Origin of the sequence: Flavobacterium sp. Arc2, from assembly GCF_041431385.1 — a bacterium.
Taxonomy (GTDB): Bacteria; Bacteroidota; Bacteroidia; order Flavobacteriales; family Flavobacteriaceae; genus Flavobacterium.
Map to the genome: position 1 here is coordinate 173015 of NZ_JASMRH010000003.1, position 57206 is coordinate 230220.

General features: G+C 34.6%; 40 protein-coding genes and 2 tRNA genes (1 of these 42 cut by a window edge). 21 read left to right on the forward strand and 21 right to left on the reverse strand.

Features of this window, described 5'->3' with window-relative positions; genetic code table 11:
* Together QO182_RS03100 and QO182_RS03105 are read left to right on the forward strand one after the other, a co-directional pair.
* Nucleotides 1–598, forward strand: the final stretch of a protein-coding gene (locus QO182_RS03100; RefSeq protein ID WP_371559889.1) for a DUF885 family protein. 1178 nt of this gene lie to the left of the window's left edge; 598 of the gene's 1776 nt are visible here — the last part of the coding sequence; its start codon lies off the left edge, out of view; its stop codon occupies nt 596–598.
* A gap of 166 nt (nt 599–764) precedes the next feature.
* Complete coding sequence (locus tag QO182_RS03105) at nt 765–1379, forward strand: hypothetical protein (protein WP_371559890.1); 615 nt, start codon at nt 765–767, stop codon at nt 1377–1379.
* 316 nt (nt 1380–1695) lie between these two features.
* Here the strand turns inward: QO182_RS03105 and QO182_RS03110 are convergent.
* Nucleotides 1696–1777 (reverse strand) — tRNA-Leu (locus tag QO182_RS03110).
* A 113-nt stretch (nt 1778–1890) separates the two neighbouring features.
* Between QO182_RS03110 and QO182_RS03115 the strand changes: the two genes are divergently transcribed.
* The 4 genes from QO182_RS03115 (at nt 1891) to QO182_RS03130 (ending at nt 5893) form a co-directional block, all read left to right on the forward strand.
* Nucleotides 1891–3279 carry a dipeptidase gene (locus QO182_RS03115; RefSeq protein WP_371543403.1) on the forward strand — a complete coding sequence of 463 codons (1389 nt, stop codon included), beginning with the start codon at nt 1891–1893 and terminating at the stop codon, nt 3277–3279.
* A 332-nt stretch (nt 3280–3611) separates the two neighbouring features.
* Nucleotides 3612–4028, forward strand: a complete 417-nt coding sequence (locus QO182_RS03120; protein WP_371559891.1) for a hypothetical protein — start codon at nt 3612–3614, stop codon at nt 4026–4028.
* 18 nt (nt 4029–4046) lie between these two features.
* Nucleotides 4047–4421: a BlaI/MecI/CopY family transcriptional regulator gene (locus tag QO182_RS03125; RefSeq protein WP_371559892.1), complete on the forward strand. Its 375-nt coding sequence runs from the start codon at nt 4047–4049 to the stop codon at nt 4419–4421.
* On the forward strand, nt 4418–5893 hold the full coding sequence (locus tag QO182_RS03130) for a M56 family metallopeptidase (protein WP_371541955.1): 1476 nt from the start codon (nt 4418–4420) through the stop codon (nt 5891–5893). The genes QO182_RS03125 and QO182_RS03130 overlap by 4 nt, the downstream gene beginning before the upstream one ends.
* A gap of 78 nt (nt 5894–5971) precedes the next feature.
* Here QO182_RS03130 and QO182_RS03135 read toward each other — a convergent pair whose 3' ends face one another.
* Nucleotides 5972–7330 (reverse strand): saccharopine dehydrogenase family protein, encoded by a 1359-nt coding sequence (locus QO182_RS03135; RefSeq protein WP_371541957.1) that lies wholly within the window; start codon nt 7328–7330, stop codon nt 5972–5974.
* Nucleotides 7331–7538: 208 nt separating this feature from the next.
* Between QO182_RS03135 and QO182_RS03140 the strand changes: the two genes are divergently transcribed.
* From QO182_RS03140 to QO182_RS03150, 3 genes are all read left to right on the forward strand, one after another.
* Nucleotides 7539–7922: a DUF423 domain-containing protein gene (locus QO182_RS03140; protein ID WP_371559893.1), complete on the forward strand. Its 384-nt coding sequence runs from the start codon at nt 7539–7541 to the stop codon at nt 7920–7922.
* 83 nt (nt 7923–8005) lie between these two features.
* Nucleotides 8006–9607, forward strand: a complete 1602-nt coding sequence (pckA, locus tag QO182_RS03145) for a phosphoenolpyruvate carboxykinase (ATP) (protein WP_371559894.1) — start codon at nt 8006–8008, stop codon at nt 9605–9607.
* A gap of 153 nt (nt 9608–9760) precedes the next feature.
* Nucleotides 9761–10861: a DUF4407 domain-containing protein gene (locus tag QO182_RS03150; RefSeq protein WP_371559895.1), complete on the forward strand. Its 1101-nt coding sequence runs from the start codon at nt 9761–9763 to the stop codon at nt 10859–10861.
* A gap of 63 nt (nt 10862–10924) precedes the next feature.
* Here QO182_RS03150 and QO182_RS03155 read toward each other — a convergent pair whose 3' ends face one another.
* The 15 genes from QO182_RS03155 to ruvC form a co-directional block, all read right to left on the reverse strand.
* On the reverse strand, nt 10925–11635 hold the full coding sequence (locus QO182_RS03155; RefSeq protein ID WP_371541967.1) for a PH domain-containing protein: 711 nt from the start codon (nt 11633–11635) through the stop codon (nt 10925–10927).
* A gap of 414 nt (nt 11636–12049) precedes the next feature.
* Entirely contained in the window at nt 12050–12406 is a 357-nt protein-coding gene (locus tag QO182_RS03160; RefSeq protein WP_371559896.1) for a hypothetical protein, read from the reverse strand.
* 308 nt (nt 12407–12714) lie between these two features.
* The gene (locus tag QO182_RS03165; RefSeq protein ID WP_371559897.1) at nt 12715–13422 is read right to left on the reverse strand and encodes a LytR/AlgR family response regulator transcription factor; all 708 of its coding nucleotides are present in this window, start codon (nt 13420–13422) and stop codon (nt 12715–12717) included.
* Nucleotides 13423–13435: 13 nt separating this feature from the next.
* The gene (locus QO182_RS03170) at nt 13436–13753 is read right to left on the reverse strand and encodes an Hpt domain-containing protein (protein WP_371559898.1); all 318 of its coding nucleotides are present in this window, start codon (nt 13751–13753) and stop codon (nt 13436–13438) included.
* A complete protein-coding gene (locus tag QO182_RS03175) occupies nt 13740–14777 on the reverse strand; it encodes an ATP-binding protein (RefSeq protein WP_371559899.1) in 1038 nt (345 codons plus the stop codon). Before QO182_RS03175 ends, QO182_RS03170 begins: the two co-directional genes overlap by 14 nt.
* Entirely contained in the window at nt 14777–15910 is a 1134-nt protein-coding gene (locus QO182_RS03180; RefSeq protein WP_371559900.1) for an FIST signal transduction protein, read from the reverse strand. The genes QO182_RS03175 and QO182_RS03180 overlap by 1 nt, the downstream gene beginning before the upstream one ends.
* Before the next feature lie 3 nt (nt 15911–15913).
* The gene (locus QO182_RS03185) at nt 15914–18211 is read right to left on the reverse strand and encodes a PAS domain S-box protein (RefSeq protein WP_371559901.1); all 2298 of its coding nucleotides are present in this window, start codon (nt 18209–18211) and stop codon (nt 15914–15916) included.
* Between the two features lie 9 nt (nt 18212–18220).
* Nucleotides 18221–18763: a heme NO-binding domain-containing protein gene (locus QO182_RS03190; RefSeq protein ID WP_371541984.1), complete on the reverse strand. Its 543-nt coding sequence runs from the start codon at nt 18761–18763 to the stop codon at nt 18221–18223.
* A 3-nt stretch (nt 18764–18766) separates the two neighbouring features.
* Nucleotides 18767–19180 (reverse strand): response regulator, encoded by a 414-nt coding sequence (locus tag QO182_RS03195; protein ID WP_371541987.1) that lies wholly within the window; start codon nt 19178–19180, stop codon nt 18767–18769.
* Between the two features lie 119 nt (nt 19181–19299).
* Nucleotides 19300–19665: an MmcQ/YjbR family DNA-binding protein gene (locus QO182_RS03200; protein WP_371559902.1), complete on the reverse strand. Its 366-nt coding sequence runs from the start codon at nt 19663–19665 to the stop codon at nt 19300–19302.
* 44 nt (nt 19666–19709) lie between these two features.
* Complete coding sequence (locus QO182_RS03205; protein WP_371559903.1) at nt 19710–20486, reverse strand: cyclase family protein; 777 nt, start codon at nt 20484–20486, stop codon at nt 19710–19712.
* 40 nt (nt 20487–20526) lie between these two features.
* Entirely contained in the window at nt 20527–20811 is a 285-nt protein-coding gene (locus QO182_RS03210; protein ID WP_371559904.1) for a GIY-YIG nuclease family protein, read from the reverse strand.
* Between the two features lie 11 nt (nt 20812–20822).
* Nucleotides 20823–20933 carry a hypothetical protein gene (locus QO182_RS03215; RefSeq protein ID WP_371559915.1) on the reverse strand — a complete coding sequence of 37 codons (111 nt, stop codon included), beginning with the start codon at nt 20931–20933 and terminating at the stop codon, nt 20823–20825.
* The gene (gene hemW / locus QO182_RS03220) at nt 20888–22036 is read right to left on the reverse strand and encodes a radical SAM family heme chaperone HemW (RefSeq protein ID WP_371559905.1); all 1149 of its coding nucleotides are present in this window, start codon (nt 22034–22036) and stop codon (nt 20888–20890) included. Before hemW ends, QO182_RS03215 begins: the two co-directional genes overlap by 46 nt.
* A 99-nt stretch (nt 22037–22135) precedes the next feature.
* Nucleotides 22136–22690 carry a crossover junction endodeoxyribonuclease RuvC gene (gene ruvC / locus QO182_RS03225; RefSeq protein WP_371542000.1) on the reverse strand — a complete coding sequence of 185 codons (555 nt, stop codon included), beginning with the start codon at nt 22688–22690 and terminating at the stop codon, nt 22136–22138.
* A gap of 56 nt (nt 22691–22746) precedes the next feature.
* Here ruvC and QO182_RS03230 point away from each other — a divergent pair, with 56 nt between their 5' ends.
* Nucleotides 22747–23715: a hypothetical protein gene (locus tag QO182_RS03230; protein WP_371559906.1), complete on the forward strand. Its 969-nt coding sequence runs from the start codon at nt 22747–22749 to the stop codon at nt 23713–23715.
* A 16-nt stretch (nt 23716–23731) separates the two neighbouring features.
* The gene (locus tag QO182_RS03235) at nt 23732–24820 is read left to right on the forward strand and encodes a glycosyltransferase (protein WP_371559907.1); all 1089 of its coding nucleotides are present in this window, start codon (nt 23732–23734) and stop codon (nt 24818–24820) included.
* Between the two features lie 98 nt (nt 24821–24918).
* Here QO182_RS03235 and QO182_RS03240 read toward each other — a convergent pair whose 3' ends face one another.
* Together QO182_RS03240 and QO182_RS03245 are read right to left on the reverse strand one after the other, a co-directional pair.
* The gene (locus QO182_RS03240; RefSeq protein WP_371542008.1) at nt 24919–25395 is read right to left on the reverse strand and encodes a hypothetical protein; all 477 of its coding nucleotides are present in this window, start codon (nt 25393–25395) and stop codon (nt 24919–24921) included.
* Nucleotides 25396–25440: 45 nt separating this feature from the next.
* Entirely contained in the window at nt 25441–25797 is a 357-nt protein-coding gene (locus QO182_RS03245; RefSeq protein ID WP_371559908.1) for a hypothetical protein, read from the reverse strand.
* Nucleotides 25798–25855: 58 nt separating this feature from the next.
* On the opposite strand from QO182_RS03245, the gene QO182_RS03250 reads away from it, so the two are divergent.
* From QO182_RS03250 to QO182_RS03295, 10 genes are all read left to right on the forward strand, one after another.
* Nucleotides 25856–26356, forward strand: coding sequence for a DUF456 domain-containing protein (locus QO182_RS03250; RefSeq protein ID WP_371559909.1), 501 nt, complete (start codon nt 25856–25858; stop codon nt 26354–26356).
* 166 nt (nt 26357–26522) lie between these two features.
* Entirely contained in the window at nt 26523–27101 is a 579-nt protein-coding gene (locus QO182_RS03255) for an RNA polymerase sigma-70 factor (RefSeq protein ID WP_371542014.1), read from the forward strand.
* Nucleotides 27102–27169: 68 nt separating this feature from the next.
* Complete coding sequence (locus tag QO182_RS03260; protein ID WP_371559910.1) at nt 27170–28147, forward strand: FecR family protein; 978 nt, start codon at nt 27170–27172, stop codon at nt 28145–28147.
* A gap of 98 nt (nt 28148–28245) precedes the next feature.
* Nucleotides 28246–31620 carry a TonB-dependent receptor gene (locus QO182_RS03265; RefSeq protein WP_371559911.1) on the forward strand — a complete coding sequence of 1125 codons (3375 nt, stop codon included), beginning with the start codon at nt 28246–28248 and terminating at the stop codon, nt 31618–31620.
* Nucleotides 31621–31633: 13 nt separating this feature from the next.
* Nucleotides 31634–33046 carry a RagB/SusD family nutrient uptake outer membrane protein gene (locus tag QO182_RS03270; RefSeq protein ID WP_371542022.1) on the forward strand — a complete coding sequence of 471 codons (1413 nt, stop codon included), beginning with the start codon at nt 31634–31636 and terminating at the stop codon, nt 33044–33046.
* Nucleotides 33047–34087: a dipeptide epimerase gene (locus QO182_RS03275; RefSeq protein ID WP_371559912.1), complete on the forward strand. Its 1041-nt coding sequence runs from the start codon at nt 33047–33049 to the stop codon at nt 34085–34087.
* Nucleotides 34080–35441, forward strand: coding sequence for a serine hydrolase domain-containing protein (locus QO182_RS03280; protein WP_371559913.1), 1362 nt, complete (start codon nt 34080–34082; stop codon nt 35439–35441). Before QO182_RS03275 ends, QO182_RS03280 begins: the two co-directional genes overlap by 8 nt.
* Nucleotides 35442–35657: 216 nt before the next feature.
* Nucleotides 35658–37214: an amidohydrolase family protein gene (locus QO182_RS03285; RefSeq protein WP_371542028.1), complete on the forward strand. Its 1557-nt coding sequence runs from the start codon at nt 35658–35660 to the stop codon at nt 37212–37214.
* Between the two features lie 6 nt (nt 37215–37220).
* Nucleotides 37221–38756 carry a glutamate racemase gene (locus QO182_RS03290; protein WP_371542031.1) on the forward strand — a complete coding sequence of 512 codons (1536 nt, stop codon included), beginning with the start codon at nt 37221–37223 and terminating at the stop codon, nt 38754–38756.
* Between the two features lie 91 nt (nt 38757–38847).
* Nucleotides 38848–40107, forward strand: coding sequence for a DUF819 domain-containing protein (locus QO182_RS03295; protein WP_371542033.1), 1260 nt, complete (start codon nt 38848–38850; stop codon nt 40105–40107).
* Nucleotides 40108–40418: 311 nt separating this feature from the next.
* Here the strand turns inward: QO182_RS03295 and QO182_RS03300 are convergent.
* Nucleotides 40419–40504 (reverse strand) — tRNA-Leu (locus QO182_RS03300).
* Between the two features lie 184 nt (nt 40505–40688).
* Nucleotides 40689–57137 carry a beta strand repeat-containing protein gene (locus QO182_RS03305; RefSeq protein ID WP_371559914.1) on the reverse strand — a complete coding sequence of 5483 codons (16449 nt, stop codon included), beginning with the start codon at nt 57135–57137 and terminating at the stop codon, nt 40689–40691.
* Between the last annotated feature and the right edge of the window lie 69 nt (nt 57138–57206).

Consider the following 57206-nt stretch of genomic DNA (forward strand, 5'->3'; position numbering starts at 1 on the left):
CGGTTCACGTCCTGGTATTTTTTATGTACCAATACCAGATGTCAAAGAATACAACATGTATGGCGACGAAGATTTATTTTTGCACGAAGCAATTCCTGGACATCATTTCCAAATCTCTTTACAACAAGAAAATACCGCGTTACCTGATTTCAGAAAATACAATTGGTTTGGCGCTTACGGCGAAGGCTGGGCTCTATACACAGAAAGTCTAGGTCAAGAATTAGGCTTGTATAAAGATCCTTACCAATATTTTGGCATGTTAGGAAATGAAATGCACAGAGCGGTACGCCTAGTTGTTGACACAGGAATCCACAGTAAAGGATGGACCAGGGAACAAGCTATTCAATACTCAATGAAAAATGAAGCCGAAAGTGAAGCCGGAATTACTACAGAAATCGAACGCTATATGGCGATTCCAGGACAAGCTTTATCCTATAAAATTGGGCAATTGAAAATCATGGAATTGCGCAAAAGAGCACAAGACAAAATGGGCCCTAAATTTAACATTAAGAAGTTTCATGAAAAAGTGCTGGAATCTGGCGTGATGCCATTGGCCCTATTGGAAAAAAAGATTGACGCTTGGATTGCAGAAAAATAAAATATTTTTTAATAATAGACATAAAAAAAACTTCTCGATTGAGAAGTATTCCACCAATTCCTAATAAACTGATGTAGTGTCATTAAAATAAAAAACTTCACTACAACTATTTATTTTGAAAATAACAAGTAAATGCTTTATCTTTAGTTACCCAAATTTAAAAAAGATGAACAGCTTCGAACAAACAAAACTATTATTGAATGAGTCCTCTTTATTTTATATAATAACCACTGATATGGATGGTAACTATTCGTATGTAAACGGAAATTACGCTAAAGAATTTTCACACATAAATAGCAATTTTCTTGGGCAGCCCTATTATATTACAATGCATCCTGATGATATTAGTACCTGTCTTGAAGTCTCTACCGAATGTTTTAAGCATCCAGGTAAATTATTTACGGCGATAATTAGAAAACATGACGGCGAGGGTGATTACGTTTATACTCAGTGGGAATATAAAGCAATGTTTGATGATGAAAAAAATCCTGTTGGAGTATTTTGTCTAGGACATAATATAACAAAATATATTGCTGAACAAATACAATTGAAAAAGGTAGTAGAAGAAAATGAAAAAAAAAATCTTATTATAGAAAACATCGTCTTTCAACAATCCCATCTAGTTCGGGCTCCATTAAGTAATTTAATCGGACTCACAACTGTTTTTTTGGACAACACATTACTCGATACTGACACAACTTATACTTGTGAAATGATATTAGAAAGCACTAGGCAACTTGATGAAATCATTAGAAGCATTGTAACTACTGCTAGAACTTAGATTAATTTGCCGCCTTAGAACAAATTGCCACTTAACAAATACAGGTGCAACCAATTTTAAAAATAAAATAAATCATTTTTAAATATAATACATTACTATAATTCAAGTAAACCTGAACGTTTTCAAATCAATCCGATTAAGACAAAAAGTCGATAACCCATTTATATTTATTTATGGGGCATTAGCCAGATAACCATTTCCTTTTTTGAGATCAGAAAAAGGCATTTCATAATCTGAGCGTTTGAAAAGCAAGGACTCTTATAAAAACAAAAAGTATTTAACAAAAAAAAGCTTCTCAGTTGAGAAGCTTTTTTCGTGCGGATAATAGGACTCGAACCTACACGCCTTGCGGCACCAGATCCTAAGTCTGGCATGTCTACCAATTTCACCATATCCGCGTGCAATTGTGGGTGCAAATATAGACATAAGTTTGAACTTTCAAAACATTTTTTAAAAAAAATTTTTAATTCTATTTTTTGTACTTTTGAAACTATAAAAAATTAGTTAATAAATGGAAAATATCAAGTCATACGTACAAGAAAACAAAGACCGTTTTATCAACGAGTTAATAGAATTATTAAAAATGCCATCTGTAAGTGCAGATGCAGCCTACTCGCAAGATGTTATTGAGACTTCTGAAGCGGTAAAAGTAAGTCTGGAAAAAGCAGGTTGTGATTTTGTAGAAATCTGTGAAACTGACGGTTACCCTATTGTTTATGGTGAAAAAATAATTGACAAAAACTTGCCAACGGTATTAGTTTATGGTCATTATGATGTACAGCCGGCCGATCCGATGGAGCTTTGGACTTCTCCCCCATTTGAGCCTGTGATAAAAAAAACCGACATTCATCCGGAAGGAGCCATTTTTGCACGTGGTGCCTGTGATGATAAAGGACAAATGTACATGCACGTAAAAGCATTCGAATACATGATCCAAAGTAATACTTTGCCTTGTAACGTGAAATTCATGATTGAAGGTGAAGAAGAAGTAGGAAGTGTAAACTTAAAAACCTTTGTTGAAAACAACAATGAAAAGCTTAAAAATGATGTGATTTTAATTTCAGACACTGGAATGATCTCAAATCAACAACCTTCTATTACAACAGGTCTTCGCGGATTAAGTTATGTCGAAGTAGAAGTTACAGGACCCAACCGTGATTTACATTCCGGTTTATACGGTGGTGCAGTGGCTAATCCAATCAATATTTTGGCAAAAATGATTGCTTCTCTTCATGACGAAAACAATCATATTACCATTCCTGGATTTTATGACAATGTAGAGGAACTATCTCTTGAAGAAAGAGCCGAAATGGCAAAAGCGCCATTCAGCTTGGAAAAATATAAAAAAGCACTTGACCTGAAAGACGTTTATGGCGAAAAAGGATATGTGACTAACGAAAGAAACTCTATTCGTCCTACATTAGACGTAAACGGAATCTGGGGAGGTTATACTGGTGCAGGAGCAAAAACGGTTATCGCAAGTCAAGCGTTCGCTAAAATCTCCATGCGTTTAGTACCTAACCAAGAATGGGAACAAATTACTGAGTTATTCACTAAACACTTCATGAGCCTCGCTCCTGCTGGAGTAACCGTAAAAGTTACGCCACATCACGGAGGTCAGGGTTATGTAACTCCTATCGACAGCATAGGGTACAAGGCCGCTAACATGGCATATACGGAGACTTTTGGAGTTCCGGCTATTCCAGTTCGTTCTGGCGGAAGTATCCCTATTGTAGCTTTATTCGAAAAAGAATTAAAAAGCAAAACAATCCTAATGGGATTTGGTTTAGATAGCGATGCCATTCACTCGCCAAACGAACATTTCGGAATCTTCAATTACCTTAAAGGAATCGAAACTATTCCGTTGTTTTACAAATATTTTGTAGAGTTGTCTAAATAACATTTCTTAGATACTGAAAGTTCCAGTTTTTTTGAAAAAGAACAAAACAAATAAGTATCGAAAATCTTTTAAAATAAATAATCCGCTCCTCATCGAGCGGATTTTTTTTGGGGCGTTCCCTAGTTGCACAAACTTTTTTCAAATTCACACGTCCGTTCTGCAACGAGGTCAGGCTATCCGCTGCAATCTTATTTGTAAAAACAAATAAGGATTTCCACTACTATCCTTAACGCAACTTCCTAATAACTAAATATTTCTACACAAAAACTTGTTTTATTAATTAATTGTTCTACATTTGTAGAGCAACATCTTTTTCTGTAGAGCAAAAACACATGAAAAAACTAATTATCATTCTAAGTTGTCTAATTTTGAGTTTGTTTTCCTGTAAAACCAACCAAAAAATAAATAAAAAAAGAGAAGGTCTTTGGATAGAACAATATTCACTAGACAGTCTGCATTATAAATCAGTCGGAAAATATAAAAACGACGATCCCATAAAAAAATGGCGTTATTATCTAGACGGTAAAATAATCAAAAAAGAAAAGTACAAAGGAAATGCCTGTTACACCAAATTTTATCACAAAAATGGAAAAACACAGTCCCGAGGAAAAACAGTTTTAGACACCAGCACAAAATACGCCCATTGGTTTTACAGTGGCAACTGGGAATTCTACAACGATAAAGGAAAACTAATAATCAAACGAAATTATAACAATGGCAAGCTTGCTTCTGAAATAATCTTGCAATAAAACTTTAAAAAAATAAAAATGCAACAGCTAACAAACGCCGAAGAACAACTAATGGAGCACCTCTGGAAATTAGAGAGAGCATTTATGAAAGACCTACTCGAAGCATTTCCAGAACCAAAACCCAAGACGACTACCGTAGCCACTTTGCTAAAAAGAATGATTGACAAAGAATTTGTAGCCTATACTGAGTTTGGCAACTCTAGAGAATACTATCCATTAGTAAAAAAAACAGCGTATTTCTCTAAACATGTAAACGGACTGATAAAAGATTTCTTTAACGATTCTGCTTCACAGTTTGCTTCTTTCTTTACCAATGAAACTAATCTCACCGAAAAGGAATTAGAAGAGCTCAAAAAAATAGTAGATAATGCCATTCAAAAAAAGAAAAAATGAACGACTTTTTAATCAAATCAACAGTTTCATTGTTCGTGCTTTTAGTTGCGTACCATTTAGTATTGGAGAAAGAAAAAATACATCAATTCAACAGGTTTTACCTATTGTTCTGCTTATTGTTTTCATTCACGATTCCGTTTATAACTTTTGAAGTAATTCAGGAAATCACAAATCCATTAATTGCGCAAAACACTGTAAAACTCGAGGGAGAAACTATAGCTGCTGTGCAAGACTCAACAAATTATTGGTTAATTTCAATCTGGTCGATTTATACTGCAGTGACCTCAATATTACTATATCGGTTTATCAGAAACATTATAAAATTGAACGTGAAAGCAAAATCCAGCGAAGCAATTACTTATAAAAATTCTCAATTAATTTTGCTAAAAGAAGCAACATTGCCGTACACATTCTTGAATAAAATCTTCATCAATCAAGATGATTATCACAATCGAAAAATTGAAGCTGAACTGTACACACACGAGTTAATACACGTAACCCAAAGACATACACTAGACATATTACTCATTGAAACTCTGAAAGTATTCTTTTGGTTTAACCCTATATTTATTTTCTATAAAAAAGCGATCCAACTCAATCACGAATTTCTTGCTGATGAGAAAGTCGTAAAATCACATAACGATGTTCCGTTTTACCAGAACCTATTAATTTCTAAGGCAAACGCGAACCCAACCTATTACTTGGCCAGTAATTTAAACTATTCAGTAACTAAAAAACGATTAATTATGATGACAAAAACCACATCGACAACAACAGCATTATTTAAAAAGGGACTTATTATTCCTTTAATGACTGGACTTCTATTTTCATTATGCACAAAAGTAGTAGCACAAGAAAGTAACAAAAAAGAGGAAAGTACCGCTACAAACAAATCTACTTTATTTAAAAACTACTACGACAAAACTACATTTAAGGTTAAAGATGAAAACGGAAAAGTTGTTGCCGATAAAAAATACGCAGATTTAACAACTAAAGAAAAAAACCTAGTTCCTCCATTTATTTACAACAAAAACAAACCTTTGACTAACAGCGAAGTTGATCGAGTAATGAAAGAAGGGGGGCCAGAAACATTTGTTATAGATCCGTACGACCCAAAGAATATTAAAGTAAAAGACGAAGATGAAAATGCAGTCTACAGTACAACTGGGTTAACGGAAAAACCAGCATATCCTGGAGGAATGGAGAGTTTCTATAAATTTGTTGGCGAAAATTTTACAATTTCAAACGAAGCTTATGAAAACAAATTAAAAGGAAAAGTATACGTAACTTTTACTGTTGAAAAAGACGGCTCTTTAACCGATTTTAGAATCCTAAGAGACATAGGGCATGGAACTGGCGAAGAGGCAGTTCGAGTTTTAAAACTATCCCCTAAATGGATCCCCGGTAAAATAAATGAAGAACCCGTTCGAACTATGTACAGCTTACCTATTACTGTTCAAACTGCAAAATAGTTTTTAAAACAATAAATCCGCTTCTACTAGAGGCGGATTTATCTTACTACAAAATCTAAAAAAGGGCTAACTAAATTCTCAATCAGGTTTATACCCTAAATACGGCATCATTTGTTCTTTAAAAACAACTCCATATTCCTCTAATTCTTTCAAAATAGGTAAATACACTTCTTTTCGTATAGGTAATTGTACTCCGGGAGTGGTTATCTTTCCGTTCAGTATTAGTAAAGTCGCCATGGCAACTGGCAATCCAACGGTCTTAGCCATCGCTGTATAAGTTTGGTCTTCGCCAATGCAAACCATTTTAGAATCGATTTGTTTCTTTACACCATCTAACTCGTATCCGAATTTATGATACATCACGATCATATCCTTATCGTCTGATTCTAATGTCCACTTATCACTTAAAATTTTTTCCAGTATTTGTGCCGGCGTGCCTTTTTTAAGACCCACTATTTTTTTGCTATTGAATAAATCCAATTCCAAAAGCTTATCCCACATAATATCATCCTGATCAATTTTTAGAATCAATCGTGTCTTAATTTCTACTGAATCTGTAGGATGGTAAGGCAAGAATGAGTTTACAAATTGTCGGTAACTCATGTTTTCACAATCTTCCATCACATAGCTTTCATCCGTCATTCCCAGTTGAACAAACATATTCCAAGCTTTTGAAAATCCAACACGACGAATAGTACCTCGATATAAGGTTAGTACATCATCTAAACCATAAACACTTCTATATTTTAAAGAATCTCTGTTAGAATAGGCTTCAAATCGACCATATCCCTCCACTTGTAAGAATTCTGTTCTTCTAAATAAATTACAATAGGGGATATATTTATAAGTTCCCTCTTGAATAAATTTAGCTGCGCCACCCTGTCCGGCAAGTACAACATTGCGGGGCGCCCATGTGAACTTATAATTCCACAAATTTGTATCAGACTCAGGAGCGACTAGTCCGCCGCAAAAAGATTCAAACAAAAGCATCTTCCCTTCTTTATCCCTGATTTCATCAATAATCTTCATGGCACTCATATGATCAACCCCTGGATCAAGCCCAATTTCATTCATGAAGATCAAATTATTTTCCTTTACTGCTTCATCGAGTTCCTGCATAGCATCACTAACATAAGAAGCAGTAACCAAGTTCTTTTTATAAACGACGCAATCTCTAGCTACTTCAATATGCAAATGAGCTGGTAACATCGAGATAACGATATCTGCCTTTTCTATAGCTTCTTTTCTCTGACTAGTATCAAAAATATCTAAGGCTATTGCAGTAGCATTGGGATGATTGTTTGTTTTCTTTTGGGCTAAAGCCAATGACAGATCACCAATAACAAGATGTAGGTTCTCCTTTTCTGATTTATTTAAAAGATATTGTATCAACGAGGATGCTGATCTACCTGCACCTATAATTAAAATGGTTCTCATATGTTATATAAATATAACACAAATATATATAATTGTTGTATTTATAACAAATAGTCCTTGTTAAAAACGACGAGCTGTTCACAACTTAATAAACAAATTGATCTGTTTTTAATTTTTAGACCTTGATAAAGTCTAAACATAATCAACAAAAACTCTTTTATATTCACTCGATAAGGAATACTTTTACAGAGAATAAAACCACAGAAAAATGAATAAGAAATTAATTGCAACAGGAGCTCTTTTTGGTATGATAGCAATAATATTAGGTGCGTTTGGAGCACATGCCCTAAAAAATGTGTTACTACCTGAACAGCTTATAACTTTTGAAACAGGAGTCCGATATCAAATGTACCATGCGTTGTTTTTAATCTTTATTGGAATATTAACTGACCTAAGCGAAAAAGCGAAGAAAACTATCTATTATTTAGTCGTTTTTGGTATCGTTTTATTTTCTGGATCTATCTATTTATTAGCCACAAACACCCTAACTTCTTTTGATTTTAAAGTTATTGGTTTTGTAACTCCTATCGGTGGACTCCTATTAATAGTGGCTTGGGGCGTGTTATTTACAAAATTTATGAAGAAAAACTAACAAAAATTAGATAATTAAATCGTATCTAAAATATTAGCTCTACTTTTGTATTCGAATAATTTAACTACCCAATACATAATTTTATGAATAATAACACACCGTTTACGAAATCGATTGCGCTAAATGACTTAGGAATCGAAAACGCAAAGATTCATTATCAATTATCAGCCAACGAATTACATGACATGACCATCGCGTCAGGCCAAGGAATCGAAACTTCGACTGGTGCTTTAGCCGTGAATACAGGAGAATACACAGGACGCTCGCCTTTGGATCGATTTATCGTTAAAGACAGCATTACAGAGAACCAAGTTTGGTGGGGAAAAGTGAACATTCCCTTTGACCCTACAGCTTTTGAAAAACTGTACAAAAAAGTAACTTCTTACTTATCAAACAAAGAAGTATTCGTTAGGGATTCTTATGTATGTGCCGACCCTAATTACAGATTAAATGTTCGCGTAGTTACTGAAACTCCTTGGGCAAATTTATTTTGTTACAATATGTTTTTGAGACCAAACGAAGATGAACTTGAAAACTTCACACCAGAATGGACTTTAGTATGTGTTCCAAGTTTCATGGCAGACCCTGCAATTGACGGTACACGTCAAAGCAATTTTGCCATCTTGGATTTCACAAGAAAAGTAGTTCTTATTGGAGGAACCGGTTATACTGGTGAAATGAAAAAAGGAATTTTTTCTGCCTTAAATTTCATCTTGCCTGTAAACAAGAATTCATTGCCTATGCATTGTAGCGCCAATGTAGGTGACAAAGAAGACACAGCCATTTTCTTTGGTTTATCAGGAACTGGTAAAACTACCTTATCAGCAGATCCAAAAAGAAAACTGATTGGAGACGATGAACATGGATGGACTAGTGAAAATACTGTATTCAACTTTGAAGGCGGATGCTATGCTAAAGTGGTGAATCTTTCTGAAGAAAATGAACCAGATATTTTTAGAGCCATTAAAAAAGGAGCGATTTTAGAAAATGTAGGGTTCAAAAAAGGAACAAATGAAGTTGACTTCGAAGATGTTTCTATCACACCAAATACAAGAGTAAGCTACCCGATATTTCATATTGATAACATCCAACCAGGTTCTATTGGAAAAAATCCTAAAAACATATTTTTCTTAACCGCAGATTCTTTTGGAATTCTACCTCCTATTTCCAGATTAACGCCGGGACAAGCAGCTTACCACTTTATCTCTGGTTATACTGCAAAAGTTGCTGGAACAGAAGCTGGAGTAACAGAACCTCAACCTAATTTCTCTGCTTGTTTTGGAGCGCCATTTATGCCTCTTCACCCAACAACATATGCTGAAATGTTGAGTAAAAAAATCCAAGAAGTGGATGTAAAAGTATGGTTAATCAACACAGGATGGACCGGTGGAGCTTATGGAACAGGTACCCGAATGAAATTAAAATACACTCGTGCTATGATAACCGCTGCTTTAAACGGGGAACTAGATACAGTAGAATATAAAAATCATATTGTCTTTGGAATTGCTATTCCGCAAAGCTGCCCTGAAGTACCTAGCGAAATATTAAATCCTAGAAACACTTGGGAAGACAAAGATTTATACGATCAAAAAGCAATAGAATTAGGAAAGAAATTCAATGCTAATTTTGCCAAATTTGAAGAGTTTGCCAGTGCCGAAATTATGGCAGGAGCACCAAATGCATAAGTTAATTATAATTCAAAAAAGAAAAGAGCTGTTCCCTTCGAACAGCTCTTTTTGATTTCAAGAAACCCCTAACCAAAACAAATGAGGGTTTTACAACATTATTGATTTTTTGGTCTTAAATTTGCAATCATCAATCAATCAAAAAAATCAATCATGTTAAAACAATTCTTCATCCTCTGTTCAGGTGCTGACAACGAGATCCTGGAAGGCTGTTCCCAAGGAGAACAAACCAAATACGCAGGTATTGGCGCCACCGTTTTCTTTACCGCAGTTATGGCTTTTATTGCCAGTTCTTATGCTTTATTTACTGTTTTCGACAGCGTTTACCCCGCCCTCCTTTTTGGATTAGTCTGGAGTTTACTCATCTTTAATCTGGACCGATTCATTGTTTCTACCATTCGAAAAAGAGATAAATTCGGAAGTGAATTTCTACAAGCAACTCCCAGAATTATTCTTGCCATTATCATTGCAATCGTAATATCGAAGCCCTTAGAAATTAAAATTTTTGAGAAAGAAATCAATACCGTTTTATTGAAAGAGAAAAACGCAATGGCGCTTGAGAATAAAAAAGAAGTGGCTGACTACTTCAAATCCGATTTAGACAAAAACAAGGCCGAAATTGCAGATTTAAAAGCGGATATTTCAAAAAAAGAAAAAGAAGTCAACACCTTGTACGAAACCTATATAGCAGAAGCAGAAGGAACAAAAGGCACATTGAAGCTTGGTAAAGGCCCTGTTTTTGAAGAGAAAATAGCCAAGCATAATCTTGCGTCCGCACAGCTGGATACTATTCGAAAAAACAACTTGGCAAAAATTGCTGAAAAAGAACAGCAATCAAGTTTACTCCAAGCCGACCTTGATAAAAAAGTAACAGAAACACGACCTATAATCGATGGATTTGATGGTTTAATGGCTCGTATAAACGCTTTAAACAAATTACCTTCACTTCCCTCATTATTTATCATGCTCTTATTTTTAGCTATTGAAACGTCTCCTATTATTGCAAAATTACTTTCTCCAAAAGGGGAATACGATTTTAAACTGGAAGATTTAGAAACGGCCTTAAAAGCAACATTAGAGCAAGACAAATACCAGCGCAATTTATTAGTCAAAACAAGCGCCATGATGCATGATAAAGTATATGAAGACATTGCACAAGATAAAAACCTATATAACTTGCAAAGAAAAAAAGCAACGGAGTTACTGGAATTACAAGCTACTAATTTTGTAGAAAAACAGAAGAGAACTTTATAATACTAAAAAAGGTCAAATGATAATACCTATCATTCGACCTTTTTACTTTGTTTATAAGCTACATTACATAAAGCTTAAAATCTCTTTTTTATAGGCGTCATATTCTCCTTGAAGAATTAAACCATTGTCTAGTAATTTTTTATAATTCTGTAATTTCTCAAACAACTCATCTTGAGACAAAGCTGCTAATCCATTTTCTTTGGCGTTTTCAGAAGGACTCTCAAAAACATCGTTTTGATAAGGTAAAGGTGGCGGAGTGACAGGCATTAATTCGCTGAAACTAGTCACTTCTTCCGTTTCCATCTCTTCAATTTCTTCAGCTGATTCTACGTTTTCAAATTGGATTTCCTCAGCCACTACATTATTAAAAACGGTTCCTATTTTCAATATATCCATCTGCTCTTTTGCAAAAGTATACATTTTTCTAGCCTGCGTTTTCGGAATATAATCAATCGAAACGGTCATATCTGTCTTGGTCGAAAACGAAAATTCAGACCCTAATATATTTTCCTTTACAAAAGTCCCTTCGATTTGATCCCAAGTATAGTCTGTAAAATCCATGGAAAGACCTAGATTTTTCGGCTGACAAATGACTATTCTTTTATTAGTCATGACAATGCTATCCGGAAAAACGGTAAGGGCCGGTTTTTTCTGCACTCCGATATAACCTATTTCTTCATTTTTCATCAATAAATCATTCAGCTTTGAAGTGATTTTTTCGATGGCTTTAGGGTCTTGTTCCTCGTTTAAGAATTTCTTTATTTGGTCTTTCATTGTAAGCTGAATTTATTTCAGATTTTTCTAATATGCTAAGTCATTTCAGCACATTAAATAATCCTTAGCAAAAGTAATACCTAATTTTATTATTCTGCAATTTCATTTTGTGTTTTCTTAGTTAAACTTTTGTGAACCAACAATATTAACCAAAAAAAATGAGGCCACACTTATAAAGCACGACCTCATTAAAATATTTGCTATTTATTTTTTATACCTCGAAGTAATATCGTTTCTACTACAGCGGCTGCGTTTACTTTCAACGAAATTAGATTTCCCCTGAAATAAAATTTGCTTGGTACATATATTGAACTTACAACAGAAGACTGTAATGTATACTATATAACAGAAGACTGGAACGCACGAATCAGCACTCCTAATAAAATAAAGAAATAAGAAACAACATTGTTTTATCTAAATAACGAGTTGTAAAACAGCATCTTCAAAACCAATAATTTTCCTTACCTCGTTACTATTAGGCAACATAAAACGTTGTTTATTATCTGTGTATACTTTTACTAAAAAGGATTTTATTTTTGATCGTGGGACAATTGCAGTTTTATCATTTAGGACTTTCTTTTCTAAATCAAATTTAGTCATAGGTCCAGCCCAATCCAAATCATAACAATAAGCTAAAGCTTCTTTTCGGACAAAAGTAATGTACTGTTCATTTATTAAAGACCACTTCAAAGAAACCAGATAGTATTCATCGTGATCATCTAAAGCATCTGATACTTCAAATGACATTGTGTTTTGTAATTTCCTTTCCACTTTTTGACAATTTAGTTTCAGATCCAAAAATATCAAAACATAGCTTAAAAGCCTATTATAACCGACGAACTACACTATTTACCAATAAAAGTAGTTTTTTTACTATTAACAATACCGTTGTGCATTTTTATTAACCTTGATTACTCCTATAATAAAAAATTGATTAAAAGTCATTACCTATTATTACTGTCATGTAGATAATTCACTATTTTAGCAACAATACTAACAGCATTTAAATCCCTTTTATTTTTTAATTTTCTTTGAGAAACTTAAAAGGTAGAAATGCAGTTTATGTACTGTCAAACAGATTATAGAAGATTTAATCTTTTCATTAACTCAGGCCTATTGGCTCGACTTACTGGTATAACGTCTTTGCCAATTAAGACACTATTATCTTCAATGTCAATAATTTTCTTGGTGTTGATTATAAAAGAACGATGCACTCTTAAGAATAAATCTTTGGGTAATTTATCTTCTATTTTTTTAAGCGTAGAATGAACAATATAATTATTACCCTCCGTTTTTATATGAATATAATCTCCTTTGGCTTCAACAATATTTACGGAAGCAGTCTCAATTTTGATCAACCTGCGGTCAATATTAACATAAAACTCCTTTACATTGTCCTCGGCAACAGCAGCGTTTTCTTTCAAACTGTCAGTTCTTTGATATGCATTTGCTTTTTGAACTGCTTTTTGAAAACGATCTGCAGTAATCGGTTTTACAAGATAATCTACAATACATTCATATTCGAATGCCTCAATAGCAAAGTTTCTATCGGAAGTAACCAAAATTATCTTGGGAGGGTTTTTAATCGTTTGAATAAAATCAAAACCTGTGAAATCAGGCATATGGATATCCAAAAATATTAAATCAACATCATTTTGATTTAAATATTTAATGGCCTGTAGTGCATTTGAAAATTGACTTGCAATATTTATATCAGAGTAATTTGTAATGAATTGAGCAATAATTGCTCTTGCCATTTCTTCATCATCAATTATAATGCAATTCATAAGCCAAAAAGTATCATAAATGACTCACGAAATCCTGCATGCTTTTTAAAATATTTTCAAAATCAGCATTCAAATCTGTTGAGTTATCTTTTAAGTTATTTTCATATTCTTCAGCAATATAATAACTTTTTTCTAAACCAAGTACAGATATTTTATGTTTTAATTTATGAACAGATTGGGCCGCTAATAAATAATTGGCATTTGCATATTCTTCAGTATATAATGCAATTTCATCTGGAAGTTCTTTTTTAAGAATACCTATTATTTTATTCTTAAAATCGAGGTTATCCCCTGAGAGCTCCTTGATATAATTTAAATTAGGCTGTTCCATTCTCTTTGGCTATTGTGAAATAAAAAATTGTTCCTTTATTCTCTTGGCTTTCTAGCCAAATTTTCCCTTTATAAAACTTAATGATTTTTTTAACTATCGCAAGTCCAATACCAGAGGAAGAATCATTGTTTTCTAGTTTTGAAAACATATCAAATATTTTATTTTGATACACTCCTGGAATACCAATCCCGTTGTCTTTTATATAAAAACTAAACTCACTATCATTCTCAGTGCTCCCTATTTCTATCTCTATATTTTCTTTGTCATTGTATTTTATAGCATTTTGAATTAGATTTTGAAATAATTGTTTAAATCTAAAATCATTACCGAAAATTTTAGGTAGTTCATTTTTAATTTGGATATCAACATGATTTTGAATCGAATTCGTCCTTAAAATTTCATCTACTAAAATATTCAAATCAATAATTCTATCATCATCCTTTTGTTTTTCGATTGCTGAATAATCTAGGATGCCTTTAATTAACAAATCCATTTTTTCAACATTAGAAAGAATTAAGTTTAATGACTTAGTATTATCTTCATTCATCATTACTTGATTATCTTCAATAAACCAGTTAATCAAGGTGTCAATGCTTCTCAACGGCGCTTTCAAATCATGAGAAACCATGTGCGCATACTCATTTAACTCTTTATTTTGTTTTTCAAGACTCAATAGTAATTCTTCCCTTTGTTTATTAATTTTCACAATCTCGAATGATTGATCTTTAATATAATCTGACGAATTAAATGAATCTGATTTTGGTGCAATTGATTCATCAACACTCATAGAATTAAGAATGAATTCAAGGTTTCTATTTACTTCTTTTAAACTTTCAGCTTCATCTCTTAATTTTTGATTGGCTTCAAAAAGCTCATCAGAACTAATTTTCATTGCTCTTTGCAATAATGCTATCTGATCTTCAAAATTAACATAGGAATCATTAATCGCTTCAAGAAACAGATCTAAATCATTCAGTCCCCCTTTAAGTTTTTTATCTATTTGCCTTTTTAGTAATGGGTTCATTATTCACTTATTAAGGTTAATGTCATGGTTTGATTGTGTAATTCACAAGAAGTACTTCCGTTAAAAGGGGCCATTTCTCCATAGGAGTAAAATCCCGTCATAGGTACTTTTTCTCCAATACGATCTCTAACTTCCTCAACTTCTTCTTCTACCCTTTGATTCATCACTAATTTCCGACCAATACAACTTACTAGAATTGCAATTTCTGGCGCCTTTTCTCTGTTTTTCATAGCATATTCTGCCGCCATGTGAGCTCCTTCGGCAATACCATCAACGGATGCCATCATTAACTGAACTTTTGAATTCACTGGAACATCACCCGCTAAAGTCATCGAATGATCCTCATTATTAATTTTTAATATAGTACGTACAACTGGCTCTTTTTTGCCCTCTGGCGTCACATTCAAAGGATATAATAAAGAGGCTTGTGGTAATTCTTCCGCTTTATCACCCAGGTATTTTTTATACAAGTCAAGTGCAGGTTGCCCATCAACTTCATACAGAATATTAGCTTCCGATTTTGTTATTATTCGTTCTGGTCCAAAAGGAATCCAACCGCCAAAGCTAGCAAAAGAAACTTCCAGAGTTTCACCATAAAATCCAATTAAAATAACTTCTCCTTCTTTTGGATTCGCTTTATAAGAAGCTACTGTTTTTTCAAATCGAGGGTCATCTCCACACATCCCACCAGTAATTGAAACTGCCGAATCTATTTCATCCTCTAATCCGTTTATTAAGGAACTTCCGTTTACAAAACTCCCCTCAGATAAAACAAATAAATGTTTCAAATTTTCTTTTGGGATTTTATTATAAAGAGCTGCTCCTAATTTTTCGGCATTTTTATCGTAGTCTAGAATATTTTCTCTTTCTACAATAAAAGAACTTCTTTCTAATTCGATTGCAGTAACAGAAATAGAATTGTCGTTTACATTACAACATAGTATTTCCCCGGCAGTTGACCCAAAAACAATATGCTCATAAGGGAATTCTTGACGAATGTTTTTTATGACTTCTTCATTCTCTAGTAACAATCGATTCCCAAAAACCAATACCAAAGGATTTTTCAATTCTATTTTTTCTTGAAAATACTTCCAGTTTTGATTTCCAATTTTGGAGGCCTGAATAATTTTCATAATTTATTTATTAAGTTTTATAAAAAAGGTAGTTCCCACTCCTTCTTCACTTTCAATCCATATTTTACCCTTATAAGTTTCAATAACTTTCTTAACTATTGATAAACCCAAACCTGTTGAATGCTCGCTTGTGGTATAGGATTGAAAAGTATTAAATATTTTCTCGTAGTTTTTCTCTGCAATTCCAACTCCATTATCTTTTACAGCAAAAACATAATAAGTATCAAACTCTTCTGAAGAAATTTCAACTAAACCAACTTCTCTTTCGATATAATTTACAGCATTCCCAATTATGTTTTGAAACAGCTGTTGAATTCTATAGCGATCTGCATTAATTATTGGCAACGTATTTTTTATAGTAACTGTAATGTGTTTTGGAATATGAATAATCTCAATTATACTCTGAATGATTAACTGAGTATTAACCTTTTCTACAGCTATATTCTCTTTATCAATTTTAGAATACGTTAAGATCCCTTCTATTAAACGATCCATTTTCTCTACTTTATTTTCCATCATTGAAAAATATTTCAAAGTTTGCGCGCTAAAGGCTTTGTCATTGTCCTCTTTAATCCAAGAAATTAAAGAATGTATACTACGTAGTGGTGATTTTAAATCATGAGAAACTATTTGGGCATAATCTTCAAGTTCTTTATTTGTTTTCGCTAAGCTCGCTACTAATTCTTCTCGTTGATTTTCTAATGTTTTCTTGCTGGAAATATTTTCTTGAATCGCAAAAAACCGAACAATTTCTCCTTTTTTACTATACAAAGCTTGTCCTTGAATCTTTACCCAATATTTGTCTCCTGCTTTCGAGTAATTTATAATTTCACAAGCAAAAGGTAGGCCTTTACTAATTTGAGTTTTTAAATATTCAACAGTTTCAGGATTTGTTTCTTGGCCTTGCAATAAATGCCCCGGTTTTTTTCCAACTAATTCCTCTTTAGAATAGCCAGACATTTTTTCAAAACTAGAGTTAACCCATTCTATCCTGCCCTCGACATCACTAATCACAACTGAATTAATATTCTTTTCAGCAATTAAGGATAGTAAATATAAACTTTCTTCTTGTGCTTTCTGTTCTGTTATATCTAAATGAATACCTATAGAACCAGTCACTATACCATTTATATCATAATTTGGTGCGCCACTAACTAACCAATGACGTAGTTCTCCTTTTTTATTCTTTATTTGAATTTCATACGAATCTGTAATTCCTTTAACTCTGAGTTCGTTTTTTTCTTTTATGACTTTCTTACCGTCTTCTGTGAGAAGTAAACTAGATGCATTTTTACCAATTAACTCCTCTAAGCTATATCCGCTTAAATTACAAAAACTATTATTTGCTAAAACAATCCTTTCGTCTTCATCAACTTCAATCAACCCTAAATTCATATTGGCAATAATATTGCTATATTTTTCTTTCTCGATTCGTAATATTTCCTCGTGCTTCTTGTCTTCAGTTACATCTTCAATCATGGCAAAGTATTGTATCACCTCTCCATCTGAGTCTAAAATAGGCTGCCCTTTTGTTCTAACCCAAAAGTTTTTATTGTCTTTTCGACGATGAAGATGCTCTACATTAAATGGTTCTCCATTTACGAATGGCACTGTCATTTTTAGCAACTCCTCCTCAGTAGTTTCATCACATTTCCCTAAGTTAATAGGCGTATTTCCAATCACTTCTTCTTTTGAAAAACCAGTCAATTTTAAATAAGCATCATTACACCAAATGATTTCACCGTTTGGCTTAGTGAAAAGAACTCCATTTCCATTAGCACTTGCAACTAATGAAAGCCTATTCAATTCCTCTTGATCCCTATCTAATGCTTTCTTTTGATTGTTAATTTTAACTAATAGCTCTTTTAATTCTTGCGTGGTGATTTCTTGTGTCTTTAGCACATGGAGTAAATCTAATAAAGGGTCGTGGAAAGCAAAATCGTGTAGTGTTAATTTTTTTTCTCGCACTTGGTCCATCGAGACAAACCAGGGGGAACCTACAAATAAAATAGATCCATTATATTCCTGAAATTGGCCTCTTAAATCAACATCTTCAGAGGTTGTTCCTATAAGAACCAATTGATTAAAAACAGAAACTATATTTTCAAAAGTGTCACTTTCAATATGTGGTCTTTTAACCCTAAAAGATGCCGCAAAATCATCATTGAGCTTAATTAGCGGTAAAGCCTTAGCTAAACTTTTACCAAACCCCTTTATTTTTAAATCAGAATCTATTAGAATATAAAAAGGGAATAGCTTGTTAAAGCTATCTTCATCAAAATTAAACTCTAAATTTTTCATCCTATTTATTTACCAGATTATATTAAAAACTTCATGCGAGCTACCCTCATCTCGAGTTTGGATTAAATTAATAGCCACGGGGGTATTATACATTATTCCTAATCCTTGAATCAAACCTCTAACAAAATCCTGAAGTCCTTCCCTTTTTGACAAATAATGTAAATTAATACTGTTTTCAGTGATATCACTGACTTTAAATTCGGGAGGAGTTAATTTAGGGTAAATTAGCATTACACGATTATGAAACAGTGGTAAGTTTATTAAAAATTCTCTCAAATCGTTTCCGCCAGCTTCCATTAAACCACCATATTTTTCTTTGGTTGTTTTCAAGACCCACCATTCACCAAATGCTATCAATACGGCACTTAATGTCATTCCCATTTCTTCAGAAACAGCTATTGCCAACTTAAAAGTGATATCGTCATCATACGCTTCACTGCTTATAAAAAAATCAATATCTATTCCGCTTCTAAGTCTAATAGCCTCCCATTTTTCCTCACCAAAATTAGCCGTAACTAACTCTTCTATTGCTTTATTTACAATTCCGTACATTTCTTATTGGGATATTAATTCGTTACAGCTCCAATATTCTATTAATTTTTTTATACGATCTACATAGTCATCGTACTTAAGAGGTTTCAACAAATAACCCGCAATACCTATTCTGTAGCATTCCATAACATCAACACGATTATTAGATGTTGTTAAAATTACTGATGGAATATATTTTAAATAATCATCTTCTTTTAATATCCCTAAAAACTCAATTCCATTGATTTTCGGCATATTTAAATCCAATATTATAATATCAGGTATGATTTCTTTAACCTTTAATATAGTTAATGCTTCTTCACCATTATTTGCTTCAATAATTTTGTGTTTTAAATCCATCGAACTTAAAACCCTATTGAATTTCATAACTTCAATTGCATCATCTTCAATTAATAATATATTCAGTGATCTAGCCATTTGTTTTTATATAAAATTTTTCCATTTTAAAAATAATATGATTCTAACGTTAAAAATTTAAATTTCGGTAATCATAATAATACTATCCACGAATAGCATTAAAGTGTCGACGAATGGTATTAATTTTTCAGGATTTCTTCTTGTATTTTCTTAGTTAAACTTTTGTAGACCAATTCATAAGAATGGTCAATCAATTCTTTCACTAAAGTATCCGGAACCTCTTTATTTATGGCTACCGTATTCCAATGCGTTTTACTCATATGCCAACCTGGCTTTATGTCATCATATTGTGCACGCAATTCCTGTGCGCGTTCTGGATCGCATTTCAAATTAACTGCAGGATCGCCTTTCTCCCATTGACTTAACGAAGATAAGGCAAACATTTTTCCCCCCACTTTAAATACCAAAGTATCTTCATCAAATGGAAAATGCTCCGTCACCCCTTTTTTGGAAAGGCAATATTCATAAAAGCTTTCTAAATTCATCTTTAAAAATAATTATAAATTATAAATGTTGAATTATAAATTAATTATTTAACCTCTAAAATAGAGTACAAAACTGGCTTACTTGGACTGGCATCATTCTCAAAAGACGCTATTTGTAAATTCAACAGATAGCTTCCGTCTTTTACATTATCAGCAACAAAAATCATTTCGGTAATCGTACAATCTAATCTGGCATCTTCATTCAAGTTTTTAACGTCCGTCACATTCCAAAAGGCTTTGTGAGCCAACAGCTTTCCTTCATCTTTTTCCTTATCTACACTTGGTAAGTCAATCAGCAAATGCTTTATTCCGCTTTCGCGAAGAAATAGCGCAGCTTCTTCCGCTAGGAACGGTGGATCAGTATGAGAATATTTCCTAGAAACTTTGTCGGCATCATTGGGCAAGGTTCTAATGACAATTGCTTCCGGTTTTTTGCCATTTAAAGCATTCTCTATCGCCTCTTTCGTAATTACAAAGTCATGTTCTTGGTCTTCTAATTCCACCGAAACTAATTCGGCAATAAAGAAAAACTGTTTTAGGGCTTGGTTCACACTATAAAAATCATGGGTAATATGACCCAAGCATTCCGTATGCGTTCCGTGACCGTGCGGGTTGAATTGAATGTTATTGAAATTAGTAGAAGACATTCCTGATGAAACTTTCCCTACCCATTCATCAAACTTAACGGGTTCAATTACTAGTTTATCAATATACCAAGCTATTGGGTTTGCATTTGTATTAGATAATGGAATCGAAATATCAATAGGTTTTGATAAATCGACTTGAAATGTAATATTATTATGTTGAATTGTAGTTTTCATTTATGCTGAATTTATTTCAGTATCTCATCTCGAGATACCTTTATAACATCAAATATAAATCTTTTAATTCAGGATTTGACAATTTTGCTAAGTTCCATTTCCAATCTTTGTGCCAATTCTTCAATTGTTTTTCTCTTTCAAAGGCATTTGAGAAGTGTAAAAATTCTTCAAAATAAATCAGAATAGTTGCATTGTACTTTTTTGTAAACAACGCACCCGTGCCGTTTACATGATGATCAATTCTCTTTTTTAAATTTTTAGTTGCGCCAACATATAAAACAGTATGGTTCTTATTAGTCAAGATATATGTAAACCCTTTTTCCATCTATATATAATTTAAAAAAAACTCTTTCCTGAAACTAGTTCACTAGATCCTGAAACTAGTTCATTAGATCCTGAAACTAGTTCAGGATAAATAAATCCGACGCTATACCATCTGTCAAAAATTTTCCTTTTTTAGTAGGTTTTAAAATAGCATTTTCTATCGAAAGTAAATCGTCATTCAAGTATTTCTGTGCTTGTTTCATTAAATAATCCAAATAGGTTTTACCAAATTCCGATTCAATTCTCTCCAAAGAAACTCCCCAAATCGTGCGCAATCCTGTCATAATATATTCATTATAGCGATCAGACACCGAAAGAATTTCAATCTCATTAGGCAGTTTATCTGCATCGATGGATTTTATATATAACGGATTGTTAGCAATATTCCAAGAACGAGAAACCCCATCATAACTGTGTGCCGAAGGTCCTATTCCGATGTATTTTTTTCCTAGCCAGTACCCCGAATTGTTCTTGGAAAAATACTTGTCCTTACCAAAATTGGATAGCTCGTAATGAATAAAACCATTTGCTTCAAGCATATCCACCAGAATCACAAAATGTTCTTGTGCTACTTCGTCATTTGGCTCTGCTATTTTTCCGGCATCAATTAATTTCTTCAAAGCTGTTTTAGGTTCCACCGTCAGAGCATAACTGGAAATATGCGGAATCCCGAAAGACAATGCCTTTTCGATATTCTGTTTCCATTTTTCATTACTCATTCCAGGAACTCCATAAATCAAATCAATCGAAATATTATCAAAATAACGAGTCGCTTCTTGCAAACATTTTTGCGCTTCCTCTGAATTATGCGCACGATTCATCATTCGTAAATCATCTTCAAAGAAAGACTGAATCCCAATGCTCAATCTGTTGATTTTACTTTTCGACAATTCCAAAATCCGTTCACTCGATAAATCATCCGGATTTGCTTCGAGTGTGATTTCTGGGTTTTCTGCAACGCTATAATTCTCATAAACTGCCGCAATCAAAAAATCAATCTCTTCAGAAGTCAATACACTGGGCGTTCCTCCTCCAAAATAAATCGTCTCAATTTCTATGTCACTTCGAGCGGAGTCGAGAAGTCCAGATTCACTTTTGCGCATTTTAATTTCTTTGGCCAAAGCCAAAACCATCTCCTCTTTCTTTTTCATTGAAGTTGAAAAATGAAAGTCGCAATAATGACAAGCTTGCTTGCAGAATGGTATGTGTATGTAGATGCCGCTCATTTAGTAGTATTCGGTGGTCAGTAATTTTATTAATCAGTTTGGAGTAAGCAATTAGTAGTCAGTTTTCTTAATTGTTCGAAATTTATTGAACACTGAACACTATTTCTTCACACGCGATTCATTTTGTTTTACAAAAGCATCCCAGCCGGTATAGCTTTTCGCCCCAACTACTTTTCCAGAATTGAAAAAGTGACAAACCGCAGCTGCTAGTCCATCTGTGCTATCCAGATTTTTAGGTAGTTCTTTTAGTCCCAATAATTGCTGTAGCATTTTAGCAACCTGTTCTTTGCTGGCATTTCCGTTTCCAGTAATCGCCATTTTTATTTTCTTGGGTTCATATTCAGTAATGGGAATATCTCTCGAAAGTCCTGCAGCCATAGCAACTCCTTGAGCACGACCCAATTTCAACATTGATTGTACGTTTTTTCCAAAGAAAGGTGCTTCGATCGCAATTTCGTCTGGGTGATGGGTATCAATCAATTCAATGGTACGTTCATAAATTCGTTTCAGTTTCATATAATGGTCATCCATTTTATTCAACTGCAATTCGTTCAATTGAATAAATTCCATTTTTTTATTGATAACACGTATCAAACCAAAACCCATTATCGTGGTTCCTGGGTCAATTCCTAATATGATGCGTTCGTTTGCCAAAAGTTTTGTTTCAAGTTTAAGGTTTCAAGTTTAAAGTTTTCCTTTTCTTTGCACTCATGATTTCAATTCCTCACAAAACTAAACAATTCCTTGTTCTTATAATCAAAGTTTTGATTGTGGCTGGCGCATTTTATTTTATCTACAATCAGCTGGCAAATAATGACAAACTCGATTGGGTTCAGTTTACGGCAAAGTTCAAAAAGAACCAGTCGGTCGTGGGAATAAGTTTCATCTTATTATTGAGTGTTTTGAATCGCTATTTTGAAATTTTAAAATGGCAAAACCTAGCTTCCTACATCAAACCTATTTCTGTCTCTGAGGCCACAAAACAAGTTTTGGCCGCACTAACCGCAGGAATTTTTACTCCAAACGGAGTAGGCGAATATGCCGGAAAAGCATTGTATTATGAAAAGAGCGAAACCAAACAGGTCATTTTCTTAAACCTGATTTGCAACGGAATCCAAATGGTGCTAACCGTAATCATTGGGATATTTGGTTTGTTGTATTTTAATGCTAAATACAATGTCATCACAACCAAAACGGTCGTCATCCTTTTTGGAATATTAATCTTCACTTTCATCATCTTGTTTTCGTTAAAGAAAATAGCAATCAAAGGCTATTCTATCGAAAAACTGATTCACAAAATCAATGAAGTCCCTAAACGTATTCATCAAAAAAACATCCTTTTAGGAATTTGTCGCTATATCGTTTTTTCGCATCAATATTATTTTTTGTTTCTAGCTTTTGATGTCGATTTGCCGTACTTAACACTGATGTCAGCCGTGACTAGTGTTTACTTTCTAGCATCCTCCTTGCCCACTTTTCAGTTTTTGGACTTTGCCGTAAAAGGAAGTGTCGCTATATTTTTATTCAGTATTTTAGGCGTAAACGAATGGATCGTTATTTTTGTATCAACACTAATGTGGTTTTTAAATGTTGTGCTACCAGTAGTTATAGGAAGTTATTATGTACTGATTTTTAAAAGCCCCCTAACCCCCGAAGGGGGAACAAAAAAATCCAATTAATTAATTCATATAAACTATGATTATAATTATTTTTTTGAGTGTTTATCTATTGGTAATTAGTTTCCTTATCTATGGTTTTACAAAAATAAAAACTTATCAATCTATTGGCTTAGAGCCAAAAACTAAATTCAGCATTATTGTCCCTTTTCGAAATGAAGCTGAGAATCTACCAATTCTTTTAGCAAGTTTGTCCCAATTGAATTACCCAACAGACTTATTTGAAGTGATTCTGGTTGATGACGATTCGACAGATTGTTTTGAAGTTTCAGGTTTAAAGTTTAAAGTTACTGTACTACCAAATCTTCGTGTTTCAAATTCGCCAAAGAAAGATGCGATTGTATCTGCGATGAATGTTGTAAATACGGATTGGGTTATTACTACAGATGCTGATTGTGTAGTCAATCCTAATTGGTTATTAACATTGGATAATTATATTCAGAATCATAAAGTTAGTATGATTGCCGGAGCGGTAACCTACGGCTGCAGTAATTCGTTTATACATCAATTCCAACAACTGGACTTGGCAAGCTTGCAAGGAGCAACCATCGGTAGTTTTGGAATAGGAAATGGATTTATGTGTAATGGCGCCAACTTGGCCTATACCAAAACCCTATTTCAGCAGTTAAATGGCTTTGATGGCAACGATAAAATAGCTAGTGGCGATGATGTCTTTTTATTACAGAAAGCTATTACAAGGTTGCCTGAGCAAGTCCACTATTTAAAATCGAAAAACAACATAGTTACTACCAAACCTTTGAATGACTGGAAATCCTTGTTTTATCAAAGGGTTCGCTGGGCTTCCAAGACGACTTCTTATCAAAGTAGTTTTGGGAAATTTTTAGGTGTTGTTGTTTTAATGGGAAATTTATGTTGGATTTTGGCTGTCGGGTTCTGCCTATTTGGGCTGATACCAATTGAATTTATTATCATTTTATCCCTATTCAAGTTTGCAGTAGATGCTATTTTGATAATTAAAACCAATACTTTTCTTAGACAAAAAAACCACCACCTCATTTTAAGCAGCCTATTCTATCCTCTTTTTAGTGTTTGCGTGGCATTTTATTCGCTGATTGGCAAATACGAATGGAAAGGACGAAAGTTCTAGTTTACGATTATGCCTAGCCCTGATAGAAATGGAAATCCTATTATGCTGTTGTTCAGCATAAAAGATTGTAATGTATAGCAGGAAATGGCTTCAGAAAATCACTCAACTTTAAGGATTACCGGAAGTATAAATTGTGTTTTTACAGGAATTCCACGTTTTATGGCTGGATTTACTTTAGGGAAATTTACCAATCTGGCATTTAGAATACTATCGATTTTAATGGCGTTATACGCAACAGAATCCTTAGGAAATTGCGGTTCAAATTTCATTTTTGCATTAGGAAAAATAGTCACCTTAACTTCAATAGTGTCTAATTCAGGATACAAAATCGATAGTGTATCGCTGCTCAATTTTTGCTGTATTAGTTCCGTTAAATACTCAAAAAAACATCGTTGACGTTCAGTTTTATTATCTAATTTATCACAATCGACAAACGAAGGATATTCATCTACTTCTTTCCAATTGATTGTTTTCAGTTCTTTTTGCAATAATTCCTTTTCCGAAGGCACTTGCTTTTCGAAGTATTGACAGGAATTAAAAAGTAAGAATACTAAAAAAAAGTAATAGTGCTTCAATGTGTTATATTTGGATTGGAGTAATATTTTATAAAAATACAATTATTATCTTTGAGATTGTTTCGAAAGCAAATAATCTTCATAGCTTTCAGCAAACCATTTCTTCTTACTTGCTTCAGCCATTTCTTTTTGTTCTGGATACAAGACTCCTAATCGATCTGAAAAAACAGCAATTTGAATCGTGTATCTATAAAACTCTTCTTTTGTTAGTATTAAATTTGTCGTTGCTTTTTTATTAGAAAACTCAAAAAAAAGACGGTCAAAATCTTTCATTGAAAAATTCAATACTTTTGCTTTGTTCTCGTTATATATTTTTTCTTTCAAATGGGCATCATCCTTGTCTTGGGCGAAAGCCGAATTTAAAAAAAACAATAGAAAAAAGAATGAAACTAAATTTCTCATATTCATTTGATGAATCCCTGTTGTATTTATTTTTTCAAAAATACAAAAATAAAATTTTATGGATACTTTCCTCTTAATCCTTGGCTTTTGTTGCATGCTTACTGGAATTCTAGGCAGCGTACTTCCTGTTTTGCCTGGTCCTGGAATTAGTTGGCTCGGACTTGTTTTACTGTATTTTACCAATGCTGTTCCTGCAAACTACTGGATTCTGGGTATTACTTTATTGATTACAATAGTGATATCATATTTAGACTATATTATTCCTGCTAAGGGAACTAAGCACTTTGGGGGAAGTAAATATGGAATTTGGGGAACAAATATTGGATTAGTTCTGGGCATTATTGCGCCCATCCCATTTGGATTCTTAATAGGCCCATTTTTAGGCGCTTTTATAGGTGAGCTAATTTATGATTCTAAAAATCAAAAACGTGCTTTGAGAGCCGCCACTGGATCAATCATTGGTTTTTTAGCATCTACATTTATGCAGTTTTTAATTTGCCTGTTGTTTTTAGGCCTATACATTAGTCTGGTTTGGCATTATAAAGAAGGCTTATTTTAAGCCATTATCACCCAAAATTTACACATTGGAAAAACAAAAGTGAAAACAATTTTTATTTCTTTAACATTTAATGACTCCGTTTTAAAATTTATAAATAACTTTGGCTTTTAACTTTTCTATAAGATATTATAAAGAAATAGTAATCATTCACTATAAAATATAGCAGTTGAATAAAGATATTATAAATACCTCTTTTTTTATTCACCAATTGAAGCAAGGCCAAAACTCGGCTTTTGAAACGCTGTACCATTTATATTTTCAAAAATTATCTCATTTTGCCAATAGCTATATTGAAAATGAAGAGGAGTCACAGGAAATCGTACAAAATGTTTTTTTTAAGCTTTGGAAAAAGCGCGAAAAATTAGCTGTCGAAGTCAATTTACATTCCTATTTATTTAAAATGGTTAAAAATTCCTGTTTGGATTATTTTAAACATCAAAAAGTAAAAGCAAACTATAGCCAGCATTGTGATATTGAAAGAAAAGAAATCAATCACTTAGCTTTGATGGATACGCCCAGTAATCTCTACATTGAAAATGAACTTTTAGAAAAAATAAATTCGTCTGTAGACAAACTTCCTCCCGCCTGCAAACGCATATTTATTAAAAGCAGGTTTCAAGGTATGAATCACAAGGAAATCGCAGAGGAATTAGACATTTCTACAAAAACAGTTGAAAACCAAATTACAAAAGCCTTAAAGTTTCTACGAGTAGAACTGAAAGAATATACTGCACTTTTTTTTTAATTTAGAAAAAAATCAAATTTGCGTAGGGGTACTTTACGACTTAATCGTCTTAGTATAAAAACACCCCCATGAAAGAGGCCGATTTAATAAAGTTTATTGAGAAAAAAGGAGATACTGAATTTAACAGTGCAGTAATTTCTTGGATAAATGCATCTCAAAACAATCAAGCTTTATTTAGTAAAATAAAGGCTAAGCATGTAATTGACACCTTAGACTCCAATACTGAAAGTACACTTGCAACAAGAAAATATAATGAATTTCTAGAAAAAAAGAAAGCAGCTAAGAAACCTTTACGCTTTTTATTAAAAGTAGCATCCGTAATTATTCTGCCGCTACTACTCTCCACTTATCTTTATTTCAACAATCAAAATAGCACTACTAATAAGGAAGAAATTGCCTTTACTTCCTCTGTTAAAGAACAAAAAACAGTTACTCTTAAAGATGGAACTGTAGTCTGGTTAAATGCCGATAGTAAAATTATTCTTGATAATGAATACAACTCTGAAGAAAGAAGATTGAAATTATATGGCGAAGCTTTCTTTGATGTTGTAAAAAACAAAGACAAGCCTTTTATCGTAGAAACAGTTTCTGGAATCAAAATAAAAGTACTGGGAACAACTTTTAATGTTAAGTCGTATTCTTCTGAAAAAAATGTAGAAACAACACTTGTCACTGGAAAAGTAGAATTATACGATCAAAAAGAAGACAAAGCGCTATTCACATTAAGTCCAAAACAAAAAGCTACCTTTTCTAAAAAAGAAAAAGAATTATCTATTACTGAAGTAGCTACTAAAAATATAACATCATGGAAATCAGGAAGATTAATTTTTGACAAAACACCATTAGATGAGTTTGCCTTAAACATCGAGCGCTGGTTTGATGTTAAAGTAATTATTGCCTCAAATAATTTTAAAGGCTACTCCTTTTCAGGAAAAATTGACAAAACTAACTCTATTGAGGACATCATGAAAGTATTAGAAGTTTCCTCTAATTTAAATTGTACCTACTCTAAAAACACTAATACAATTGTGATTAAATCAAAATAAAAAAAAAGAGAGTGCGCCAACACTCTCCTCATTTAAAAGGCTTTATAGCTGAATACCGTTTGAAAACAAAATACTAACCAAAAACCATTGTTAAAATTATGAAAAAAAACCGAATTAAAAAGAATTCTACTAGAAGCACTTCGTCTTCTTTAGATAAATTTATTAGAATAATGAAAATATATTCTGTATTAGTCGCCCTTACGATTTTTAAAATCTCAGCTTCAAGCTTGCCTACTTATGGTCAAAAAATTGCTATTGACTATGATAAAACAACTTTGAAAGAGATAATTTCGAAAATTGAAGACCAGTCGGAATTTACTTTTTTCTACAATAACAAATTAGTAGATGAAAATACACTTATCACCATCAAAGCTTCTTCTAATAAAATTAATAATGTATTAGACAAAGCATTGAAAGGCACTGGCATTTCATATAAATTGATGAATAACAAAGTGGTCCTTTTTAAAGACAACACGGAACTACTGAGAAAAAACCTGATTTTAGCAGAAGACAAAACAGTAGAAATCAGCTATTTTGATCAAGAAAAAGTAGACATCAAAGGGACCGTAGTTGATGAAGGAGGTATTCCTCTTGTGGGAATAAATGTAAGTATCAAAAATACTACATCAGGAACACTAACTGATCTTGATGGTAAATTTAACCTAAAAGCAAACTATGATGACATCGTAGAAATAAGCTACATGGGTCTAAAAACCGAAACAAGAAAAGTTACTAAACAAAACACCAATTTCAAGATTACTATGATCGCTGACATTAGCGCCTTAAACGAAGTAATTGTTGTGGCTTATGACAAGCAAACTAAAAGTTCTTTTACAGGAGCGGCGGTAAATGTTGATGTTTCAAAAATTCAAGAAACACCTGTAGCTTCTTTTCAAGAAAGTTTACAAGGAAATGTAGCGGGAGTACAAATGTCTTCTGCCAGTGGGCAACCTGGTTCTGCTCAAAGTATTCGTATTAGAGGAGTTGGTTCTATAAATGCTAACTCAGATCCATTGTATGTTGTGGATGGTATTCCTGTGGTTTCAGGAAATATTTCTACAATAGCAACGAGTTCTAATACAATTGCTGGTATAAATTCTAAAGACATCGAAACGATTACCGTTTTAAAAGATGCTTCGGCTACTTCTATTTACGGTTCAAGAGGAGCAAATGGAGTAGTTCTTATTACAACCAAAAGAGGGAAATCTGGGAAAACTAAATTTAATTTCAATACCCAATATGGTGTAAGTGAAATGATTCTTTCTGACAGAAACAAACTTCTAACGACTCCAGAACATTTAGAGTTAATGATTGAAAGCCGCATCAACATTGGAAATAGCCCTGAAGCAGCTCAAAAATACATTTACGACCAAGTAGATGAAAGTGTAAATACAAACTGGCAAGATGTTATAGGTAGAACAGGAGAATACAGACAATATGGACTAAGCGCCAGTGGTGGTAGTGACAAAACTACTTTTTATTCTTCTTTAGGAATTTATGATCAACAAGCAGTAATTTTAGGTGTTGATTATAAAAAATTTAATGCTAAAGTAAATATCAACCACCAAGCGACTGATAAACTATCGATGAACTTTGGTGTTGCTGCAAGCAATCAGGTACTAAACACTATTGACGAAGCTGGGAATGCAAATAACCCTGTAAGAGCAATGGCAAGAGAAGTGCCTTGGCAGCCAGTTTATAATGCTGATGGCACTTATAACACCAGTATTCTTTTGACGTATAACCCTGTAGGAATAGAAAAAGAAAACATTAGAAAATCTAAATTGTACGGGATTTTAGGAAATCTGGGATTAAACTATGAGTTCAATAAAGACTTATCTTTTGAAACAAAAGGAAATGTTGATTTCAATTTAGCCGATGAGTTTCAATATGACAATCCTTATTTTGGAGAAGGTAGAAATGACGGCGGACGTGGAAGAGCATCTGATAACATTGTGCTAAACTGGAACGTAACTAATTTGTTAAAATACAATCTAGACCTAAACGAATCGAATAACCTTAAATTTTTATTTGGTCAAGAAGCTCAAAAAATCACTAGTAGTTCTGTATATGCTTATGCTAGTAACTATGGTGCTCCCGGACTAACTTCCTTAGACAATGCCTCTGTTTATAAAGATGCGTCAAGCGCAAAAACAGCGTCATCACTTTCTTCGTTATTCTTTAATATCAATTACGGATTACAGAATAAATACTTTTTAAATGTAACTGGACGAAGAGATGGTTCCTCCCGTTTTGGTTCTGATGTGAGGTATGCTAATTTTGGTTCGATAGGAGCAGGTTGGAATATTGACAAAGAAAACTTTATGGAAGACATAACTTTTATAAACAAATTGAAACTTAGATCAAGTTATGGTATCAATGGAAACCAGGAAATTGGTGATTTTGCTTCCAGAGGTTTATATAGTACTGGAGACGATTACAATGGTAGCCCAGGATATTCGTATAGTCAACAATCCAATCCTTCATTAACTTGGGAAAAAAATAAGCCTTTCAATGTTGGGGTGGATTTTGGATTATTTGATAGATTAACAGGAACTTTTGAGTACTACACTAGAACAACCACTGATCTATTATTTAAAGTCCCTATCTCAGCAACTAACGGAATTACAAGCTATTTAGACAATGTAGGAGAAATGAAAAACAGCGGAATCGAATTTGCTTTATCTGCTGCTATATTTGACAATCCTGATGGTTTTTCATGGAAATCTGATTTTAATATCACTACCAATACTAACAAAATAGTAAAATTACAAAACAACGAACCTATAATTGAAGACAACTACATACGTGAAGTAGGTAGTGATTTCTACATGTTCTACATGCCTGGTTATGCAGGTGCAGATCCACAAAACGGAAATGCTCTTTGGTATACCAATGAATCTCAAACAGAAACAACTAGTGATTATAGCAAAGCTGATCCTTACCAACAAGGTAGTGCTTTGCCTAAATTCTATTCTGGTTTTACCAATACTTTTAGCTACAAAAATGTAAGTCTATCCTTTATGCTTTTCTTAAACGAAGGAAACAAAGTATATGATACTTGGGGTAGATATGTAAGTAGTGATGGTAGTGCCAAATTAAATGACCGTGGAAATCTAACACGTCATATATACGAAAACAGATGGCAACAACCTGGAGACGTTACTGACGTTCCAAAAATGGTTTGGGGAAATACACAATCTGGATTAGCAAATCAACATTCTACTCGTTTCCTTTATGACGGAACCTATGTAAGACTTAGAGACATTACTCTTGCTTACCAACTTCCAACTACTTTGACGGATAAATTAAATGTTAGTAACGTTCGTTTTTACATAAAAGGAACTAATGTACTGACTTGGGTAAAAGACAAAGACTTAGAAATCGACCCTGAAGTTGGAATTAACGGAACCGCGAACCTAAGAATACCTATTTCAAAACAATTTTTAATGGGAGTTGATTTTTCATTCTAAAACCAAAAAACAAATGATCTTAAAATTTAAACATATAGTAATTCTCGCAATCGTGACGCTTACCGCATCATGTAGCGAATCTTTTTTAGACATCAATCCAGAACAAAGTGTTGCAGCCGAAAGTGCAATCGTGGATCTTGTTACTTTACAAACTGCGTTAAATGGTACGTATAGCAAATTGCAAAACAATGATTATTATGGCCGTACCATGTATATCATTCCGGAATTAATGGCTGACAATCTTTATTTGAGCTCCAGAAATACTGGCCGCTATTTAGAATATGAAAACTTTGTAGTTTCTGAGAGAAATGGAGAAGCCGAAGGTTTATGGGAAAAAGGGTATGAAGTTGTTGTTAATGCGACCCGCGCTATTGAAGGTGGAAAAACATTGGAAAGCACCTCTACTGCGCAACAAAAATCAATTAATCAATTAATTGGAGAAGCTTATGCACTTAGAGCATTAGCACATTTTGATCTTGTTAGAATGTTTGCTCAACCTTACAATTTTACTGCAGATGCCAGCCATATAGGTATACCAGTAATCACTGAGGTTAACACCGTTCAAACTTCACCAAGTAGGAATACAGTAAAAGAAGTGTATACACAAATTAATACTGACCTAACAACTGCTTTGGGATTAATGCAATCGCAAAAAGGAAAAGGGACATTTTCTATTGGTGCAGTAAAAGGATTATTAGCAAGAGTAGCTTTGTATCAAAATGACAATATAAATGCTATTAAATACAGTTCTGAAGTTATTGCCACGGGAGGTTACAGCTTAATAGCTAATAAAGATTATGCTACCCTATGGAGTAGCGAACTGAATAACGAAACACTATTTGAAATTGTTTTTACAATTGCAGATAATGAAGGAAGTAATAGTTTAGGACACTTCTTTAATGTTACTGGATACGCAGATGCTTTAGTGAGCCCAGAACTTTATGCACTTTATAGCACTCAAGATGCTCGAAGAACTGCGATTACAGCTGGAGCAAAACCCGGTGCTGAGGCAGCCGCACTATTTGTAAACAAATTTCCGAAAGGAACATTGAGCGATGACAACATTAAAATCTTACGTTTAGCAGAGCAGTATTTAATTAGAGCTGAGGCTTACGCCAAAGAAGGAGAAAACACGTTAGCCCAAAATGACTTAAATGTTATTACAAAAAGAGCAAATCCAGCAGCTCTAAATGCAACAGAAACAGGTGCAGCATTATTGACTAGAATTCTTGAGGAAAGAAGAAAAGAATTGGCTTTTGAAGGACATCGTTTGTTTGATTTAAACAGAAATAAAAAAGATGTGAAAATTATTCAATCAGAAAAAAGCATTACGGTAAGCTATCCTAACGATAAATTTATTTTGCCAATTCCCTTGAAAGAATTAAATTCAAATCCAAATATCAAACCTCAAAACACTGGATATTAAATGATTTCTATAGAAATTAAACCTTATTTATTAAATAAAAAACACGTTTTTAGAATTGCTGGTGGAGCTAGAACAAATACTCCTGTTCTATTAGTAAAACTAAAATACGATCGTTTTGTAGGATATGGGGAGGCTTCAATGCCTCCCTTATATGGAGAAAGTATAGCCAGTGCGAAAAGTTTTATAAAGACATTTGATTTTAGTCCCTTCTCTTCTCCTTTAGAAATTGAAGCAATCTTAAAATCATTAGATCAACATGCCACAGGAAATCCAGCCATTAAAGCAGCGATTGATATTGCACTCCATGATCTCATAGGAAAAATGATGAATATGCCTTTGTATGAATATTTCAATTTACCAAAAAAGGAACTTAAAACAAGTAAAACTATTGGGATTGACAGTGCCGAAATCATCGAAAAAAGAGTTGAAGAAGCGGCTAATTTTCATTACCTAAAAATTAAGCTTGGTGGCGACAACGATGCTGAAATCATAAAAGCAGTTCGAAATGTCTCTGACAAACCCTTGTTTATCGATGCTAATCAAGGTTGGACTAATAAAGAAGAAGCACTAGATAAAATTGCCTGGTTAAAAGAAGAAAATGTTATTTTTATCGAACAACCCATGCCTAAAAAAGCCTTTTCCGACATGGAATGGCTCGTATCCCGCAGTACTTTACCGTTGATTGGTGACGAAGGAATACAACGTTTAGAAGAAGTAAAAACAGCTAGTAATTTCTATCATGGTATCAATATCAAACTCATGAAATCTACAGGATTACACGAAGCTTTTGCGATGGCAAATTTAGCCAAATCATTGAATCTAAAAATAATGCTAGGTTGCATGTCTGAAACTTCCTGTGCTATTGCAGCTGCAGCGCATTTAGGTGCTATGGCAGACTGGATAGACTTAGATGGGAATTTAGGGGTAACTAACGATCCATTTCAAGGACACCAAGTAATAAATGGATCCATCCATCTTAATGATACTAACGGAATTGGTCTTATAAATCCAGATTGGAACAAAATTGAAACTTATGTATAAAATATATCAAACCGCAGTCGTTTTATTTTTATCGCTATCGATTACCAGCTGTGATGCGCAAAAGAAAGCAAGCTTAAAAACAGCTATTGAAGTACAAAATGATACTTTAGATTCCTATTTCTCAAAGTTATATGAGGCAAAAATGTTCAACGGAGCAGTAGCCGTAAAAAGAAAAGGCAAGTTAATTTTCAAGAAAGGGTATGGAATTGCTAATTTAGAAAAGCAAAACCCGTTTTTGACTACTACTTCTTTAGAGATTGCTTCGGTATCTAAACAGTTTACTTCAGCAGCTATACTTTTGCTACAGCAGGAAAACAAATTAAAAGTAACTGACTTTGCTTATAAATATCTTGGCGAAGATTTTCCGTATAAAGACGTTACCATTTCTCAATTACTTTCTCACACTGCAGGATTACCAGATTACGAACCTTATTTTAGAAAAAACTGGGATCCGTCTATAATTGCATACAACAAAGATATTTTAAATTATTTCAAGACTAAGAAACCTGCAATTTCGAGTGTCGCAGGTGAAAAATACCATTATTCTAATATTGGATATATTCTTCTTGCTGAAATTGTAAGTGGCGCAAGTGGCGGAGTAACTTTAGAAAAGTATTTAACTAAAAAAATATTTGAGCCGATGCAAATGGAAAACACATTTTTTATGGGCCGAGACAGTATTTGGGATAAAGAAAATTATGCCCCAGGTTATATGTTTAGTTTAGCTGAATGCAAAAATGTTATTCCAGAATCTTTACCAAACAATGCCTATTATCGCTTCTTAAGTGGCCGTCTAGGATCAGGGCGACTATCGTCAAGTATAGACGACTTGATAAAATGGGATCAGTTTTTATATGATGATTCTATTTTTAACGCCGCTTCAAAGGAATTAGCATTTAGCAAACACCCACCTACGAAAGACACATCTGATTATGGTTATGGATGGCATATTGTAGACGATAGTATAAAAGGAAAAACAGTATATCATACTGGAAGCTGGGCTGGTAACCTAACCTATATTAGTCGTTCATTAGTAACAAAAGATTTGGTTATCATTTTAAATAACACCCACAATTCAGCTTACAATAAAGAAATAAGAGCTGCTGTTAATGGGTTTGTAAATGGGCAACCACTAACGCTACCTAAAGTAAAAGCAAGTGAATTATTCAAAAATTCAGCTTGTAACTTAACTTTAAAAATGATTCCGCAGTGGTACTTAGCCAACGTGAATATCGATTGGGATATTGCCGACTTAAAACAACTTCAAGAAGACTATGAGAAGATTGGAGCATCTGATAAAAGCGAAATGACAAACGCTATCATGACAATCATTCAAAAAGCTAACAAATCGTAAACCATTTTTTTTTAATGATCTAGTTCTTGAAAAATAGAACTAATTGGTTTTCCTACCAAAATTTATCGTTTATAAAATCCAACATAAAGAAAGGACATAATGTACCATGCCCCTATCTTCTTGTTGCTCAGGATAACTATGTTTAAATCAAAAAAATTAGTGACAATTACCGCCTACTTTTAAAAAAAGCCTTAGCTCAACTAAAACCCAAATTCCATGAAAAAAACAAATCTGATATTTATTGCTACGACCTTGCTTCTTTTGGGTTGCAAACCGTTAAAAAGTGAAATGAATGTAGATATTCTTATACAAAACGGAACCGTTTACAACGGAATTGATACTATGCCTAGTCATGAATCAATTGGAATAAAAGGGGACCAGATTGTTTTTGTAGGTGATGAAAAAAATGTATCTATAAACGCTTCAAAAATTATTGATGCCACTGGATTAATCGTTTCCCCTGGCTTTATAGATCCACATACCCATGCTGATAGAGATTTAAATGATCCCGAAACATCACACAACAAACCTTTTTTAATGCAAGGAGTTACCACAGTAGTTGTTGGTAATGATGGGTCAAGCTTTTTTCCTGTTTCAAAATACAAAAAATTATATGAGCAAAATGGTATTGGGACTAACGCTGTTCAATTAGTGGGTCATGGTACGATTCGAGGACAGGTTATCGGTAATAGTGATAGAATCGCTACTCCTGACGAAATTTTAAAAATGCAATCACTTGTTCAACAAGAAATGGACTCCGGTGCATTTGGATTATCAACAGGACTTTTCTACTCCCCTGGGAGTTATGCAAGTACAGAGGAAGTTATTTCTTTAGCCAAAACTGCTGCCGCAAATAATGGAATATACGACACGCATTTAAGAGATGAAAGTTCGTATTCCGTTGGCTTGATCCCTTCAATTGAAGAGGCTATAGAAGTGGGGCGACAAGCAAAATTACCCATTCACATATCGCACATTAAATGCTTAGGGCTAGACGCCTGGCATGAAAGTGATTCGATTGTAAGTATTATTAATGCCGCACGAAAGGAAGGAATTGACGTTACAGCAAATCAATATCCTTATGATGCATCGGCCACTAGTTTGAAAGCGGCGGTGGTGCCTCGCTGGGTAGAAAGCGGCGGAATAGACTCTGTATTCATTCGCTATGACAATCCATTATTAAGACAACGCATTCTTGAGGAAACAAAAATCAATATTACACGTAGAGGCGGACCAGATAAATTATTAGTTGTAAGTTCTACAGACACTACAGTTGTTGGAAAAAATTTGTTAGAGATCTCAAAAATACTAGATATATCTCCAGAAGAGACTGTTTATAATATAATTAAAATATATCCTCCTAAAGTGGCTTCTTTTAATATGATTCCTGAGGACATTGCTACTTTCATGAAGCAAGACTGGGTCGTTACTGGTTCAGATGGAGGCTCAGGACATCCTAGAAAGTATGGAACCTTTCCTAGAAAATACCATAAATATGTAAAAGAAGAAAAGCAAATTGAAATAAATCAATTTATAAAAGGAAGTACTTCCAGAACGGCTGAGCTTCTAAAAATCTCAAATAGAGGATCCTTAAAGCTGGGGTACTTTGCAGATATTATTATTTTCAATCCAGAGACATTTAAAGACATAGCTGATTATGACGATGCTTTTCAATTTGCAGAAGGATTAGAATATAGTATTATCAATGGAATTATTGCAGTAGAAAAAGGAAAATCAACCAATGTTTTAGCCGGAAAGGTTTTAAAAAAATAAATTATTATGAAAAATCTAATTCTTTCCTCCCTTGTACTTTTGGTAGTTGCAAGCTATGGACAAAATTCTCAATTAAAAGATACTTATAAAAATGAAGTCGTTAAAGGTGATATTATCAACACCATTATTAATGACAAAGAGAACTTTTACCACATCGATTTCCCTAACTATCCTTACAATGACACCAGTCTTCCCATAGGTGTTTTCGATTCAGGTATTGGAGGCTTAACGGTTCTAAAAGCGATTGTAGATTATGACCAAAATCAAAACAGCTCTCATCAATCAGGTGGTGATGGCGTCTTGGATTTTAATAACGAGAGCTTTATCTATTTAGGAGATCAGGCAAATATGCCTTACGGAAATTACGCTGAAGAAAACAAAAACGATTTACTAAAAGAACACATTATTAAAGACACTCAGTTTTTATTGGGAAATAAGTACTACTGTGATTTTGATGACACAGCCTTTAATACTAATAAAAAACCTGTAAAAGTGATTGTGATTGCTTGTAATACAGCAACGGCTTATGGAAAGGAGCACATCGAAGAATTTATTAAAAAAGCGAATTCTGGGATTAAAGTGATAGGTGTTATTGATGCTGGTGTCCGTGGTGTTTTAGAAACTATGAAAAAGGATGAGGATGGTATTATTGGCGTTTTAGCAACTGCCGGCACGGTATCTTCAAAGGGGTATCAAAATACCATTTTAAATTTCAAAGATCAATTAGGATATAAAGGGAATATTGAAGTTTTTTCACAAGGAGGACTTGGTATTGCAGAGGCCGTTGATGAGGACACAAACTATTATATTAAAAACCTTAAAAAACCCAGACAAGATTATAAAGGACCAAGTTTAAATGGTGATGTTAAAATAGACAAAACCTTGTTTGATATTTACAATTTTAATTATGACAATAGTAAAATGCTTTGTGATACAAAGAAAGCAGATGATTGTTCCATTTTACAAATTAATGATCCTGAAAATTATGTGCGCTACCATGTTGTAACACTTTTAGAAAACATTAGAAAATCGAATACTACTAACCAATTAAAATCAATTATTCTAGGGTGTACACATTATCCCTATTTAACTAATGAAATAAGTACAGTGTTGAATGAATTATATGACTATAAAGCTAAAGACGGTAGCTATTTATACCGAAAATTTATGGTTAAAAACATTCAACTAGTGGATCCCGCAGTAAACACAGCCAAAGAACTGTATGACTACTTAAATCAAAAATCATTATTTAATCCAAACGGAAATATTAACGAAAGTGAGTTTTACATAAGTGTGCCTAATAAAGATAATAAGAGCACTAAAATAGATGCTGAAGGACGATTTCCATACGACTATAAATACGGAAGAAATGCCGGAGAAATTCAAGAGTATGTAAAAATAGTGCCTTTTAGCAGAGCAAATATTTCAGATGATATATTAACACGTTTCGAGAATCAAATTCCGGCTGTTTATCAGTTAATGCATATTTTTAATGAAACGAATGAGAAAGTCAACTTTTTAGAGAAGAAAAACAAAATATAATCAGATAGCTATTTCAATAATAGTACTTGATTGCTTTAATAATGATAAGTATTTTTTATCTTCCCCCTAATTTCAAATTTTAAAACTAAATATGAACGAAAATCCAACTGCCCTAATAACTAACGATGCTGTTGTTCTAGGTATTCTTATGACAATACTAGGTTTAATTTTCATCACTTCCTCTAGTGAAAAACCTTTTTTCAAGAAATTCTACAGCATAGTCCCTTCGGTTTTGTTGTGCTATTTTATTCCCGCACTCTTCAACACCTTCAATATTATATCAGGAGAGACTTCCAGTTTATACACTATTGCCTCCCGTTATTTATTACCTGCCAGTTTGGTTTTACTTACCCTAAGCATCAATTTTGTTGCCTTAAAAAGATTAGGGAGCAAAGCCGTAATCATGTTTTTAGCAGGAACGGTAGGGATTATAATCGGTGGACCTTTGGCCTTATATATTGTGGGTAGCTTCTTTCCCGAAGTAGCTTTATCAAACGGAGAAGAAGTTTGGAAAGGATTATCAACAATAGCAGGAAGTTGGATTGGTGGTGGCGCAAATCAAACCGCCATGCTAGAAGTGTTTGGCGCAAGTAAAAGTATGTTTGCTCAAATGATCGCAGTAGATGTTTTGGTAGCCAATTTATGGATGGGATTTTTGTTATATGGTGCTCAAAAATCAGATAAAATTGACAAATGGTTAAAAGCAGATAATGCTCCCATTGCCGAATTAGAGAAAAATCTGGAAGAAGAACAAGCAGGAAAAAGACAACCACTTACTGCCAATAATTTAATGATAGTCCTTATGGTTGCTTTTGGTCTAACGGGTTTAGGACACTTCTTAGCCGATATATTGGCTCCATTTTTTAAAGAGAACTATCCAGAATTAGAGAAATATTCTTTTACTAATGAATTCTTCTGGTTGGTAATTATCACAACTACAGCAGGAGTATTATTATCGTTTACCAAAGTTCGAAAAATAGAAAGTTATGGTGCTTCAAAAGTGGGTACCGTATTTCTTTACATACTCGTAGCAACCATAGGAACACATATGAATCTAGGAGCAATTTTTGATAATCCTTTACTCTTCTTGGTTGGTATCATTTGGATCACTACCCATATCATTGTAATGATCATTGTAGCCAAAATCATTAAAGCTCCTTTCTTTTATGTGGCAGTAGGTAGCCAGGCAAATATTGGAGGAGCGGCTTCTGCACCCATTGTTGCCGCGGCATTTAGTCCGTTTTTAGCTCCCGTTGGAGTATTACTAGCTGTTTTGGGCTATGCCGTGGGAACCTACGGAGCCTATGTGTGTGGTTTGTTACTACACCAAATTTTTCTAATCATTACATAGCTAAGATTACTTGTACCAAACAATGATAATTTAAAGAACTTTAAGCCTTAATTCTGATTAACCAACCAACAAGGTCCTTTCATATTAACAACTCTTTAAAACAGTCTTGTAATTTGGGCGTGACCCTAAGGGGTCGGGTTATACGCTATATCTTTTACTCCGCTATCGCTTTGTAAAAGGATGCCGCTACTACCCCTCACGCAAAACGCAATCAATAATAAAAAAACCCTATTCAACTAGATGAATAGGGTTTTAACAAATCTATTTTATACAAAAAATCGATTAAGCATACGCTTAATGGAGTTTTTTTGTACTCAGAGCGGGACTTGAACCCGCACGAACATTGCTGTTCACTGGATTTTAAGTCCAGCGTGTCTACCAATTTCACCATCCGAGCATGATGTGGTATCTTCCCATTCCAAAACTTCTAAAAAGAGCTACAGATAAATGAACTTTCGATCCATCGGGCTATCACCTCGGCGAAGGTACTATAATAATTCACTTTTGCAAAGTACTATTTAAAAAAATCAAATAATTTACTAAGCTTCTTACTTCTCCCCTTCAATTTCCTATTAATAATTTTAATAAACCAAAACTTTACGACTTATAGATTTCCCACTGCTACTAGCTAAAACAATATAGACCTCGTTTTTTGGACTGATTGTAAAACGGTGAATCATTTTACCCGATACTTTTTTATCAACAAGCAACCTCCCCAGCATATCATATATTTTAATATTTGTTTGATCTGCTATAGCAGTTAAGTCAACATTTATTTCACTTCCATCATAAAAAATAACAGCAGCTAAATTTACTTCTTCCTTAGTTATAGGCGTAAAGTGAAGCACAAAACGATCTGTAGCATCTTTAATTGCTCCTTTGAATTGGTATGTTGCATTTACATTTAAATCAGTAATCGTCTTTGTCTTTTTATCTTCCAGAAATAGAACATCATAAGACGCACTTTCGCTACCAATACTCAAAGTATAATCCCCATCCTTTCCTGCTTTAAAGCGCAATGGAACTTGAGAATTTTCGTCTGTATCCGTTAAGTATCGAACGGTTAAATCAGTATTAGCATCATTTAAGTAAGCTGAAGGTGCAGATTCATTTCGACTAAAAAGTTTTAAAGCTCCTACCTCATTTGTTGGGTAACCAAACTGCATAAAAACCTCATCATATCCCAGACCTTCATTTGAAGCAATTCTAACTTTTAAGTTATTGTTAATACTCTTACCATTTTTTATTTTTAACCAGTTACTTGCACCGTTATTAACTCGTACCGCATTTGATGTACCAATATTTCCGCTAGTTGCGGCTCTTACAAAATAACCTTGAGTTGGAGGAATATATTGTGTTACCCCATTAGTTGCTATAGAACTAGAAGAATTACAAACCCCGTAATTATTTGACGCCGGATTCCATATCCACATATCATAACCTCCACCACTTACAACTAAATCAGTACGCAACCATCCTGTTCCTGATTTCCAATCAATTGAAGAAGGATATGGATTACCAATTAAATTAAAGCCTCTAACAACTGCATCAGCGCTAGAACTGGTATTTGTAATTGGAAAACTAACATTTCCATTATTCAACAATCCAACAAATTCTTTAGTTGGATTAAGTGCTTGTGTAGAATACAAATAACCTCTTCCTGCAACAAAGTTCGAAGAAGAGTGAATAGATGGCCACGTGGGCGCAACGGTAGTGTTTAATTGATAAGTCCAACAAGGAGTTGGTTCATTCCATATATACAAATCATATCCTGTACCATTTCCATAAGTACCAGAAGGAACCCAAGGTGAACCTGCTATCACTTGATTAGAAACTGGCGCGGATAGAAAATGCCAATCTTCTTTTGCACCACTAACATAGCGTTGTACTGTTGCCGCAACGTTATTTGTATTGTGAATTACTGAGGCTGTTCCAGAAGCATTTGATTTTAAAACAAGCCCACTAGTTCCACCATTATTAGTAATAGATCCCGTAACAGTTAATATATTATCAGCATCAATAATCATTTTTTTACCACTATTAATCAATAAAGTTCCAGATACATTTACTTGTGCTGCGCTTGTTACTGTTACTCCTACTCCATTGTTTATGGTAAAATTTGTATAATTACCGGCTACAGCACTTTGTGCAGCATCGACATTATAAACAACAGTTCCTCCCCAGTTTTTACCCGAAGGAAAAGGTGTTGCACTTTGTGCAGCAGGAACAGCCGTGAGTAAAGTTCCTGTGTTTGTAATCGAATTGCTAACAGAAAGTATATTACTGTTCATATTGAGCATTCCTGAATTGGCAAAATTACCATTAAGATTCAAGTCTCTTGTTGTAGAAACTGTTCCTCCCATATTAGAAATTGTAAGATTCTCTAATGATAATGGATTTGAAGTACCTTCAATACTTTGTGCCGTTATTCCATTTAGCTCTAATGTACCACCCGCTGAAGCTACGAAAGTACCGTTACTACTAAAATTACCACCTACTTTAAGAATATTTGTTCCAGCATTCAGAACTGAGCCCGTGGCAATAGACAAATTCCCCCCCACATTGAGCAGGTTTTTTGTTGTCGCACTTGCCGTTCCAGAAATAGAAAAATTCCCCAAAACACTCATGCTTGTACTAGGCATTGTCTTTATATTTGACCCACTAATACTCAAATTATAATACCCTGAAATTGTCCCATTCGGATTTATCACATTTTGAGCTGTACCGTTATAATTAAAAGTATTAGAAAATGTCATTGCGTCTAGAATACCATTATTTGTAAATGCTCCAGCAATACCTATACTGCTACTAACTTGTGGCGTCAAACTAGCTCCACTAGCTACAGTTATATTATAGAAATTAGTACTACCGCTTATCTTTTGACTCAAATCACTAAAAATAATTGTACTCGTACTTGCATTAAATGTACCACCGCTATTTTGCCATACTACATCGCCATTATTGTTTTTAAAGGAAAGTTGAGATCCAGCAATAGCATTTAAAACTCCCCCATTTTGAATAATCAATTGACGTGCTTCTGCTACAGCTGGCAAAAGAGGGCTTTGTGGTGTACTACTAACATTTGGAATTGTCAATTTTGAAAACTTAGAAGGATAACTAATTGGTGTCCAGTTGGAATTTGTATTCCAATCAGTAGATTGAGAACCATTCCATGTAAGATTTGGATAACTACTATTAGACAACGAAAATTGGTTTTGACCAAATGCTGTTGCAAACAAACCAACACCAAGTGTTTTTATTGTTGCTACATTACTATTAGTATTACTAACTGAAATTCCCCGTTCGTATACCGTTGCAGATGGAAGACCTGTAGCGTTAAAGAATACGATTTCATCTTCATTAATTCCGTTTAATTCTGATTCAAGATAACTAACCTGTACATCAATAAAATTGCCAGTTCCGCCAGTTCGAATAATATCATAGACTCTATTAATAGCCGTTGATTTCCATGAAGGTGCAGAACCAATGGTTGTTTTAATACTAACATCGGTTGGCTTCGTACCATCAGCGCTAAAAGATAGTTTTGCGTTAGCATTCCCAAAAGTATACGCTTGGTTGGTTACAAAAACATGTGCTCTTTTAACAATACCTGTCACATCGCCAACACCAGATGTAACCGCCGAGGCAGTTAAGGAAAGTGTATTAGATCCCATATCTAAACTTCCTAATAAATCTGTTGGATTATTACTTTGTAAATCTAGAATACCATTAACAATTAAATTTTTGGCGCTAGTAACACCATTATTATTTAATAAAACTAGATTATTAAAATCTGTTGAACCTGCTGTACCACTAATAGTTTGAACGGAAGACGAACCGTTCATCACAATAGTACTTCCTGTGGTAGTAAATGTTCCTTTATGAACTAAATTACCCCCCAAAGTATGCGTATTAGCACCTGAATTAAAAATTGCAGTGACACCAATAGTCAAATTACCTGCGATATCAATATTATTTGACGTGGTAACGCTTGCAGTTCCATCTACAATCAAATCCCCTAAAATAGACATATCTACTGCAGGCATCGTTTTTACACCACTTCCGCTTAGAATCAATGTAGAATATCGATTGGTTGATGCATACGGAATTACAACATTTTGCGCCGAGCCGTTGTACATTACTGTGGTTAGATTTCCATCCCAAGCTGTACGCCAAACACCCACATTATTCATAACACCTCCTATTTTCATAGTACTACCAGTCTGCATTAATAAATTTGCGGCAGCATCAATAGTGACATTATAAAAACTAGTGGTTCCTGAAATATCTGCAGTTTCGCTCATAAAAGAAACAGTACTTGTACTCGGATTAAAAACACCGACCTCATTTGCCCATACATTAGACCCCCCGAAAAGTGTCATTTGAGCATTTACAATAGAATTCAAAATACTTCCATTTTTCAAATTCAAAGATTTTATTGCGGTTACAGGAGGTACTATTGGAGCCTTTGGAGTGGACGAAGCATCTGGAATAATAATGTTCACAAAATCGGATGGTGCTCCATTTGGCGTCCAGTTTTTGACTGTATTCCATGATGTACTTACTGTACCATTCCAAGTTAGCGTATCAATTTCATTGTTATTAAACCCAACTTCTAAACTTCCAAAAGCAGAAGGAAATAAAGTCATATCAACACCGGAAAGGCTAATCCAGTTATCCGTAGTATTTGCACTACTACGACCTTGCTCGGATAATGTACTTGAACTATTTTTATACGTAAAGAGCACTAATTTACTCTCGTCATTTCCATTAATTTCAGAATCCAAATAAGCGAATTTTACCGCTGCTGAAGTCGGACTTGTTGTGTTGGCTCCACTTTGAATGATTTCATAAATTCGTTTAACACCACTTGCTTTCCAATTAGGTGAAGTTCCAATCGACAATTTGACACTAATTGAGGAAGGTAAAGTTCCTGTGTTTTCAAAGATAATTGTTGAATTACTATTATTAAAAGTATACGTTTTATTTGCTACTATGCTTGAGCGACTAACGATTCCAGTGACATCACCTTGACCACTTACTGTAGCATCTGAACCTAATGTAATAATTTTTACACCGGTATCCATCCCTCCAGTGCTATCAGAAGGGTTGGGGCTTGCCACGTTTAAGGAACTGCTAATATTTAAATCACTTTGTGTAATTACACCAAATAAATTATTAACAATTATACTAGGAATACTATTGCTTACAAAAGCATTCTCTGGAATCGTTTGAGAGTCATCACCCTCAAATACAACAGTTGATCCAGCAGTTGTTGCATCTATTTGACCTCCATTTGATAGATAAAGACCTCCCTGTAAGTTTAATTGTTTTCCGTTAATTATAAATTTATAGGAGGACTGTGTATTTACAATATTGCCAACAACTCTATTTTGGTCAAGCACACAATCTCGCACCGGTACTGCGGCAAAAACGATTGAAGCTTCATCTAGAGGCACTGAACCAGCAGACCAGTTTCCTGAAGTAGCAAAGTCAGTACTAATTGTACCAAACCAACGATTAGAATTAAACTCCCAAGCTCCAATATTTGGAGGTACTGCACGAGCAGTTTGGGCGTAATCTAGTATTATTCCAGTCCCAGTAGCGCCTTCAGTTGATTCTCGTACTTTGTAGTCGGTTGCTAGCGTACCTCCTGCATTGGAAAAATTTGGATTTACTTTTGTTCCATTTGCTCCTAGTCCAGAAACAATGGGTGTTGCATTAGAATTTGTACCATTATAAGAACCCAACATTCCTCCAGCACCTGACGCCCAATAAATATTATAATCAAGTGCCAGTCCCGTCGAAACACCGTAATTCAAGAACATTGCATAATGTAAATTTACACCGCTGCTAGTGGATCTGAAATTCGAAAAAATATTATTTTTCAAATCACGAGTACCTGCTCCAGCTGCTTCATAAAAAGCATATGATTTGTTCGTAATTCCACTACTTAATGTGCCACTAAGATAAATGGAATTAAAATAGATTTTAGTATTATTTCCACTGCCACCATTGCTGTAAAACCCATACAAAGTAGTAGCCGTATTTCCGCCTAAACTAATAATATTATTAGCGTAAGTGGTTACACCGTTTATAATTTGAATACCATAAATAGTAGCATTTACAGAGCTACCATGCACCGATAAACTACGGATGAAATTTCTGTTTACCAAATTATCAACAGTACTACCTGAAAATCTAATTCCTGATATGAATCCCGTGAAACTGCTATTTGTATTGGACAGATTGTATATCACTGTTTCAGTAACCGTATTTGTCGCAGCAGTTCCGCTCATTTCAACTCCACTTACAGAAGCTACTGAAGTACCTAAGGAAGCGCTAGATAAATTATAAATATTGTTTTTCACAAGTGTAGAGGAACCTGCCGCTGCATAAATTCCTGATGTTCTTGAATCCTGACTCCCTGTATACCCATTTTGGAGATTGGCTATTGTATTATATGTAGTAGCATTTGAACCTGAGGATTCATTAAATATCCCAATCAAATTTTGCCCTGCAGTAGAAGTCGAAGCAGCAGAAGTCGCAGAAATACTATTAGTTGTTGTTGTACTTCCAATGACATTGTAACTTACTGTCATCGCACCTGCTATTCCCGATTTTTTATAAATCCCCGTGAAACTATGAGAGACATTAGTACTATTACCAATAACTAAAATTGATCCTATCGTGTTTTTAGACACAGCTATATCTCCTTCACTACCTATATAAATCCCATAGGATTGAGCGTTAGCAGCGCTCGTTACAGAAATAGAACCAACCCCTGTTGTTGCCCCTATACCATTTGCCGTTGTGGTCCCTATATTTACAGCCCCAGAATTAACCTCAATGGCTCTCCAAGGGGCACTGCTTGTAGTATTATAACTAAAATTTCGAATGGTATTATTTTGAATACTACTAACTGTTGTAGTGCCTACATTTAAATAAATCCCTTTAAAACTATGATTAGTACTCGCATTAACTGTCCAGGCATCCCCCGCACTTAAAGCTGCTTTACCACCAATATAATTATTTGAAACAGTGAAATTATTTCCAGCTGCATTGTTTATCGAGATGGCCGTATAAACTAAAGGCCCAGCTAAAGGCACAAAACTGGTTGTCTCGTAAAGACTATTGGTTGAGATTGTCCAAACAGTTGAATTAGCCCCTAAATAAATACCGTTTGAAGATGTACTACTATTGATAAAATCATAAATAGCATTGTTACTTATTGTATTCGAACTATTATCACTTGCTGCCGACCCAAGGGAGTAAACAGCATTTACCGGTCGATTTCCATTCACACTGCTAACTGCGCAATTATCAATCAAGTTATTGTCGTTACCATTACCTGCAGTAGATGTAGAAAATTTAATTACTCCATCGGTTGCACTGCCAGATGACCCATTAACATTTATATATTTCAGCGTGTTAAATTCTGCTGAGTTCCTAAAATTTATGGTCGATGTTCCGGCATTGGTTGATGGACTATTATTTATGATACTCATGCTTCGGGTGGAGCCAGTTTGATTTACCCTTCCATCTATTGTAACGTTGTCTGCACCATTCAAATCGATAAGGGGAGATCCCTCAATACTTCCCGAAACAGATAATCCGGTTTTTGTCGGATACATTTTCAAACTAGTCCATGCTCCCTGATTTAATGTTGCGGTTGAACTTTCATTGGTATTACCAATCAAGGTTACTACAATGTTTTTTCCTATTTGGTCGTTCGCATTAATAGCCGCAAATGCTAGTGATAGCTTTGCATAGCTACCATCACTTAGAGCATTAGAATTTGAAACAATTACATAGGGTAATTTTCCATCAAACTCATCAGCTCCTATATCGGGTGCATTTCCTGCACCATTGGTTTGAACGGCAAAACCTGTGTTCCCTGCTCTTACTTCATTATCAAAATCGGTTGTTATTCCTGCAATAGCTACTGCACCACTTTCGATAAAAGTAATATTTGAATTGTCAATTTTAAGAAAATCAGCACTAGAGCCAACTGTACTTATAAAATTTGGAATCTCAGAAATTGTAGCCGCATCACGTGGAGTACTAATAGTTTTATAGGCCGATATTGAAGTATAGGAATTGGTCCCATCATACATTAAGTTGGCGGCATAAAATAAATTATTGTTGGACGTAGACGCATAATTGTGAAGTGTATTTGCCGCTGAACGTCGATAAGCCGCGGTTTTACCCGTCCCGTTTGAAGTCGAAACATTGACAATAATATTGTTTCGCAGGTTTAAAGAACCAGTACTAGAAGTAGCACTTGCTGCATGATAAACTCCCGAGGAACCGAAAAGTGCACCACTAGAAGTTGCATTTAAATAAATAGTATTGAAATACACATTAGAAACAGAACGAAGTCCTGCATTTACAATACTAATACCGTTTACTGGATTGGTTACATTGGCAGCCGTAGCTTTAATATCTCCAATTCTATTATTATAAATAACATTGGTTAAATCGTTAATACTGCCCGAAACTAAAATCCCATTGACTGACCCAGTGATAGTGATTCCAGAACTTGAAGATGAGATAGCATAAATTTTATTCCTATATATGTTGTTGATAGCCCCACCAGTCACTGCTATACCACTAGCACTTCCTGTAGTGATATTATTAGCTTGTAAATTGTAAATGGTGTTTCCAAACACATTTTTAGTCGTACTCGAAGTAATTGCAATTCCGTTGACGATAGTGGCACCAGTCCCCGACGAGATCAATCTGTTAATTGTATTCGAAAAAATATTGTCGTTCCCAGTAGCAGTAGTAATTCCGTAAATAATCCCTGCACTAGTGATTGTATTAATAGCATTATTTGCAATAGTATTATTGGTTCCTACTGTATTAATATTCATTGCGGTTATTTTTCCAGTTTCTGCATTCCAATTACTAAATGTATTTCCCTGAATTGTTTTAGAACCATTTCCAGCATCAGTATTTAACCAACCCGCTATGGTAGCAGTCCCACTTACGGTAATATTCGAAAAGTTATTGTTATTGTTGTTGATTACACTTCCTATTGCCGAAGTTGCAGTTGAACTGCTAAACAAAGTCAATTCACCACTCGCCGAAGCACTGTTACGAACAAAAGTTCCAACGATGGAATTACTGTTAACATCCTGATTTCCTGTAGCGGGAACTGTCACGTTATTACTAATAAAAGTGATAGCACCCGTAGTATTTACATTCAAATTGGTCAAGGTATTACTACTAATATTCTGTGATAGAGTAACCGCTGCGTTACTGATATAGGTTTGAGGCTGAGCACTTGTTATTGCTGATGTTATACCTCTAAAATCATTGGATTGAATGCTCAATGCACAACTGGCAGCAGCATTGGTAACATTTATCCCTATCAAGTTACTTGTATTTGCAACAGTATAAGTTATTAATCCACCACTAGCATTTCCTAATTGATTACTATTAATATTTAACGCAGTAGTAACTGCTCCTGTACTTGAAATTCCAATAAAAGTTCCTGTAGTTGTTGTTCGGCTATGACTTCTAATAACATTACTGTTAATGTTTGCCGTACCAACAGCTGCAGAATTGACGATTCCTGTAAATGCACCCGTACTGTTATTGGCGCCACTTAGTATAGTATTACCCGTAATATTTATTGTTCCACTTAGTCCAACATTCGAAATCCCTGCATAAACCGAAGCTCCAGTACCAAATAAGGTTGCGTTTTGTACCGTATTATTGGTTATTGATATGCTTCCCGTAGCCGCATTGTAAATTCCATTAAAGGAACATACAACCGTTGTTACACCATTTACACCTATTACTATAGAATTGGTAGCACTACTTCCTATTGTATTATCTGCTATGGTGAAATTCCCTACCCCAGAAGTATTAATACCATTAAAGGTATGTTTTGCAGTCGCATTTCCAGAAGTGCTTATCCCATAAACAGTATTTCCCTGTATGTTTATTGTTCCTGTAGATGCAGTTGAAATACCGTAAAACATGTACCCTCCAGTACCAGTTGTACCACCTGAAACTGAAAGTGAATACACATTATTTGCCGTAATATTTGCTGCAGTTGCTGCTGTAACATTTATCCCTACTAATGGTGTAATAGTTGAAGTAGCAGCATTCGACAAACTTGTAGAAAGAGAGAATACTGTATTACCATTGATGTTGGTAACTGGTGAAATATTAGCACTTGCTATCCCCAATACAATTCCTCCTGTTCCACTAGAAACTAATGTATTGATAGCATTACCACCTACAGTAACCGTACTAGCAGTTCCAGCTGCTCCTATGTTTAGACCTGTAATGGCTCCTTGTCCCGAAATAGTAGAAATGGTATTATTGGACACCGAGGAGGCACCTCCAAATCCATTGATGGTCATTCCAATAATGGCAGATGTTCCACCAGTCCAATTGACAAAGGTATTCCCTGTAATAGTTTGAGTGGCGTTACCGGCACCAGTAATATTCCAACCTGTTAAAACTGTAGCTCCAGTAATTGTAATGTTTGAAAAGTTATTACCAGTATGATTTATAACGGCACCAGCTATAGAAACTGCAGCGCTAGTAAAAAGAGTAACAGTTCCTCCAGCTCCAGATTTAGTAAACGCAGTTACAATACTGTTATTGTTTACATTCTGAGTACCACTTGAAAGAACAACCACACTGTTACTGATAAATATAATATTCCCTTTTGTACCAGCATTAAGGTTGGTAAAAGTATTTCCACTAATGTTTTGTGACAAGGTGGCGGCCGAATTAATTATATAAGTATGTGCATTTGTTCCCACTACAGATTGATTGATACCTCTAATGTCATTATTTTGAATAGAGACTTCACAACTAGCGGTTCCAGCTGAATTACTTATTCCTAAAAAAGCGGCTGAATTTGCGGCCGAATAGGTAATTAAGTCTCCTGATGCATTTCCTAACTGGTTTCCGTTAATAGCAATAGACGTAAAAACTGCACCAGTATTCGAAATACCCGTAAATGCACCAGTCAAGGCAGTTTTACTAAGGTTTCGAATTATATTGTTATTTAAATTAATTGCGGAAACTACTGCAGAATTGGTAATTCCCACAAAAACACCAGTCCCTGTATTTGAACATGAAATTATTTTATTGGTATTAATGTCAACTGTTCCTGAACCACCAGTATTAATAACACCATATAAAACAGAGGCAACTGTTCCATAAACGCTACAATTTTGAATTGTATTCGCTGTTAATGAAATGGCACCAGTCGCTGTATTGTATATTCCACGCATTGTACAAATTGCGGTAGTCGAACTACTACCAATACTAATAGAGTTGGTCGTACTTGTGCTTCCTATTGTATTATTTGAAACTGAAAAATTCCCACCAGAACCTAAAAAAGTATAAACCCCATTAAAGGTATAACCAATAGCATCTGCTGCAGCATTTGTGCTAATAGCCCCAATGGTATTATTACTGATAACCACTGTACCAAGAGAAGTAGCGAATATACCGTTGATTAATCCTAAGGATACTGTTGATGAAATTTGAATAGCATCATTCCCAGTGCTCGAACCAATAGTGTTCCCAGCTGTAGTTCCTACATTGACACTTCCAGTCAAGACCGAAATTCCTGTAAAAATTCCTGATCCTGATGTTGTAGCATTTAAGGTTGAAAATGAGATTCCGTTGATGTTATTCCCTTGAATAGAGGAAACAGGAGTTAAAGCGGCAGATAATTCTATCCCTACAAACCGGTTTGCAAAATTCCCGTCATAAGTAGTAATTCCGGTAGCATTTGCAGCAGCATAACCAATAGTATTTGTACTAATAGTATACCCACCACCACTTGCCGTAATAATATTGATGGCACGATGAATGTTAAATGGAGTAGCAACACTTGCTGTAGCAGTCCTTGTTCCTGTTTGGAAAAATTTATTTCCTGAAATAGTCCAAGCCGAACTGTTCGAAGCCACATTAATCCCATTCGAGGCTCCGATAGGGTTGTAGTAATCTTGTATACTGTTATTGGTAATCGACACTCCACTATTATCAATAAACAAGGAACTACCTCCAGAGTAAATTGCATTAAAAGGCAAGTTCGCACCTGCGGATTTAATGACACACCCTGTAATTATATTGTCATCGTTTCCTGTAGTTGTTCCCGTAGAAAAGAAAATAGTCGCTGTCGAAATCAAGGTAGAAGAACCTTCAACAGTACAGTTACGAATGATATTGTTGGTCGCGTCGTTTATAAATCGGATGGTACTTGTTCCTGCTGTAGCTGCCGTACTAGTATTTGAAATTATTAAGGAATTACCACCCGTATTTAAACCATCAATAATAACATTATCGGCCCCGTTGAAGTTGAGTAAAGGAGCGGCAACACTACCCGATATAGTTCTAGCCACCCCACCACTTGGCGAAATGGTTAAGGTGTAATTGTCGCTACAACCATAAGTCAATTCATTTAAGCTATTTGTTCCTGGCTCTGTAAGGTCACTGATAATATTGGCTGTAATATTTGTGGATAGTCCTTTTGTATTCAGATCTGCAAATAATCCTAATGGACCTGTCAAGCTCGTATAAGTTCCACCAGTTCCAACTGTAACAGTCGTACTTAATCCTGATTGTATAGCATAGCTATTAATAGTTCCGCCAATAGGGAAAGCAGTTGTTGTTAAAGCAACACTGGCAGGAGTTGCAGCAAAAGTACCCGAGTTAATTCCAACAAGAGGAGTAGCAAGTACATCTTGGGCAACTATAAAATATTGAATCGTAGTTCCGGTACTAGCTCCACCTATCAATGAATAATCCATCGTAAAACTAAATGGGCTAGTTGTATTACTAGCTTCTACAAACTTCCAGCCAGTAAGCGAGGGGGCATCGGTCGATTTCTTATAATAAATACGTGGTTTTGCTGTAGTAGTATTAACTCCAGTTCCATCAATAATAGTTGCGGTAATAGTACGCCCCGTGGTACAACTATTGTTGCTAAGAATAGTATACGAAATAGCAGGTGCGCTTTGATCATCTGACAATCCGCTAAACTCATCGGCTCCCATATCAGGAGCTGTTCCCACGCCGCTATAGCCTGTATTCCCTTGTCGAATATCACCATCAAAGTCATTGGTATAACCAGAAATATTCGTTCCTCCACTTTCTATTTGAGATTTAGTAGCTCCATTAACATGAAGGTAAGTAGCATTTGCTCCTACAGTGCTAAAAAACACAGGGACTTCAGAAATCGAAGCGGCATCACGTGGAGAAACTATTGTTTTAAAAGCCGCTAATGTGGTATAAGCGGTACCATTATTCATGAGATTCGCACCTAGGAATAAATTGTTATTCGAAGTAGAAGCATAATTTTGCAAATTTGCTGACCTACGAAATGCAACTGCCAATCCAGATCCAGTCGAGTTATTATAAATAATGTTATTTCGCAAATCTAGTTTTGCTGTTGTTGATACCGCACTACCTGTATGGTAAACCCCCGATGTACCTGATGTAGTGGATCCATCCAAATATACGGTATTATAATACACATTAATATTAGAAAATGTACCTGTAGAAATCACACCAATTCCCCTCACAATATCAGTTCCAGTAGCTGTAATTGTAAAATTACCTATTAAGTTATTATAAATATTAACGGTTAATGCGGATGTTGCACCTGACACCAAGATACCGTTTACAGTTCCTGTATTAAGAGAGCTGCTTGTTTGTAAATTGTATGTTTTATTTCGATAAATATTTTTTGTAGTACCTGCTGTAACAGCAATACCGGTTACTACTGTTGCCGCTGTTCCGGTTGAAATAAGGGTATGAATACTATTTGAATATATGTTATCATTACCAGCTCCCGTAGTGATTCCTGTTACCGCACCCCCAGCACTTAATGTGTTAATTTTATTATCGGAAACAGCATTAGTCGTTCCTGTAATATTCACGTTAAGTGCCGTAAATGCCCCTGTTGGAGAATTTAAGCCTGTCCATTTACTAAAGGTGTTATTTTGAATATTCTTAGTCCCACTTCCAGCATCTGTATTCACCCAACCCAAAATAGAAGCAGAACCGCTTACCGTAATATTCGAAAAATTATTATTGTTATTATTGGTCACACTTCCCGAAACGGAACTAGCCAAACTGGTAAACAAAGTAAGCGTACCGTTGGCAGAATTGCTATTACGGACAAAATTCCCAACTATTGCATTGTTATTAACATCTTGATTACCTGCACTTGACAACACAACACTATTACTTATAAAGATGATGGCACCCGTGGTATTTACATCAAGATTGGTGAAGGTATTGTTGCTAATGTTTTGAGACAGGGTTGCTGCTGCGTTAATAATATAAGTTTGGGCTTGTACACTAGTGGATGTAGAAGTTATACCTCTGATATCATTCGAAAGAATACTAAGTACACAATTGGCATTTGCATTAGTCACATTTATTCCAGTCAAAGATCCTGTATTAGCCGCGGTGTAGTTAATTAATCCTCCATCGGTGTTTCCTAACTGATTTTCGTTAATATTTAATTCCGCTGTAATAGCACCTGTACTTGAAATAGCAGTAAAAGCTCCTGCTCCTGCAAATGTTCGCAAATGGCTTCTTATAATATTATTATTGATATTGGCTGTTGCAACAGCTGCAGAACTAATAATACCTGTAAATGCACCTGAACCGTTATTCGTTCCACTAAGGATTTTATTACCTGTAACGGTTAGAGTTCCACTTCCATTACTATTGGTAACACCAGAAAAAACAGCAGCGCCAGAACTATTAAGCGTTGCATTTTGAACTGTGTTGTCAATAATTGTAATAGTTCCTGTAGCGGAATTATTAATTCCATTAAAGGTACATACTCCCGTAGTAAAACCGCTGGTACCAAGCGATATTGAATTGGCGGTAGCGTCACCAATGGTATTGCTATCAACAGTGATACTACCTCCTGCACCTGATGTTAAAATACCATTAAAAGTATAACCCGAAACGGTCAAGCCTGCCGTTGAAACGCCATAAATAGTATTACTCTCTATAGTAATCGAATTTACAGTAGCAGCCGAAATACCATTGATAATGGGAATTGTTGTTCCCGAAGCCGACAATGAATAAATAGTATTGTTTGTAATATTTGTAGACGTAGCAGCCGTGACTAATACCCCATGAACCGAAGCAGTGGCAATACTTAATGACGAGGCAAGTCCATTAATAGTATTAAAATCGATATTGACAACTGGTGAAATATTAGCACTAGACAATCCTGTAACCAATCCTCCTGTTCCAGAAGAAGTTAATGTATTAATTGTATTTGTAGCAACCGTAAGCTGCGTAGCTGTTCCTGCTGCTCCAATAACCAAACCTGTAATTGCCGCTTGTCCCGATATAGTTGAAATAGTATTATTTGAAACGAAAGAGGTTCCTCCAAATCCATTGATACTCATAACAGTAATTGCGGCCGTACCACCAGTCCAATTGCTAAAAGTATTTCCGGTGATAGTTTGGGTTGCATTTCCGGCACCGGTACTACTCCAACCGGCTATTATTGTATTTAGTGTCACCGTGATGTTAGAGAAATCATTATTCAATTGATTAACAATTGAACCCGCAGAATGTGTTCCTGCACTGGTAAACAAAGTAACTGTACTTGCAGTTGCTGATCCACCTTTTGCAAAGGTTCCAACTATTATATTATCACTAACATTTTGTGTACCCGTCGAAGATAGCGCCACATTGTTACTAATAAAAATTACACTCCCCGTGGTATTCACATTCAGGTTAGTAAAAGTATTACCACTGATGTTTTGTGATAAGGTAGCAAATGAGTTGATTATATAGGTATGTGCATTGGTCCCTATAACAGTATGTGTTATCCCTCTTATATCATTATTTTGAATTGAAAGATCACAATTGGTAGTTCCACTCGTATTGCTTATCCCCAACAGAGCAACGGAATTGGCTGCTGAATAGGTAATTAATCCACCTGAATCATTCCCCAACTGGTTTCCATTAATAGAAATAGAAGAAAGTACAGCTCCCGTATTCGACAAGGCTGTAAAAGTACCTGATGCAGCCGATTTAAATAAATTTCGAACTATATTATTATTTAAATTCAATACCGAAACAGCTGCAGAATTTGTCATCCCTACAAAAATACCAGTTCCACTATTAGAACATGAAATCACACTATTATTTGTAAAATCAAGTATTCCAGAACCCGCACTATTAAGAATACCATTTAATGCTGATGCAGCTGTTCCATACACGGTACAATTTTGAATGGTATTGCCAGTTAGCGATATGACTCCCGTTGCCGCATTAAATATTCCACGTAATATACAAACAGCTGTAGTAGGCGAACTGTCACCAATACTGATAGAATTGGTTGTGCTAGTGCTACCTACATTATTATTAGAAATGGCAAAATTCCCAAGAGTACCCACTGTATAGATTCCATTAAATGTATAGCCAATCGTAGCTGCCCCACTTGTACTGAACCCACCAATTTTATTATTGCTAATAACCACCGTACCGACCGAACTAGCATAAATTCCGTTAATTAATCCTAAGGAAGCGGTAGATGAAACCTGAATAGCATCATTTCCGGTTGTGGAACCAATGGTGTTTCCAGTTGTGGAACCAATATTTACAGTACCAGCCAAAACAGAAATTCCTGAAAAAATTCCTGCTGCTGTAGTAGTTCCTATTGTTGTCGAAAAATTGATATTACTAATCGTATTTCCTTGTACATCTGAAGTCCCCGTTGTTCCAACAGTCATTTCAATTCCTCTATACGAAGTACTCGAACCTGAATAAGTCGTACTTCCTGAACTAGACGAATTAGCATATCCTATAACATTATTATTTACGGCATAATTTATTCCCGAAGCGGTAAAAATATTTATAGCTCGGTGTGTTAATGATGCAGCAGTTGAAGTTCGTGTTGCTGTTTGATAAAATCTATTATTTATTATTGTCCAAGCTGAGGAGTTGGACCCGATAAAAATACCATTCGATGAAGCAGTAGCATTAAAGTAATTAAAAATAGGTACCATCTCATAAAGTGTGTAAGTTAAAAAGTTATTCTGAAAATTTGAGCTAACTCAAAAGCTCAAAAATTTTCG

Excerpts from the sequence above, each read along its gene's own strand:
- QO182_RS03105 (WP_371559890.1), top strand. The coding sequence starts at position 765 with ATGAACAGCTTCGAACAAACAAAACTATTATTGAATGAGTCCTCTTTA.
- QO182_RS03115 (WP_371543403.1), top strand. The coding sequence starts at position 1,891 with ATGGAAAATATCAAGTCATACGTACAAGAAAACAAAGACCGTTTTATC.
- QO182_RS03120 (WP_371559891.1), top strand. The coding sequence starts at position 3,612 with ATGAAAAAACTAATTATCATTCTAAGTTGTCTAATTTTGAGTTTGTTT.
- QO182_RS03125 (WP_371559892.1), top strand. The coding sequence starts at position 4,047 with ATGCAACAGCTAACAAACGCCGAAGAACAACTAATGGAGCACCTCTGG.
- QO182_RS03130 (WP_371541955.1), top strand. The coding sequence starts at position 4,418 with ATGAACGACTTTTTAATCAAATCAACAGTTTCATTGTTCGTGCTTTTA.
- QO182_RS03135 (WP_371541957.1), bottom strand. The coding sequence starts at position 7,330 with ATGAGAACCATTTTAATTATAGGTGCAGGTAGATCAGCATCCTCGTTG.
- QO182_RS03140 (WP_371559893.1), top strand. The coding sequence starts at position 7,539 with ATGAATAAGAAATTAATTGCAACAGGAGCTCTTTTTGGTATGATAGCA.
- pckA (WP_371559894.1), top strand. The coding sequence starts at position 8,006 with ATGAATAATAACACACCGTTTACGAAATCGATTGCGCTAAATGACTTA.
- QO182_RS03150 (WP_371559895.1), top strand. The coding sequence starts at position 9,761 with ATGTTAAAACAATTCTTCATCCTCTGTTCAGGTGCTGACAACGAGATC.
- QO182_RS03155 (WP_371541967.1), bottom strand. The coding sequence starts at position 11,635 with ATGAAAGACCAAATAAAGAAATTCTTAAACGAGGAACAAGACCCTAAA.
- QO182_RS03165 (WP_371559897.1), bottom strand. The coding sequence starts at position 13,422 with ATGAATTGCATTATAATTGATGATGAAGAAATGGCAAGAGCAATTATT.
- QO182_RS03170 (WP_371559898.1), bottom strand. The coding sequence starts at position 13,753 with ATGGAACAGCCTAATTTAAATTATATCAAGGAGCTCTCAGGGGATAAC.
- QO182_RS03175 (WP_371559899.1), bottom strand. The coding sequence starts at position 14,777 with ATGAACCCATTACTAAAAAGGCAAATAGATAAAAAACTTAAAGGGGGA.
- QO182_RS03180 (WP_371559900.1), bottom strand. The coding sequence starts at position 15,910 with ATGAAAATTATTCAGGCCTCCAAAATTGGAAATCAAAACTGGAAGTAT.
- QO182_RS03185 (WP_371559901.1), bottom strand. The coding sequence starts at position 18,211 with ATGAAAAATTTAGAGTTTAATTTTGATGAAGATAGCTTTAACAAGCTA.
- QO182_RS03190 (WP_371541984.1), bottom strand. The coding sequence starts at position 18,763 with ATGTACGGAATTGTAAATAAAGCAATAGAAGAGTTAGTTACGGCTAAT.
- QO182_RS03195 (WP_371541987.1), bottom strand. The coding sequence starts at position 19,180 with ATGGCTAGATCACTGAATATATTATTAATTGAAGATGATGCAATTGAA.
- QO182_RS03200 (WP_371559902.1), bottom strand. The coding sequence starts at position 19,665 with ATGAATTTAGAAAGCTTTTATGAATATTGCCTTTCCAAAAAAGGGGTG.
- QO182_RS03205 (WP_371559903.1), bottom strand. The coding sequence starts at position 20,486 with ATGAAAACTACAATTCAACATAATAATATTACATTTCAAGTCGATTTA.
- QO182_RS03210 (WP_371559904.1), bottom strand. The coding sequence starts at position 20,811 with ATGGAAAAAGGGTTTACATATATCTTGACTAATAAGAACCATACTGTT.
- hemW (WP_371559905.1), bottom strand. The coding sequence starts at position 22,036 with ATGAGCGGCATCTACATACACATACCATTCTGCAAGCAAGCTTGTCAT.
- QO182_RS03230 (WP_371559906.1), top strand. The coding sequence starts at position 22,747 with ATGATTTCAATTCCTCACAAAACTAAACAATTCCTTGTTCTTATAATC.
- QO182_RS03235 (WP_371559907.1), top strand. The coding sequence starts at position 23,732 with ATGATTATAATTATTTTTTTGAGTGTTTATCTATTGGTAATTAGTTTC.
- QO182_RS03245 (WP_371559908.1), bottom strand. The coding sequence starts at position 25,797 with ATGAGAAATTTAGTTTCATTCTTTTTTCTATTGTTTTTTTTAAATTCG.
- QO182_RS03250 (WP_371559909.1), top strand. The coding sequence starts at position 25,856 with ATGGATACTTTCCTCTTAATCCTTGGCTTTTGTTGCATGCTTACTGGA.
- QO182_RS03260 (WP_371559910.1), top strand. The coding sequence starts at position 27,170 with ATGAAAGAGGCCGATTTAATAAAGTTTATTGAGAAAAAAGGAGATACT.
- QO182_RS03265 (WP_371559911.1), top strand. The coding sequence starts at position 28,246 with ATGAAAAAAAACCGAATTAAAAAGAATTCTACTAGAAGCACTTCGTCT.
- QO182_RS03270 (WP_371542022.1), top strand. The coding sequence starts at position 31,634 with ATGATCTTAAAATTTAAACATATAGTAATTCTCGCAATCGTGACGCTT.
- QO182_RS03275 (WP_371559912.1), top strand. The coding sequence starts at position 33,047 with ATGATTTCTATAGAAATTAAACCTTATTTATTAAATAAAAAACACGTT.
- QO182_RS03280 (WP_371559913.1), top strand. The coding sequence starts at position 34,080 with ATGTATAAAATATATCAAACCGCAGTCGTTTTATTTTTATCGCTATCG.
- QO182_RS03285 (WP_371542028.1), top strand. The coding sequence starts at position 35,658 with ATGAAAAAAACAAATCTGATATTTATTGCTACGACCTTGCTTCTTTTG.
- QO182_RS03290 (WP_371542031.1), top strand. The coding sequence starts at position 37,221 with ATGAAAAATCTAATTCTTTCCTCCCTTGTACTTTTGGTAGTTGCAAGC.
- QO182_RS03295 (WP_371542033.1), top strand. The coding sequence starts at position 38,848 with ATGAACGAAAATCCAACTGCCCTAATAACTAACGATGCTGTTGTTCTA.
- QO182_RS03305 (WP_371559914.1), bottom strand. The coding sequence starts at position 57,137 with ATGGTACCTATTTTTAATTACTTTAATGCTACTGCTTCATCGAATGGT.